Annotated in this window: 41 protein-coding genes (1 of these 41 running past the window's edge); 15 read left to right on the plus strand and 26 right to left on the minus strand. The window is 57.6% G+C overall.

What is annotated here, in order from left to right; translation table 11 throughout:
- Positions 1–175 precede the first annotated feature (175 nt).
- Positions 176–1,420: a nitronate monooxygenase gene (locus PHQ58_RS17990; RefSeq protein ID WP_300113665.1), complete on the minus strand. Its 1,245-nt coding sequence runs from the start codon at positions 1,418–1,420 to the stop codon at positions 176–178.
- A gap of 224 nt (positions 1,421–1,644) precedes the next feature.
- On the opposite strand from PHQ58_RS17990, the gene PHQ58_RS17995 reads away from it, so the two are divergent.
- Positions 1,645–2,553, plus strand: a complete 909-nt coding sequence (locus PHQ58_RS17995) for a CoA transferase (RefSeq protein ID WP_300113667.1) — start codon at positions 1,645–1,647, stop codon at positions 2,551–2,553.
- Positions 2,554–2,654: 101 nt separating this feature from the next.
- On the opposite strand, the gene ispF is transcribed toward PHQ58_RS17995, so the two are convergent.
- Together ispF and ispD are read right to left on the minus strand one after the other, a co-directional pair.
- Entirely contained in the window at positions 2,655–3,134 is a 480-nt protein-coding gene (gene ispF / locus PHQ58_RS18000; protein WP_300113668.1) for a 2-C-methyl-D-erythritol 2,4-cyclodiphosphate synthase, read from the minus strand.
- Positions 3,135–3,155: 21 nt separating this feature from the next.
- Positions 3,156–3,881, minus strand: a complete 726-nt coding sequence (ispD, locus tag PHQ58_RS18005; protein ID WP_300113671.1) for a 2-C-methyl-D-erythritol 4-phosphate cytidylyltransferase — start codon at positions 3,879–3,881, stop codon at positions 3,156–3,158.
- Between the two features lie 90 nt (positions 3,882–3,971).
- On the opposite strand from ispD, the gene mfd reads away from it, so the two are divergent.
- A complete protein-coding gene (gene mfd / locus PHQ58_RS18010) occupies positions 3,972–7,520 on the plus strand; it encodes a transcription-repair coupling factor (RefSeq protein ID WP_300113674.1) in 3,549 nt (1,182 codons plus the stop codon).
- 60 nt (positions 7,521–7,580) lie between these two features.
- The gene (locus tag PHQ58_RS18015) at positions 7,581–8,348 is read left to right on the plus strand and encodes an NRDE family protein (RefSeq protein WP_300113677.1); all 768 of its coding nucleotides are present in this window, start codon (positions 7,581–7,583) and stop codon (positions 8,346–8,348) included.
- On the opposite strand, the gene cphA (PHQ58_RS18020) is transcribed toward PHQ58_RS18015, so the two are convergent.
- A complete protein-coding gene (cphA, locus tag PHQ58_RS18020) occupies positions 8,317–10,905 on the minus strand; it encodes a cyanophycin synthetase (RefSeq protein ID WP_300113680.1) in 2,589 nt (862 codons plus the stop codon). The genes PHQ58_RS18015 and cphA (PHQ58_RS18020) overlap by 32 nt on opposite strands.
- 3 nt (positions 10,906–10,908) lie before the next feature.
- A complete protein-coding gene (gene cphA, locus PHQ58_RS18025) occupies positions 10,909–13,077 on the minus strand; it encodes a cyanophycin synthetase (RefSeq protein ID WP_300113683.1) in 2,169 nt (722 codons plus the stop codon).
- A 181-nt stretch (positions 13,078–13,258) separates the two neighbouring features.
- On the opposite strand from cphA (PHQ58_RS18025), the gene PHQ58_RS18030 reads away from it, so the two are divergent.
- The 7 genes from PHQ58_RS18030 to PHQ58_RS18060 all read left to right on the plus strand — a co-directional run bounded on the left by PHQ58_RS18030 (position 13,259) and on the right by PHQ58_RS18060 (position 23,472).
- Positions 13,259–15,571 carry an ABC transporter ATP-binding protein gene (locus PHQ58_RS18030; RefSeq protein ID WP_300113686.1) on the plus strand — a complete coding sequence of 771 codons (2,313 nt, stop codon included), beginning with the start codon at positions 13,259–13,261 and terminating at the stop codon, positions 15,569–15,571.
- Positions 15,568–16,080, plus strand: a complete 513-nt coding sequence (locus PHQ58_RS18035; protein ID WP_300113689.1) for a DUF1854 domain-containing protein — start codon at positions 15,568–15,570, stop codon at positions 16,078–16,080. The genes PHQ58_RS18030 and PHQ58_RS18035 overlap by 4 nt, the downstream gene beginning before the upstream one ends.
- A gap of 80 nt (positions 16,081–16,160) precedes the next feature.
- On the plus strand, positions 16,161–16,775 hold the full coding sequence (locus tag PHQ58_RS18040) for an energy-coupling factor ABC transporter permease (RefSeq protein WP_300113692.1): 615 nt from the start codon (positions 16,161–16,163) through the stop codon (positions 16,773–16,775).
- Between the two features lie 72 nt (positions 16,776–16,847).
- Positions 16,848–17,558: a phosphoserine phosphatase SerB gene (gene serB, locus PHQ58_RS18045; RefSeq protein ID WP_300113694.1), complete on the plus strand. Its 711-nt coding sequence runs from the start codon at positions 16,848–16,850 to the stop codon at positions 17,556–17,558.
- Positions 17,559–18,376: 818 nt separating this feature from the next.
- Positions 18,377–21,385, plus strand: a complete 3,009-nt coding sequence (locus PHQ58_RS18050; RefSeq protein WP_300113696.1) for a response regulator — start codon at positions 18,377–18,379, stop codon at positions 21,383–21,385.
- Positions 21,382–22,014, plus strand: coding sequence for a response regulator (locus PHQ58_RS18055; RefSeq protein WP_300113699.1), 633 nt, complete (start codon positions 21,382–21,384; stop codon positions 22,012–22,014). The genes PHQ58_RS18050 and PHQ58_RS18055 overlap by 4 nt, the downstream gene beginning before the upstream one ends.
- Before the next feature lie 9 nt (positions 22,015–22,023).
- A complete protein-coding gene (locus PHQ58_RS18060) occupies positions 22,024–23,472 on the plus strand; it encodes an EAL domain-containing protein (protein ID WP_300113701.1) in 1,449 nt (482 codons plus the stop codon).
- Positions 23,473–23,541: 69 nt separating this feature from the next.
- On the opposite strand, the gene PHQ58_RS18065 is transcribed toward PHQ58_RS18060, so the two are convergent.
- From PHQ58_RS18065 to PHQ58_RS18075, 3 genes are all read right to left on the minus strand, one after another.
- Positions 23,542–25,692, minus strand: a complete 2,151-nt coding sequence (locus PHQ58_RS18065) for a PAS domain S-box protein (protein ID WP_300113704.1) — start codon at positions 25,690–25,692, stop codon at positions 23,542–23,544.
- Positions 25,646–26,305: a DUF4118 domain-containing protein gene (locus PHQ58_RS18070; protein ID WP_300113706.1), complete on the minus strand. Its 660-nt coding sequence runs from the start codon at positions 26,303–26,305 to the stop codon at positions 25,646–25,648. The genes PHQ58_RS18065 and PHQ58_RS18070 overlap by 47 nt, the downstream gene beginning before the upstream one ends.
- Before the next feature lie 297 nt (positions 26,306–26,602).
- Positions 26,603–27,373 (minus strand): DUF1624 domain-containing protein, encoded by a 771-nt coding sequence (locus PHQ58_RS18075; RefSeq protein WP_300113708.1) that lies wholly within the window; start codon positions 27,371–27,373, stop codon positions 26,603–26,605.
- A gap of 53 nt (positions 27,374–27,426) precedes the next feature.
- Between PHQ58_RS18075 and PHQ58_RS18080 the strand changes: the two genes are divergently transcribed.
- A complete protein-coding gene (locus PHQ58_RS18080; protein ID WP_300113711.1) occupies positions 27,427–29,466 on the plus strand; it encodes a U32 family peptidase in 2,040 nt (679 codons plus the stop codon).
- A gap of 37 nt (positions 29,467–29,503) precedes the next feature.
- Here the strand turns inward: PHQ58_RS18080 and PHQ58_RS18085 are convergent, their stop codons facing one another.
- The 3 genes from PHQ58_RS18085 to pssA form a co-directional block, all read right to left on the minus strand.
- Positions 29,504–29,788, minus strand: coding sequence for a hypothetical protein (locus tag PHQ58_RS18085; RefSeq protein ID WP_300113714.1), 285 nt, complete (start codon positions 29,786–29,788; stop codon positions 29,504–29,506).
- 232 nt (positions 29,789–30,020) lie between these two features.
- Positions 30,021–30,962 (minus strand): diguanylate cyclase, encoded by a 942-nt coding sequence (locus tag PHQ58_RS18090; RefSeq protein WP_300113717.1) that lies wholly within the window; start codon positions 30,960–30,962, stop codon positions 30,021–30,023.
- A 126-nt stretch (positions 30,963–31,088) separates the two neighbouring features.
- Entirely contained in the window at positions 31,089–31,715 is a 627-nt protein-coding gene (gene pssA / locus PHQ58_RS18095; RefSeq protein WP_300113719.1) for a CDP-diacylglycerol--serine O-phosphatidyltransferase, read from the minus strand.
- A 91-nt stretch (positions 31,716–31,806) separates the two neighbouring features.
- Between pssA and PHQ58_RS18100 the strand changes: the two genes are divergently transcribed.
- On the plus strand, positions 31,807–33,816 hold the full coding sequence (locus PHQ58_RS18100; protein WP_300113721.1) for an ATP-dependent helicase: 2,010 nt from the start codon (positions 31,807–31,809) through the stop codon (positions 33,814–33,816).
- A 43-nt stretch (positions 33,817–33,859) separates the two neighbouring features.
- Here PHQ58_RS18100 and purL read toward each other — a convergent pair whose 3' ends face one another.
- Positions 33,860–38,038, minus strand: a complete 4,179-nt coding sequence (gene purL, locus PHQ58_RS18105; RefSeq protein ID WP_300113723.1) for a phosphoribosylformylglycinamidine synthase — start codon at positions 38,036–38,038, stop codon at positions 33,860–33,862.
- Positions 38,039–38,233: 195 nt separating this feature from the next.
- On the opposite strand from purL, the gene map reads away from it, so the two are divergent.
- On the plus strand, positions 38,234–39,043 hold the full coding sequence (map, locus tag PHQ58_RS18110; RefSeq protein WP_300113726.1) for a type I methionyl aminopeptidase: 810 nt from the start codon (positions 38,234–38,236) through the stop codon (positions 39,041–39,043).
- Positions 39,044–39,112: 69 nt separating this feature from the next.
- Positions 39,113–41,704 (plus strand): [protein-PII] uridylyltransferase, encoded by a 2,592-nt coding sequence (locus PHQ58_RS18115; protein WP_300113728.1) that lies wholly within the window; start codon positions 39,113–39,115, stop codon positions 41,702–41,704.
- 66 nt (positions 41,705–41,770) lie between these two features.
- Here the strand turns inward: PHQ58_RS18115 and PHQ58_RS18120 are convergent, their stop codons facing one another.
- From PHQ58_RS18120 to hemN, 7 genes are all read right to left on the minus strand, one after another.
- Positions 41,771–42,379, minus strand: a complete 609-nt coding sequence (locus PHQ58_RS18120) for a peptide deformylase (protein ID WP_300113730.1) — start codon at positions 42,377–42,379, stop codon at positions 41,771–41,773.
- Positions 42,366–44,534: an NAD-dependent DNA ligase LigA gene (ligA, locus tag PHQ58_RS18125; protein ID WP_300113732.1), complete on the minus strand. Its 2,169-nt coding sequence runs from the start codon at positions 44,532–44,534 to the stop codon at positions 42,366–42,368. Before ligA ends, PHQ58_RS18120 begins: the two co-directional genes overlap by 14 nt.
- Positions 44,535–44,544: 10 nt before the next feature.
- A complete protein-coding gene (locus tag PHQ58_RS18130; RefSeq protein WP_300113735.1) occupies positions 44,545–45,576 on the minus strand; it encodes a cell division protein ZipA C-terminal FtsZ-binding domain-containing protein in 1,032 nt (343 codons plus the stop codon).
- A gap of 3 nt (positions 45,577–45,579) precedes the next feature.
- The gene (gene smc, locus PHQ58_RS18135) at positions 45,580–49,095 is read right to left on the minus strand and encodes a chromosome segregation protein SMC (RefSeq protein ID WP_300113737.1); all 3,516 of its coding nucleotides are present in this window, start codon (positions 49,093–49,095) and stop codon (positions 45,580–45,582) included.
- Positions 49,096–49,344: 249 nt separating this feature from the next.
- Entirely contained in the window at positions 49,345–50,361 is a 1,017-nt protein-coding gene (gene dusA, locus PHQ58_RS18140; protein WP_300113740.1) for a tRNA dihydrouridine(20/20a) synthase DusA, read from the minus strand.
- A 45-nt stretch (positions 50,362–50,406) separates the two neighbouring features.
- The gene (locus PHQ58_RS18145) at positions 50,407–51,081 is read right to left on the minus strand and encodes a sulfite exporter TauE/SafE family protein (protein WP_300113743.1); all 675 of its coding nucleotides are present in this window, start codon (positions 51,079–51,081) and stop codon (positions 50,407–50,409) included.
- Positions 51,082–51,090: 9 nt separating this feature from the next.
- Positions 51,091–52,488, minus strand: a complete 1,398-nt coding sequence (hemN, locus tag PHQ58_RS18150) for an oxygen-independent coproporphyrinogen III oxidase (RefSeq protein ID WP_300113746.1) — start codon at positions 52,486–52,488, stop codon at positions 51,091–51,093.
- A gap of 145 nt (positions 52,489–52,633) precedes the next feature.
- Between hemN and fnr the strand changes: the two genes are divergently transcribed.
- The gene (gene fnr / locus PHQ58_RS18155) at positions 52,634–53,344 is read left to right on the plus strand and encodes a fumarate/nitrate reduction transcriptional regulator Fnr (RefSeq protein ID WP_300113748.1); all 711 of its coding nucleotides are present in this window, start codon (positions 52,634–52,636) and stop codon (positions 53,342–53,344) included.
- Between the two features lie 27 nt (positions 53,345–53,371).
- Here fnr and PHQ58_RS18160 read toward each other — a convergent pair whose 3' ends face one another.
- The 7 genes from PHQ58_RS18160 to PHQ58_RS18190 all read right to left on the minus strand — a co-directional run.
- On the minus strand, positions 53,372–53,641 hold the full coding sequence (locus tag PHQ58_RS18160; RefSeq protein ID WP_300113751.1) for a FixH family protein: 270 nt from the start codon (positions 53,639–53,641) through the stop codon (positions 53,372–53,374).
- A gap of 142 nt (positions 53,642–53,783) precedes the next feature.
- Complete coding sequence (gene ccoP, locus PHQ58_RS18165; RefSeq protein ID WP_300113754.1) at positions 53,784–54,683, minus strand: cytochrome-c oxidase, cbb3-type subunit III; 900 nt, start codon at positions 54,681–54,683, stop codon at positions 53,784–53,786.
- 25 nt (positions 54,684–54,708) lie between these two features.
- Complete coding sequence (locus PHQ58_RS18170) at positions 54,709–54,852, minus strand: cbb3-type cytochrome c oxidase subunit 3 (protein ID WP_300113756.1); 144 nt, start codon at positions 54,850–54,852, stop codon at positions 54,709–54,711.
- A gap of 12 nt (positions 54,853–54,864) precedes the next feature.
- Positions 54,865–55,491 carry a cytochrome-c oxidase, cbb3-type subunit II gene (ccoO, locus tag PHQ58_RS18175; RefSeq protein ID WP_300113759.1) on the minus strand — a complete coding sequence of 209 codons (627 nt, stop codon included), beginning with the start codon at positions 55,489–55,491 and terminating at the stop codon, positions 54,865–54,867.
- A 12-nt stretch (positions 55,492–55,503) separates the two neighbouring features.
- Positions 55,504–56,946, minus strand: coding sequence for a cytochrome-c oxidase, cbb3-type subunit I (gene ccoN / locus PHQ58_RS18180; protein ID WP_300113762.1), 1,443 nt, complete (start codon positions 56,944–56,946; stop codon positions 55,504–55,506).
- A gap of 87 nt (positions 56,947–57,033) precedes the next feature.
- Positions 57,034–57,171 carry a cbb3-type cytochrome oxidase assembly protein CcoS gene (gene ccoS, locus PHQ58_RS18185; RefSeq protein ID WP_300113765.1) on the minus strand — a complete coding sequence of 46 codons (138 nt, stop codon included), beginning with the start codon at positions 57,169–57,171 and terminating at the stop codon, positions 57,034–57,036.
- Positions 57,171–57,671, minus strand: the 3' portion of a protein-coding gene (locus PHQ58_RS18190; RefSeq protein ID WP_300113768.1) for a cation-translocating P-type ATPase. It continues 1,800 nt past the right edge of the window; only the last 501 of its 2,301 coding nucleotides appear in the window; its start codon lies off the right edge, out of view; it ends in the stop codon at positions 57,171–57,173. Before PHQ58_RS18190 ends, ccoS begins: the two co-directional genes overlap by 1 nt.

The following is a 57,671-nucleotide window of genomic DNA, read 5'->3' on the forward strand; positions in this document are numbered from 1 at the left end:
TGAGGGAGCAAGGGGTTCCATCAACGCCGTTGACCCAAAGAAAAAGCCGCGTTTCTAGGAAAAACGCGGCTTCTGAATTTCCGCCAGTGCGGGCCTAGACCATCAACACTTTAAGCTACCGGCTAGCGCTGTCGCGACCGGGGCATTTTTGAGGGGTTAACGACGCAGTGTCAGATCAGGCGGGTAACGCAATCTGGTGGTCGACGCTGAACTGGTAATCCTTGAAGATGTGTTCAGCACTGAGCGTCTGGTAGCTGCCATCGGCGTTGCGTCGGGTGGTGTCTTTCAGACGGTAGGTGTAATGGCCACAAGTCCACAGCTTGAAGTTACGCATTTGCGTGCACAGGCAGGTTTTGTCCTGCACCGAGATATTTTTGCCGTCCGGGTGCAGTGCCAGTTCACGGTTGTACGCCGTGATGTAAGCGCAATTGCCATTGCCATCCAGCAAATAACCATAGGACTCGCAATTGGGACGAATACCATCACCAATGGCCGGCGAGCCTTTGAGCATGCGCATCGGGTAGCCGGTCGGCGAGATGGTGTTGACGACAATGTCGGCTTCGCTGGCGGTGAAATAGTCTTGCTTGACGTTGGTGGGCAAACCACACTCGTTGGCCACGGTAAAGCGTGTGGCCACCTGCACAGCGGCTGAGCCGGATTCGAGAAACGACACCGCGTCACTACCAGTAAAAATGCCGCCTGCAGCAATCACCGGAATATCCAGCTGCTCATCCTTCACATATTTAATGACTTCAGCAATGATGGTTGCCAGGTCGTACTGCTCCCAATCCAGGCCAAAACCCAGGTGACCGCCGGCCAGCGGGCCTTCTACGATCACGTAATCGGGCTTGCGGTCAAGGCGCGCGTTTTTGCGCAAAAACAGTTGCAACGCACGCACGCTGGAGACGATGATGCCCAGCTTGGCATCGCGAAAACGCGGGTGGTCGGAAATCAGGCCAAAGGAGCCCAAATGCAAGCCAGCGCTTAAAGTGATGCCATCAATACCAGCATCAAGCGCTGAGGCCATGCGCACCTGCAAGGTTTCGCGCGGTCCGTTCATGGTCAACTTTTCCATGCAGTTGACAAAAATCAGGCCATCGCCCTTTTTGGCCTCCATGGTGGAGCCCACATGGCGGCGCGTGGCTTCTGCCAGCACATCCAGGTCAAACTTGACCCCCGATTTGTCTGAATTGTTGATGTTGGCTTTGTACAGCTTGGTCTTGTCTTTGACAAAACTGGTGTCAAAACGACGGTCAGACACATCGTTGACCATGGCATCCGAGATGTGCCCAATGCCACCCAAACGGGCAGTTTCAAGGGCGAGCTCGGCGGATGAAATATCTACGCCCATGCCACCCACAATGATCGGCACAATCTCTTTTTTACCGAACTTCAGGCGAAAATCGTCCACACGTTTCATGAAAATCCTTGAGGCATTTGACTTCTATGCCGGATGCCGGGGCCCCGACCACCGCTGCGCGGAGAAGCCAGAAAATCACAAGACAAAATAATCTTGTTAGGGCGTGATTCTACCCGTGCACCCCTGTGGATTCAGGTGTTGCCAAATACCCATAATGGCCATTCAGCTTCATCAAAGTGTCACCTTTGGGCCAATATTCACACAACATTCAGCCGGTACGCACCATGCCACCTTTCACCCGCAAACCTTCGCAAGCGCTCAAGGGCGTTCGCATTTTGAGCCTGAGCTTGAACCTGCCCGGCCCGGCGGCCCTGCAGCGCCTGCGCCACATGGGGGCGACTTGCCTCAAGTTCGAACCACCAGCACCGCCCGGCGCGCCAGACAACATCACCGGCGACCCCATGAGCGCCTACAGCCGCACTGCCTTTGACGCCTTGCACCAGGGCATTCGCACCAGAGCGGTCGATTTGAAAACCGCTGCGGGTCAGAAAATACTTCAGCGTGAATTGGCAAAAACGGATGTCTTGCTGACCTCGTTTCGCCCCAGTGCGCTGGTCAAACTGGGGCTGGATTGGCAAGCGCTGCAAACCCGGCACCCGCGTTTGAGCCTTGTCGCTATTGTTGGCGCACCGGGCGCGCGTGCCAATGAACCCGGCCATGACCTGACTTATCTGGCTGAAAACGACCTGGTGACCGGCCTGGATTTGCCAGCCACCCTGTACGCCGACATGGGCGGCGCCTTGATGGCTTCCGAGGCGGTGCTGCAAGCCGTGCTGCTGCAGCGGCAAACCGAGCAGGGCGCGTATTTTGAAGTGGCGCTCTCAAAGGCAGCGGCCCACCTGGCACTGCCACGCAGTTGGGGGCTGACGCTGCCCGGCACCATGATTGGCGGCGGCCATGCCGGCTACTGCGTCTACAAGTGCCAGGATGGTCGCGTGGCGCTGGCGGCACTGGAGCCGCACTTTGCCAAGGCCTTGTGCGCTGTTGCGGGCATTGACTGGACCACGCCGGCCACCATGATGGCGGCAACAACCCATGTGGCGATCGCCGCGTTTGTTGCCACGCAGACCCGAAAAGCGCTGGACAAGCTTTCAGATCAACACGACATTCCATTGCACACGCTACCAACCTAATAGCTGCTTACGCTTATCCCAAAAGGTCTAGAGCCTGATTTTCTATATATTTACGCAGCATGCAGCCTGTGCATTCAAGGCTATATCAGGGCAACCACCACTTAATTGGCAAACAGTAGCACCACAGCACGGGCCTCCATTGCCTGCCCTAGTCCGACCGGGCCCATTTTTTCTGCGGTTTTGGCTTTCACGTTGACCTGGTCGGGCTCAAGGCCCAGCGTCTGCGCCACTTTGGCGCGAATGGCGGGCATGTGCGGCATCAGCTTGGGGGCTTGGGCGATGATGGTGCTGTCCACATTTCCAATCTCATAGCCTTTGTCGCGCACCCGACGAGCCGCCTCGGCCAGCAAGATGCTTGAATCTGCACCCTTGAATTGCGCATCGGTGTCCGGAAAATGCGTGCCAATGTCGCCCAACGCCGCAGCGCCCAGCAGCGCATCGGTGATGGCGTGCAACAACACATCCGCATCTGAATGGCCCAGAAGCCCAAGGTGGTAAGGAACCTCCACCCCACCCAGGATGAGCTTGCGCCCTGCCACCAGCGCGTGAATGTCCCAACCTTCACCAATTCTGAAATTCATGTGTTGACCTTTGTGACGGGTTCAGGTTTGACGACTTTGCAGAACCGCTTGCGCTAGGCAGAAGTCCTCCGGGTAAGTTACCTTGAAGTTTTGCGCACTGCCTGTGACCAGTTTTGGCGCCAAGCCCATCGCCTCAATCGCGCTGGATTCATCGGTGACGGCATCGCCCGCCAGTTCCAGTGCTTCGAGCAGGCTGCCAATGCGAAACATCTGCGGGGTTTGCGCCAGCCACTTGTCAAAGCGCGGCAAAGTGGCAGCCACCCGGCCAGCGTGTGCGGTTTTCAGCGTGTCGGGCAAGGGCAAGGCCAGCAGGCCACCGACTTCATCACCCAGACAGGCGTTGAGCAATTGGTTGATCAGCTCGGGGGTGACCAGGCAGCGCGCCGCGTCATGCACCAACACCCAGTCATGCGCCACAGCGCCTTCATTCAGCAGCGCATTTAAACCATTAAATACGCTTGTAGCCCTTGTAGAACCTCCGCAAGTAGCTATTAAAAACGATGCATTTTCAGCTTCTGGTGTTTGAAAGAAGTCATCGTCTGGGGACACCACAACCAGGGTTTCAGCAATGCGTGCCACATCGGCAAAGGCCGCTAGCGTGTGCATCACCATGGGCTTGCCCGCTAGCACCTGGTATTGCTTGGGGCCCGCAGCCCCAGCGCGAGACCCTGTGCCTGCGCAAGGAATGAGGGCCCAGCAACGGGGCGCGGCGCTGGGCGTGAGGGTAATGTCGTTGAGTTCGGTCATGGTGTGGCGTGCATTCTAGAATCCAGTCCATGACACCCTGGCATCCCCTGCGCAGGGTTTTGGCGTTTTAGCCTTTTCAAAACCAGTTCCATGGAATTACCCAAACTCACCCCAGGCAAACGCTACACCCTGCCCCGCCCCGCAGGTTCTGCCGACGCTTTGCTGCTGGCGCAACTGGCGCTGCGCGACAAGGCGGCAGGCAAGGTCACCGCCATCGTTGCTGCCAGTGCACCTGATGCCCAGCGGCTCATTGACGAGATGGCGTTTTTTGCCCCTAACCTGCGCTGCGTGTTATTCCCCGACTGGGAAACACTGCCATACGACACGTTTTCGCCACACCAGGACTTGATCAGTGAGCGTCTGGCCACGCTGTGGCGCATCAGTCAGCATGACAAGGACACGGGGGCTGACGTGGTCATCGTGCCAGCCACCACCGCGCTGTACCGGCTGGCGCCGCCGAGTTTTCTGGCTGGCACCACCTTTCACTTCAAGGTCAAGCAGCAACTCAATGAGGCCAAACTCAAGGCGCAATTGACGCTGGCCGGCTACAGCCATGTGACGCAAGTGGTAAGCCCCGGCGAATACGCGGTACGCGGTGGCTTGATTGACCTGTTTCCCATGGGCTCGCTGGTGCCGTTTCGGGTGGATCTGTTTGATGACGAGATTGACAGCATCCGCACCTTTGACCCCGACAGCCAGCGCAGCCTGTACCCGGTGCCTGAAGTACGGCTGCTGCCCGGGCGCGAATTTCCGATGGACGATGATGCCCGCGCACGTTTTAGGCATCGGTGGCGTGAGTTGCTGGAAGGCGACCCCACCCGTAGCCGTATCTACAAAGACATCGGGGCCGGTGTGGCCACCGCGGGCATTGAGTACTACTTGCCGCTATTTTTTGACGACACCGCCACCGTGTTTGATTATTTGGGCGATGCCGCCACCGTGGTGCTGCACGGCGATCTGGAACCCGCCTTTGCCCACTTTTGGCAAGACACCCGCGAGCGTTATCGGCTGGTGCAAGGCGATCCGGAACGCCCGGTACTGCCGCCCGACGCACTATTTTTAAGCGCCGAGCAGTTTTATGCGCGGGTCAACCAGCATGCACAATTGGCCATGCGCGTGCCAGTTGCCAAGGCAGCATCACCCTCACCGGACAACTCTTCGCAGTTGCCCGCCAGCGACTCGGCCGAGCAGCCCAGCGCCTATGCCGAATTCGACACCCTGCCCCCGCTCACAGTGGTGCGCGGTGCAGACGATCCACTGGCCAACCTGAAGCATCACATCCGCAATACCCAACAGCGGGTATTGGTGCTGGCCGAGAGTGATGGCCGGCGTGCCAGTTTGCTGGACTTTTTACACAGCAGCCAGTTTGACCCGCCAAGCTTTGATTCCCTGGCCGAGTTCGAGGCCAGCAAGGAACCTATCGGCATTGCCACGTCCAGCTTGGCCATAGGCTTCAGCTGGCTGGAAGCAGGCATCGACTTTGTGACAGAGACCGAGCTGTTTGCCGCCAGCCACACCACCCGCAGGCGCAAAAAACAGGAGCAGGTGAGCGATGTAGAAGCGCTAATCAAGGATTTAAGCGAACTCAAGGTCGGTGACCCAGTGGTACACAACGCCCACGGCATTGGCCGCTACCGGGGCTTGATCAACCTGGACCTGGGCAACAAGCTGCCCAATGGCGAGCCCGAGATTCAGGAGTTTTTGCACCTGGAATATGCAGACAAGGCCACGCTTTATGTGCCGGTAAGCCAGTTGCAGCTGATCAGCCGCTACACCGGCGTGAGCCCGGACGAAGCGCCCTTGCACAAACTCGGCAGTGGCCAGTGGGAGAAGGCCAAACGCAAAGCCGCCGAACAGGTGCGTGACAGTGCGGCCGAGTTGCTGAACATTTATGCCCGTCGCGCTGCCCGCGAGGGCCACGCCTTCAGATACAGCCCCACTGACTACGAGGCCTTTGCCAACGAATTTGGCTTTGAAGAGACCGCTGACCAGAAGGCTGCCATTCATGCCGTCATTCAGGACATGATCAGCCCGCGCCCAATGGACAGGCTGGTTTGCGGCGACGTGGGTTTTGGCAAGACCGAAGTCGCCTTGCGCGCGGCCTTTGTGGCCATCACCGGCGGCAAACAAGTGGCGTTTCTGGCCCCGACCACGCTGCTGGCCGAACAGCATTACCAGACGCTGGTCGACCGTTTTGCCAAATGGCCGGTGAAAGTGGCCGAAATGAGCCGCTTCAGATCCGGCAAAGAGATCACCGCAGCTTTGAAAGGTGTGGCCGACGGCACCATTGACATCGTGGTCGGCACGCACAAGCTGCTCAGCCAAAACACCCACTTCAAAAACCTGGGCCTGTTGATCATTGACGAAGAGCACCGCTTTGGCGTGCGCCACAAAGAGCAAATGAAAGCCTTGCGCGCCGAGGTGGACGTGTTGACCCTCACCGCGACACCGATCCCGCGCACCCTGGGCATGGCGCTGGAAGGCCTGCGCGATTTGAGCGTGATCGCCACCGCACCGCAACGCCGCCTGGCCATCAAAACCTTTGTGCGCACCGAGGGCAACGGCGTGATCCGCGAAGCTGTGCTGCGCGAACTCAAACGCGGCGGGCAGGTGTACTTTTTGCACAACGAGGTGGAAACCATTGAAAACCGCCGTGCCAAGCTGGAAGAACTGCTGCCCGAAGCGCGCATTGCCGTAGCCCACGGCCAGATGCCGGAGCGCCAGTTGGAAAGCGTGATGCGCGACTTTGTGGCGCAGCGCACCAACCTGCTGCTGTGCTCCACCATCATTGAAACCGGCATTGACGTGCCCAGCGCCAACACCATCGTGATGAGCCGCGCCGACAAATTTGGCTTGGCGCAGCTGCACCAGTTGCGCGGCCGGGTTGGCCGCAGCCACCATCAGGCCTACGCTTATCTGATGGTGCCCGACCTGGAAGGCCTGACCAAACATGCGCAGCAACGCCTGGATGCGATTCAGGCCATGGAAGAACTCGGCAGCGGTTTTTACTTGGCCATGCACGACCTGGAGATTCGCGGCGCCGGTGAGGTGCTGGGCGAAAACCAAAGCGGCAACATGCTTGAAGTCGGCTTTCAGCTTTATAACGAGATGCTGAGCGAAGCGGTGCGCTGCCTGAAAGCCGGCATTGAGCCCGACTTGCTGAACCCGATGAACGTGGCAACCGACATCAACCTGCACGCCCCGGCGCTCTTGCCCGACGATTTTTGTGGAGACGTGCACTTGCGCCTGTCGTTCTACAAAAAGCTGGCCACAGCAAAAACAGGTGAGCAGATTGACCGCTTGATGGAAGAAATCATTGACCGTTTTGGCAAACTGCCCGCGCAGGCGCAAACGCTGATCGACGTGCACCGGCTGCGGGTGCTGAGCCAACCCTACGGTGTGCTCAAGGTCGATGCCGCGCCCGGTGCCATCACCATCACGTTCAGGAAAGACCCGCCGATCGACGCTATGAAGGTCATCGCGCTGATCCAGAAAAACAAACACATCAAACTGGTGGGCAACGAAAAGCTGCGCATTGAACGCGCGCTGCCAGATGCAGCCGACCGGGCCAAGATGGTGCGTGACGTGCTGAAGAATCTGGGGCAGCCTGTGGTCGCCACGGCCGTGGCAGTTGCCTAGCCAAATGCGTCTCATGAACCCACTGGGCATAACGCCATCGCGGGCATCAGGGCCTTATTCATGTGCCTGATCGCCTGGAACTGGCAACCGAGCAGCCAGACACCGCTGCTGTTGGTTGCCAACCGCGACGAGTTTTATGCGCGCCCGACGTCGCCGTTGGCCTGGTGGCAGGATGCCAACATCCTGGCTGGGCGTGACTTACAGGCCGGTGGCACCTGGCTGGGCGTGAGCCGCAGTGGGCGCCTGGCCGCGCTGACCAACCACCGCGATCCCGCCAATGTGCGCGCCAACGCCCCCTCGCGCGGCGAACTCGTCAGTGCTTTTTTGCAGGCGAATAGCTCTGCAGGGGACTATCTGAGCGCGCTGGCCCGGCGCGCCGCCGACTACAACCCGTTCAACTTGCTGGTGTTTGATGGCAAAAGCCTGATGGGGCTGGAGAGCCGACACGCCAAGGTAGTGACCCTGCAGCCCGGCATTGGCGCAGTATCCAACGCAGACTTTCTGACTCCATGGCCCAAACTGGTCACGCTGAAAGACAGTCTGCAGTTGCTGCTGGCGCAAACGCACCCCAGCGATGCCGAGTTGCTTGAGTTGTTGCACAACCGCGGCATGGTTGCCGATGCCGACTTGCCAGCCACCGGCATCCCGTTGGTGCTTGAGCGCGTGCTCTCAAGCGCCTTCATTGCCACGCCGGATTACGGCACTCGGGCTTGCAGCGTGGTGCGGTTTGAAGCCCATAGCGTCCAGTTTCTGGAGCAAAGCTTTGGGACACAAGGCCCCATTGGCACGCGCGAATTCACGTTGGCAAGGAGTGACTGGCCAACTTGATTTTTGAACGGATGTGCGCCAGTGCCTCTTCTACCTGATCCACCAGAATCAGGCACAAATCCCCGGCTTGCAACTGGTCCATGGCGGTATCTATGGCCAAAAACTCGCCGGTGATTTCCGAAACTTTTTGGGTCCGCGTAGCGCCAATCAAACCCTCCCGTAGCAGTGCGATCACCTCACCATCGGCACGACCACGCTGACACTGGTCCTGGTACAGCACCACGTCATCAAAGGCCTGGCCCAGAATTTGGGTTTGTTGGCGAATGTCTTCATCACGCCGGTCGCCGGCACCGCTGATGACCACCGTGCGCCGATTTGCCGGCATGTTGTTGACAGCCTGCACCAAGGCGGACATGGCGTCGGGGTTATGGCCGTAGTCGGCAATCACCGTGGCACCACGGTAGGTCAACAGGTTAAAGCGACCCAGGGCGTTGTCGCTGTCACCTGCAAAACTAGCCAGACCCTGGCGCACCACGTCCCAGTCCAGGCCCAAGCCCCACACGGCTGCCATGGCGGCCATGACGTTTTCCACCTGAAACCCAATAGCGCCGTCCAAAGTGACGGGCACCTGAGATAGTGCGATGCGGGTGACCTGCGCACCCTGTGCCGCTATCAAGCAGCCGTCTTGCACATACACCGCGCGCAAGCCCAGCGCAAGATGGGCGGCCATCACCGGATGGTGACGGTCCAGCGCGAAAAAAGTCACGGTGCCAGTGCAGTGCCTAGCCATCTTCGCCACCGCCGGGTCTGCCGCGTTAAGCACAGCGACACCGTTGACGGCGATGTTCTGCACGATCACTCGCTTCAGCACCACCAGGTCTTCCAAGGTGGTGATGAAGTTCAAGCCCAGATGGTCACCAGTGCCCACATTGGTCACCACTGCCACATCACAGCGGTCAAAGGCCAGGCCCTCACGCAACATGCCGCCACGGGCCGTTTCCAGCACAGCAGCGTCCACATCGGGGTGTTGCAATACGTTGCGGGCACTTTTGGGGCCACTGCAGTCGCCCGTGTCAATGCGCTGACCGGCAATGTACACACCGTCTGTGTTGGTCATGCCCACGCGCAGACCGCTTTGCGTCAACAAATGGGAAATCAGGCGCACGGTGGTGGTTTTGCCATTGGTGCCGGTGACAGCCACCAGGGGAATTCGGCCGTTGCCGTGCTCGCCAAACATGTGCGCGATGATGGCCTCACCGACCGGGCGCCCCTTGCCAAACGATGGCGAAATATGCATGCGCAAGCCAGGCGCGGCGTTGACCTCGACCACACCGCCCCCTTTTTCTTCCAGCGAGTGGTGAATGCTGTCAGTGACCACATCCACGCCACAAATGTCCAGCCCCACCATTTTGGCGGCCTCGACCGCGCGGGCGGCAACTTCCGGGTGCACATCGTCGGTGACATCGGTTGCCGTGCCGCCAGTTGACAAATTGGCGTTGCGACGCAGCGTGATGCGCTGGCCCAATGCCGGGATTGAATCGGCCTGCAGGCTCTGGTCTGCCAAGCAAGCCAGGGCAATGTCATCAAAACGGATTTTTGTCAGCGAGGTGGCATGGCCCGATCCGCGCCGCGGATCACTGTTAACGGTATTCACCAGCGCCTGGATGCTGTGCACACCATCACCCACCACATGGGGCGCTTCGCGTTGGGCGGCAGCCACCAACTTGTTGCCGACCACCAACAGCCGGAAATCATGGCCGGGCAAAAACCGCTCCACCAACACATGTGTTCTGAACTCGGTGGCGGCCTGGTAGGCGGCCAGCAGTTGTTCACGATTGGTGATGTTGACCGTGACGCCCTTGCCCTGGTTGCCGTCCCGAGGTTTCACCACCACCGGCATGCCGATTTCCTGCGCGGCGGCCCAGGCGTCTTCTGCACTGCTGACCTCGCGGCCTTGCGGCACCGGCACACCAGCAGCCGTCAGCAACTTTTTGGTGAGTTGTTTGTCCTGCGCAATGCCCTCCGCAATGGCGCTGGTGGCGTCGATCTCGGCGGCCTGAATGCGGCGCTGCCGACTGCCCCAACCGAAGGCCACCATGCTGCCCTCGGTCATGCGGCGATACGGAATGTGGCGCGCCACGGCCGCATCCACAATGGCACCCGTGCTTGGGCCCAGGCGCACGTCTTCATCCAGATCCTGCAACTGGGTCAGCGCCAGTGGCAAATCAAACGGGCTGTCGTCCAGCGCGGCTTGGCACAGCGCTTGTGCCAACTCAAGCGCCAAGCGGCCTACCGACTCCTGGGTATATTCCACAATGACCTGAAAAACGCCTTTTTCAAGCGTGGGTGTGGTGCGCCTGAAGGTCACCGGGCAACCTGCCTGAGCCTGCAGCCCCAGTGCGGCCAGTCCAAGCACATGCGCCAGGCTCACGGGAGCGTCCTGCCCATTTGATCGCAGCGAGCCAATGGCTGGAAAGCGCTCGCGCAGGCGGGCCTCAAAGCCTGGCAAATCGGCAATGCTGCATCTGTTAGGCGAGCAGGCCACCACTACCTCAATTGCCGTGTGCTGTGTCCAGAGGTTGGGGCCACGCAGGGCCCGGATGCGGGAAAGCTTCATAACTCAACGATTCTCTTGTGAGGTCTGGTCAAAGGTGCGCAGGCCCGCACCGATAACTTCGGGGGACATGCCAAGCGCCCAGGCCGCGCCGACAGCGGCAAGCACCCAATCTGCGGGGTGGGTTGCGTCTTGCCTGATGGAATCAAACGAGATGCGGCCCACGGTCTCCTGACCTTTTGCCAGCACGATGTGCGCGTCCTGAACGTACACAACGCATTCGCCACTAGAACGGTGCACAGCCATTGCATTTAGTTCAGGGCTTAGGCCGTAAAAAATAACCTGACCATCACACAAAGCTGCCAATTCAACCACTTGGGCGTCTGCCGCATTGAGCACCGCCGTACCAACGGGCAGCACCACGTCCACCTGTGTGCGCACCACGTTGTAGAGCTTGTCCAGGCTGTCAATGTAGTGGTCTGCCAGTGGCTCAAAGCCACTGACATCGGTCACCACACCAACGGTGCACTTGTCGTAGGGCAAACCGTCAGTCAGGATGGCACGGGGGCTATGCTCGAACACCGCCACCTCCAATGAGCGATTCATGAGCAAGTTTTGGCTGGCATCCCAACCCGAGCTGTCTCTGCCGTCCACGCAACGCGCGCCCAGGTAAAAGCCGTCCCGACAGGCCAGCCCCACGTATTGACCTTGAATGTGCAGCATCCAGGTGATCAAACGGGCAATCGACGTGGTCCGGTCCTGCCCGGTGACACCAACGAGCTTGATGCGGCCATTCTGATCAGGGTCAAACAGGTGCGCCAAAATGGCGGTGCCCACCGGGCGTGGCTGGCCGCTGGCGGGTTTCAGGTGGGCCAGCAAACCGGGGCTTGCGTTAACCTCGATCACCGCCCCACGTTGGCCATCCATCGCTTTAGAGGCATCTTCGAGCACCATGTCCACGCCAGCAATGTCCAGCCCAACCACCCGTGCAGCCAGCGTGGCGGCGGCGGCAACGCTTGGGTGGATGTCATCGGTGACATCAAAGGCGACATTGCCATTGCGCTGGATCAATACTTTTTCACCGGCGCCAGGCACCGAATAAGCAGTGAAACCCTGGCGCTCCAGCTCCAGAATGATCTCGGCGCCCTCATGCGGCGCCAGGGCGTTCAGCGGTGCATCTTCAGATCTGCCGCGCCGTGGGTCGGTGTTTATCTGGCGGTCGACCAATTCGATGATATTGGCTGCGCCATCACCTGTGACCCAAGCCGTTTCACCGCGTGCTGCTGCCACCACCCGCTGGCCCACCACCAGTAAGCGGTGCTCGTTGCCAGCAATGTATTTCTCAACAATGACCGCCCCACCACCCTTGCGCTTGGCCAGCACAAAAGCGGCTGCCACATCTTTCTGGCAGCTCAGGTCCAGCGACACGCCGCGCCCGTGGTTGCCATCATGCGGCTTGATCACCACTGGCAAACCAATGTGTTGTGCGGCTTCCCAAGCTTCTTCCAGACTGTTGACCATTTGCCCCTCGGGCACTGGCACACCGCTGGACTGCAACAGCGATTTGGTCAAATCCTTGTCGCTGGCGATTTCTTCGGCGATGGCCGAGGTGTGGTCAGTCTCGGCGGTCCAGATGCGGCGCTGCCGGGCGCCATGGCCCAGTTGCACCAGATTGCCATCAGTGAGGCGCAGATGCGGGATGCCGCGTTCGGTGGCGGCCTCCACAATGTGCGCTGTGCTCGGGCCCAGGCAGTGCGCATCCACTAGCTCACGCAAATGGGCGACGGCGCCAGCCAGATCAAAAGCGGTGTTGTGAATGGCAGAATGGACCAGCTCAAGTCCGTGCACCAGTGCCGCACGGCCCACCTGCTCTTGCCGGGTTCGAAACGCCATTTTGTAGACACCGCGCACCGAGGTTTGCCGCGTCTTGCCAAAACCGGTGCGCATGCCGCCCAGGTTTTGCAGCTCAAGCACCACATGCTCCAGAATGTGACCGGCCCAAGTGCCCTCTCGCAGGCGCTCCAAAAACCCCCCAGGTTGCCCGACACCACATCGGTGCACCGCCAGACCGGGCAGCATGGCGGTCAGGCGCTCATAAAATCCGGGAAGCAGGTTGGACGGATAGTCTTCCAGGTCGCCAATGTCAACCCAGGCCTCAATGACTGGACGATACGTCCAGATGTTGGGCCCGCGCAGGTGGGCAACACGCAGCAATTGGATAGTCTTCGTTGTCATGAATTTGTATTGGTAATCAAGTCAGCACTGGGTGTGAATTCTCAGTTCATTTAGACACAAACCACCCCTTCAATGTCTGGAACATGACAAATATTTGTCAGCAGCCTCCTGTGCCGTAATATCCTCAAACTTTTGGCTGCCTTCATGCCAAACCGCAAAACCGCCAAAACGCCTGGCCCGTATGACTCAAGACACCCGCATTCAAGACCCGCTAGCTCCAGTCGCGTCATTTCAAGACACACCCTTGCAGGACATACCGGCGGCCTTGCGCGCGCAGGCTTTGCAGCAGCTCAAGGCAGATGAAACCGTGCTGGCAGCGCTGGTGTTTGATCTGGACACCCAATTGCACTTCATTCAGGGTTTGCTGCTGGTCACCAACCAGCGCCTGTCCAGTCGCGCGCCTGATGGCAGCTGGCAGCACTGGCCTTACCAGGCCGGCTTGGCACTCAAGCTGCATGACCACGCCGGCGTCGGGCAGCTGGAACTGATTAACAGCCAGGCAAGGCTCGCCAACTGGCGCTTCACCCTGGCGCACAACCTGCACGCCATTCGGTTGGTCGACCAGTTTCAGATTTACCAGACCAGCCACGCCACGGGCGAGCCCGCGCTACTCCCCGAGGGCAACCGTTGCCCCACTTGCAAAGCCCCGCTGGAACCCGACCAGGACGAGTGCCCGATTTGCACCAAGGTCATCCACACCCCGCCTTCAACCTGGACACTGTTCAGGCTCTGGCGCTTTGCCAAACCCTACCGCATGCAACTGTTGGCCGGTTTTGTGCTGACCCTGCTGGGCACCGCCGCCAGCCTGGTGCCGCCCTACCTGGCCATGCCGCTGATGGACGAGGTGCTGATTCCGTTCCAGAACGGCCAGCATATCGACCCCATGCTGGTCGCCACCTATCTGGCCGGGCTATTTGGTGCGGCGCTGCTGGCCTGGGGCCTGTCCTGGGCCAAGACCTACATCCTGGCGCTGGTGTCCGAGCGCATTGGTGCCGACCTGCGCACCACCACTTACGACCACTTGCTGCGCATGTCGCTGGAATACTTTGGCGGTAAGCGCACCGGTGACCTGATGTCGCGCATTGGCAGCGAGAGCGATCGCATCTGCGTCTTTTTGTCGCTGCACCTGCTGGACTTTGCCTCTGACGTGCTGATGCTGGTCATGACCGCTGTGATTCTGGTGTCGATCAACCCGATGCTCGCGCTGGTCACCTTGGTGCCGCTGCCCTTCATCGTGTGGATGATTCGCTCGGTGCGGTTCAAGCTGCAAACCGGGTTTGAAAAAATTGACCGCGTCTGGTCGGCGGTGACCAGCGTGCTGGCCGACACCATTCCGGGCGTGCGTGTGGTGAAAGCCTTTGCCCAGGAAGACCGCGAATCCGCTCGCTTTCGTGAGGCCAACAAACACAACCTGGCCGTCAACGACAAAATCAACAAAATCTGGTCGGTGTTTGCGCCCAGCATCTCGCTGATGACCGAGCTGGGGCTGCTGGTGGTGTGGGGCTTTGGCATCTGGCTGGTGTCCAAATCCGAGATCACCGTGGGGGTGCTGATGGCCTTCATCGCCTACATCAGCCGGTTTTACGGGCGGCTCGACTCGATGAGCCGCATTGTGTCGGTGACGGAAAAATCAGCCTCAGCCGCCAAACGCATTTTTGACATTCTGGACCACGTCTCCAGCGTGCCGGAGCCTACCCAACCGGTCAAACTCGACAGCGTCAAGGGCCGCATTGAGCTGCGGGATGTGGGCTTTCGCTACGGCAACCGCGAGGTCAACAAGGGCATCAACCTGACCATTGAACCCGGCGAAATGATCGGCTTGGTGGGCCACAGTGGCTCCGGCAAGAGCACCTTGGTGAATCTGATTTGCCGCTTTTACGATGTGTCCGAAGGATCCATCCGTATTGACGGGGTTGACGTGCGCTCGCTGCCCGTGGCGGATTACCGACGCCACATCGGCCTGGTGCTGCAAGAGCCGTTTTTGTTTTTTGGCACGATTGCCGAGAACATTGCCTACGGCAAACCACACGCCACGCACGCCGAGATCATTGCCGCAGCGCGCGCCGCCCACGCCCACGAATTCATCTTGCGCCTGCCGCAAGGCTACGACTCGATGGTGGGCGAGCGCGGCCAAGGCCTGTCTGGCGGGGAGCGGCAACGCATCTCGATTGCGCGCGCCCTGCTGATTGACCCGCGCATCCTGATCCTGGACGAAGCCACCTCCTCGGTCGACTCCGAAACCGAGAAAGAAATCCAGAACGCGCTGGAGAACCTGGTGCAAGGCCGCACCACCATCGCCATCGCGCACCGGCTGTCTACCCTGCACCGCGCCAACCGCCTGGTGGTGATGGACCGTGGCCGCATCGTGGAAGTGGGCACACATGACACGCTGATGGCGGCCGAAGGCGCCTACTACAACCTCTACCAGGCCCAGGCACGCAATGTGGACACCGATATGGACGATGAAAAAGACCGCCGCCGGGACGACCAATGAACGCAAACTCCGCCATCAACACCCTTGTTAGCACCGCCATGACAGCGACCCCTTTTCAGCTGCAACGCAACCCGTTTGGCCGCCTTGTGCTCACCACGCCGCAAGGTGACGTGATCGAAGATGTGGTGCCCATCCGCGCGTTTCCGATCCAGTCGCCCGACAGCGGCATCTCCCTGATCGACACCCATGGCCATGAAGTGACGTGGGTGGACCAACTGGCCGAGCTGCCCGAGCCCACGCAAAGCCTGATCCGCGAAGAACTGCAAGCGCGTGAGTTCATGCCCAGCATTTTGAGCATCGAGAGCGTCACCAGTTTTTCCACGCCCTGCACCTGGCGCGTCAAGACCGACCGGGGCGACACCTCTTTTGTGCTGCGCGGAGGTGAAGACATTCGCCACGTGGGCCCTACCATTTTGCTGGTGACAGACTCGCATGGCATCCAATTTCTGATTCGTGATGCCAGCACGCTGAGCCGGGAAAGTCGCAAGATTCTGGACCGGTTTTTGTGACACTTGATGCGCCTTGGATCGCAGGCCCGTTGCCCCCCTCAGGCTGCAGCTCGTAGCGCATCAAATTTCACCCGTAGCCCATGCTCACTAACCTGACCCTGCTGACTCTGGCCTTGACCGCGGCGCTGCTGCTGCGCCCTTGGCGCTTGATGGCAGGCGCCACCCGGCTGACACCCATCCTGGGCGCGCTAACGCTCCTGCCCTGGCTATGGGCCCTGCCAAGCCTACATAAAATGCCGCTGCAGTTGCAAGGCTCGGGCGCTTGTCTGGTACTGCTCATGCTGGGCTGGCCACTGGCGGTGCCGGTGCTGTGTGTGGTGGGGCTAATTGCGCTGCTGATCTCACCCATGGGTTGGGAAACTGCTCTTGACCTGACCGTGTGGCTGGGCCTGGTGCCCGCCACCTTGGCGCTGGCCTTGGGTGCGGCGGTGCGCCGCTGGGTTGGCCCGCATTTGTTTGTGTACGTGCTGGGTCGCGCCTTCATTGGCACGGCGGTTTGCGTCTTTGCGGCTGGCCTGCTGGCGCAGTTTTCCGGGCACAGCATGCCCGGCATTGATGACGACTTGAGCCTGGTAGCCCACTGGCTGGTGGCCTGGGGCGATGCCTTCATGACCGGCCTGTTCGTCTCTATCATGGTGGCGTTCAAGCCCGAGTGGCTGGCCACCTGGTCTGATCGGTTGTATTTGAAACACTGACTGAAATTTATGAGAAATCGGCTTCTAGCCCATATGGAATAAGCGCAACCCACTATCAAAAATATCAACGCCATGAACATCATCGAACTCGCTCCCGGCCTGCAAATTGCCGGCATCACCCCACCGCTGCGCTTAGACGACTTCAAACTCATCGCCTTTGACATGGATTCCACCCTGATCAACATCGAGTGTGTGGACGAAATTGCCGACGCCGCTGGCCGCAAGGCTGAAGTGGCCGCCATCACCGAAGCCGCCATGCGCGGCGAAATTGCCGACTACAAAGAAAGCCTGCGCCAGCGCGTGACCTTGCTCAAAGGAGTCACCGTGGCCCACATGCAGCAAGTACTCACCGAGCGACTGCAACTCAACCCCGGCGCGGCCGCGCTGGTGGCTGCGTGCAAGCAAGCAGGGTTGAAAGTGCTGCTGGTGTCTGGCGGTTTCACTTACTTTAGCGACCATGTGCGCGACCTATTGGGCATTGACTACACCCGCTCCAACGTGCTGGAGGTGCAAGACGGTGTTCTCACCGGCCACATGGTGGACCAGCCCTGGGGCGACATTTGCGACGGTGCCGAAAAACGCAAGATGCTGCAGGAAACCTGCGCACTGTTGGGCATTCAGCCCAGCCAGACGATTGCCATGGGTGACGGCGCCAACGACCTGCCGATGATGGGCGTGGCCGGCCTTTCCGTGGCCTACCACGCCAAACCGGCGGTGCGTGAACAGGCCCATGTGCGCATCAACAGTGGCGGACTTGATCGGCTGCTGACGCTGTTTGCGTGACGAAGGCGTCGCTTTGCCCGGTTGACGTTTGTTGGATTGATTTTCAGCAATGCTGCGATTGCCGGCAATCAGATGCGCCAGCGTCCGGGTGAGACGATGTCATCAAGGCGAACAGCGATGACGACGCGCATAAGCCCACAAGCGTCAAGGACGCTCATGTCTGCGTGCACCCAGCATGCCGCCCGGAGAGGCAGGGAAAGTCCCCATGGTTCACAGTTGAGAGGCAAGAAGTGCCCTACCCTTTGTCAGTCAATACTGACAAAAAAATCAGCATTACCCTACGAGCGTGAAAGCCCCCCCGGCTCGACATAATCAAAGTATGCCTATTCACTTGATGATCGTTGACAACTCAAAACTGATTCACGCCAGGGTGCTGGGCAGAGTGATTGGGATTGAAAGCCCTCGCAAGGCCACCACACTGGGACAATACATCGGGGCATGTGCTCAGGGTGGTCAACCTGCGCGGTGTATCTGTGCCCATCATTGACTTGTGCGTGGTTTTCCACAATCTGTTAGATGAGCTGCTCAATGTCCGCAATGCGGATTGCACGAATATGCAACTTTCCGTTTTTTGATAGCTTTAAAACAAAAATTAAAAAACTGACATGCTCTAATTTTGCTAATTCCCGACCAGTTGCGAACACTAACCGATGCAAACAACACACAGAACAAGCAAAACAGCACAGACTAGCGACAGCGGCACGGCTGGAGAATTTCCGACATTGAAGTCGGTCGACGCAATATTCTCAATCGACGCACGCTTGTTCATGCGACTGAATTCCTTACTCAAAAGCCTCGAGCGATCTGGCATGAGGGGTGTGGTTAGCTACCTTCTGGCGATCGTTTTTTCGGTGATCGCACTGGTATTTCGACTGTCCATTGCGCCAGCTGGCGACGGACTGCAATTCGTCACGTTTTTTCCCACAGTTGCCATTACGGCATTGCTGTTGGGAACGCGCCCTGCACTGCTGACGACAGTGGCCTGCTCCATCATGGCGCTCTATTTTTTGTTCCCACCCTATGGGGCCTTTTCATTTGTCGTGCAGCACTATGCTCTGCTTGCTGTGCTGTTGTTTTGCGCCAACAGCGTGATCGTGAGCCTGTCGATTGGTGCCATGCAGCGCTATTTATCAGATTTCGTTGACGCCAACCAGGCGTTACAGAAGACCTTGCTTGAGAACAAAGTCGTGCAGGCGGAAATTGAGGAACAAAACTTGGTACTGGCGCAGCGCGAAGCCCAGTTGACCAAGTACAAGGCCATCATTGATTCGACCGATGAAGCTGTCATTGGCAAGACACTGCAGGGTATTGTTACCAGCTGGAACGAAGGTGCGAGTGGCCTGTATGGGTTCACGGCCGCCGAGACCATAGGCCAGTCGATGACGATGATGATTCCGTCGGATCGCCTAGAAGAAGAGTCCGACATATTGGCGCGAATAGCGCGCGGCGAGAAGGTCGAGCATTTTGAAACCGTACGTCGATGCAAGGATGGCCAGTTTATCGATATTTCGGCCACGATTTCGCCGATCCGTGATGGCTCTGGTGCAGTCATTGGCGCATCCAAAATTGCGCGGGACATCACCCGCCGCAAGTTACTTGAGGCTGAACTTCGCGTCGCAAAAACCGCGGCTGAAGCTGCCACGCGGGCGAAATCCAGCTTTTTGGCCAATATGAGCCATGAAATCCGCACGCCCATGAATGCTTTGCTCGGATTGACGCGGGTGGTGCTGGACTCCGAGCTCAAGCCGGAGCAGCGCGATTTGCTTGTCAAGGTGAACAAATCCGGCCGTGCTCTGGTTCGCATCATCAATGACATTCTTGATTTCTCCCGCATGGAAGCTGGTCGCATGGTAATCGAGAACGTGCCCATGGCCGTGGAGTCTTTGCTGCAGGATGTCGCCGACCTGTTTGGTGCCCAGATGCAGGAGCAGGGGATTGAGCTGTTTCTAGATATTTCACCTGATACCCCGTTACATGTGGTGGGCGATCCGCTTCGCCTAACGCAGGTACTCAACAACCTGATTGGTAACGCCGTTAAATTCACGGAACGCGGCGAGATTCACGTGGCAGTGACGGTCGAGCGACATGGGGACGCTTCCATGCTGTTGCGCTTTGAGGTACGCGATACCGGCATTGGCATTGATCAGTGCGACGTGGCCAATCTTTTTGAGTCTTTCGCCCAGGCCGATGGGGCCATCACGCGCAAGTACGGCGGCAGCGGGCTGGGCTTGAGCATTGCCAAAACCCTGATTGAACTCATGGGCGGCTCAATCACGATGAAAAGCACCCTGGGCAAGGGAACCTCTGTGGCCTTTACGGTTAAGGTTGGCGGCGCGCCAGATTCTCAGCGCAGTGTCGGCCATCTAGGCCATGATTTGCAGCAGTTACATGGCAAGCGGGTGCTCGTGGTGGATGACCAGGAAACCTCGCGCATAATTCTGTCGCGCCTGCTCACGGCCTGGGGCCTCGTGCCGGTAGAAGCAGCCAACGGAGAGCAAGCGCTGGCCCATATCTTAGAGGCTAACAACTCTGGTCAGACCTTCCACGCAATGTTGCTGGACTGGCGCATGCCGGGTATGGATGGACTTGAGGTTGCAGCCCGAATCAAGAAGATGGAAGCCGCCGGTGAACTCGTCACGCCGCCAAAAATTGTGATGGTCACGGCCTACGACAAACACGCGTTGCTGCAGAACGCCGATTCCCGTTACGTAGACGCCCTGCTCACCAAGCCGGTCGTCCCCTCAAGCCTTTTTGATGCGCTGCTCAACAATGAACCCAGCCACAGCAGTTCCGGTATGGAGGTGGCTCAACGTTTTGACGGCATGCGTGTGCTATTGGCCGAAGACCACGAACTCAACCAGGAGGTGGCGGCAAACTTCATGGCCAAACGCGGTATTACTGTGACCATTGCCTGGAACGGCCAGGAGGCGTTGCAATATGTGCAGCGACAGACCTTTGATCTGGTACTGATGGATCTGCACATGCCGGTCATGGGCGGCATTGAAGCGGCGAACCGTATCCACGACTTGCCGGGTTGCAAGAACCTGCCGATTGCCGCCATGACTGCGGCGGTGATGGCAGAGGACCGCTTGCGCTGCATCGCGGCCGGCATGATCGATTTCGTGCCAAAACCGGTCGAGCCGGAAGACCTTCTGCGCGTGATCGGGAAGTATTACAAGGCAGACACTCAGGCAGTGGCGGTAGCGCTACAGCCACCAACAAAAGTTACGGTGCACACGATGCCTGCCCTGCTTGACCTGGTCAGTGGGTTGCGCCGCCTGGACGGCGATCATGCATTGCAGCAGCGCCTGCTGTCGGGTTTTGTCGAGCGCCATGGCACCACGGTGGCTCAATTTGAGATGCTGATGGCACAGCAGGACATTTCCGGCGCCATTGATCTGGTCCATACGCTCAAGGGCATCGCGGCAAATTTGGGTGCCTCCGCGCTGGCCCAAGCCTGTAGCGGCCTGATAGAAAATTTACGCAATGACCAGCAGCAAAATTCTCTGCCGGCGTTTCAGGTCATCTTGTGCGAAACCTTGTTGCAGATGCAGCAGCATCTCTCGCAGCACAATACTCCTGGCACTGCTGCACAGGGACACGAAGCCATGAATCTGAGAGAGACCCTTTTGTCACTGCAGCCCTTTGTGGCAGATCAGGAAGTCATACCCGATGAGTTGAGCGCCGAGCTGAATCAGTTGTTGCAGACCAATCTGCCATGCCCACCCCTGCTCAGACAGCTTCACCAACATTTGATTAACTTTGAGCATGAACAGGCTTTGCAATGCCTGTTGCAATTGGTTTCGGAGCTGGAGGTCACACCATGAACGACTCGCTTCCAGTGCCCATGGCGCAGTCCCTGTTGCTGCTGGTGGACGATCTCGCTGCGAATCTGCATGTTTTAGTGGCTGGTCTAAAAAATAATTTCCGGCTCAAGACGGCAACCGGTGGCGCACAAGCGCTTGAACTGCTGGCCCGTTTGCAAGAGCTACCGCAGTTGGTTGTGCTGGATGTGAAAATGCCCGGCATGAGCGGCATAGAAATGCTCGGTCATTTGCGTGCCGACCCACGCACCGCCGACATACCGGTCATCCTGCTGTCTGCCGACACATCGGAGCAAAATGAACTGGCGGGTCTGAATCTGGGAGCAGATGACTATTTGGTCAAGCCTGTCTCGCCTCACGTGCTCGCCGCGCGTGCCCGTAACCTGATTCAGCGCCGCAAGGATCGGGTGCAACTGCGCCTTTCAGCTCATGTCTTTGAGCACAGCGGCGAGGCCATCATGATCACCGATGGTCACAACCGAGTGGTCGACGTGAACAACGCCTTTACCATGCTGACGGGTTACGAAAAGTCAGAAGTGCTGGGCCTGGACCCGAGGTTTCTCTCCTCTGGGCGCACAACGCTGGAGCAATACCAAAGCATGTGGGCCAGCATTCAAGCGAATGGTTTCTGACAGGGCGAGATGTGGGATCGTCGCCGCGACGACAGCATCTATCCCAAGTTAATGACGGTCTCCGTGGTGCGTGGCCGCACAGGTGAGATTGAGTACTTTCTGGCCAACTTTGTGGATATCAGCAGCTACAAGGATGCTGAGCAGCGCATCGACCACATTGCACGCCATGATGCCTTGACCGGACTCCCGAACCGGCTGCACCTGCAGACCTATCTGGAGCAGTCCTTGCTGATCGCCAGACGCATGTCTGAACAGGTCTGCGTGATGTTTCTGGATCTGGATAGATTCAAGAATGTCAACGATACATTGGGGCACGGCGCGGGCGATATATTACTGATCCAGACCGCGAAACGTCTAAAATCCAGCGTGCGCGAATACGATATGGTGGCCCGGCTCGGGGGTGACGAGTTTGTCGTCGTGCTGCGTGGGCATGAAATGGTGGCGGTGGCGTCCAAAGTGGCCGAAACCATTCGCCAGCAGCTCAACAGCCCGTTCCATATTGACAAGCACGTGCTGCGCACCGCCACCAGCATCGGGATTTCATTGTTTCCGGACGACTCCCTGACAATGGCTGACATGATGAAGCAGGCTGATACCGCCATGTACTTCGCCAAGTCGGTGGGGGGCAATGGTTTCCGGTTCTTTGCGCCCGATATGGATGCCCATGCCCACGACAAACTGGAGCTTGAAAACCTCTTGTACGACGCCATTGAATTGCAGCAATTCGAACTTTATTACCAGCCACAGCTTTCCATTCCAGACCAAACACTCGTCGGTGCCGAGGTCTTGCTGCGCTGGATACATCCGGATAAGGGATTTATTTCCCCAGCGGTGTTTATTCCGCTGGCAGAAACCACCAATCAGATCGGCCGGATTGGCGAGTGGGTGCTTGAAAACGCCTGTCTGCAGGCCAGCGAATGGCTGCGTCAGGGTCTGCCCGTGGGCAGAATCGGCGTGAATATTTCCGCGCGGCAGTTTCTCCATAGCAACCTGTATGAACTGGTGCAGCGCGTGCTGCTGTCGACAGGATTGCCCGCAGAAAACCTGGAGCTGGAACTCACGGAAACGGCTGTCACGACATCTCCGCAGGAAGCGGCAAGCCTTCTGCAGGCACTGCGCAAAGAAGGCATAAAGATCGCTCTGGACGATTTTGGTCAAGGCTATTCATCGCTGGCGCAACTTAAAGACATGCCGCTTGACCGCTTGAAGATTGATGCCGCATTTGTATGGGACATCAATGACCGACAAGGCGAGAAAGGGGGCGTCATTGCGGCTGCCACCATCGGGCTGGGTCATGCGCTGGGGTTTCAGGTCATCGCCGAAGGGGTAGAGACAGAAGCACAGTTGGCGTTTTTGGTAGCACACGCATGTGACGAAGTGCAGGGGTATTACTTCGCCAAGCCAATGCCACGTCAAGCCTTTGAGGAGTACCTGCGCAAACATATGAAGGCAGTTTGAAGGCCGGGACATGCCGGACCCAAAAGTAGGTTGCCAGACACATTTAAAGCGCGCAGGTATTTAGCAATCTCATTTATTCGTGATTGACAACGCGAGGTCCAGTACCGCCATGAACTCGTTGATCTTGATGGGTTTAGTTAGGTACTTGAAGCATCCGGCCGCGAGGGCGTGCTCAATGTCAGTGGGCATCGCATTGGCGCTGATTGCGATGATCGGGATATTTACTGTCATCGGGTCAGCGCGCAGAATTTTCATGGCATCTAGCCCGCTGATGCCGGGTAGGTTGATGTCCATCAGAATCACGTTTGGCAGAAAGGCGCGAGCATACTCAATGCCAAGATTACCATCCGCCGCGCTAATCATGCGCACACCAGGGCGACGAGCAACCAGTTGCTCGATCAGTTCCACATTGGAGGGATTGTCTTCCACGTAGAGCAGGGTACGCTGAAGCATGTCCACCAAGCCATGTGGTCGAATCTGTGCTGGATGCTCCGCCTCCACAGGTACATGCTGCAATTTGGTCGCAAGAGGCAACTCGATCCAGAACACGCTTCCCGCTCCGACGGTACTTTCGGCGCCAACAATGCCATTCATCAGTTCGACCAGGCGCTTGGTCACGACCAGGCCGATGCCAGTTCCCGTCTCCGCGCTAGCTTCCTTGCCTAGGCGATTGAACGGCTGGAACAGTTGTGAAAGCTGTTCCGGAATCATCCCCATACCGGTGTCCCGGACGCTGATGCGAACAAAGTTCGACGGGTTCAGGGCGCACTCCACGGTAACCACGCCCCCCAAGGTGTTGTACTTGATCGCGTTGGAAAGCAGATTCAATAGAACCTGTTTGAACCGGGTTCGATCAACGTTGACGAAATAGGGAAGTTCGAGGTGCTGAAACCTCGTTGAAATATCACGTTTCTGTGCCAACGGCTCGATTAGGGTCTGGCAATCCTTCATGACTTCAACCAGCGAGACCGGTTCCAGCGACAGCGAGACCTTGCCCGACTCGATCAGCGCAAGGTCGAGGATTTCGTTGATCAGTTCCAGCAAATACCATCCTCCTTTGAGAATCTGGTCGAGACTGCGTTTTTGGTTGGGGGTCGGCGGCGGTGTACCAGTTTCGATGAGCTGGGCAAATCCAAGGATCCCATTAAGTGGCGTCCGCAATTCATGGCTCATGCTGGATAGGAAATCCGATTTCGCGCGATTAGCATCGTCTGCAACAAACCGGGCCTTCTCCAGCTCCATATTGTTATCCCGTAGCAACTGATCTCGGCTTCTGGCTTCAGTCAGATCTCTGGTGAGCTTTGCAAAGCCGCGCAGATTACCCGTTTGGTCACGCACCGCAGTAAAGACGACATTGGCCCAAAAGGTCTTGCCGTCCTTGCGTACCCGCCAGCCATTGGTTTCGAACCGTCCTTTGGTCTTCGCGACCTCCAGCTCCGACTGTGGATTTCCGCAATCGATTTCTTCACGCAAATGAAATTGAGAAAAATGCTGACCGATGATTTCCCGTGCACTGTAGCCTTTGATTCGCTGCGCTCCGTTGTTCCAGCTTACGATACGCCCGTCAGGATCAAGCATGATGATGGCGCAATCGGACACGCTTTCAACCATTAACCGGAAACTCTCCTCGGTCCACCGCAGCTGCTCCGTGCTCTCGCTCAGCGCCTTCTGGGCGAGCGTCAGTTCCTCCACATCCGTATTGGTACCGAACCACTGCACCACGCAGCCGGACGCGTCTTTCAGTGGGACGACCCGCGTCAGGAACTGTCGAAAGTGGCCATCAGCGCCGCGCAGAGGGAACATCATCTCGAACGGATGTCCCGTTGCAATGGAAGCTTGCCAGCGTTCAAGAACCTTCGGCAATTCAACCTTGTCCTGGACGTCCTGCCAACCCCATCCCTCCATCTGCTCTGGCGTCGTGCCAGTGTATTCATACCAGCGTTGGTTGTACCAAAAAATGTGCCCATCGGGCCTGGCAATCCAGCCTAGTTGTGACATAGCGTTGGCCATCGCTCGAAACCTTTCCTCGCTCCCCTGCAACGCCTCTTCGGCACGTTTGCGATCGGTGATGTCAGCGCGGATGGCCACATACTGGCGTGGCGTTCCGTCCTGATTGACGAACGGCACGATGGTGGTGTCAACCCAATAGAAAGAGCCGTCCTTCGCGCGGTTTTTAATCTCTCCATGCCATGCACGGCCCTGCGAGATCGTCGTCCACAAGTCGCGTATGAATTTTTTTTGGATGAAAACCTGAGTTGATAAGGCGGTGATCCTGTCCCAGCAACTCCTCGCGCGAGTATTTCGAGATCGTGCAGAACTTGTCGTTAACGAAGATGATGCGACCTTGTGCATTGGTCATCGCCACGATTGCGTGTTCGTCCAAAGCAGTCCGCATGTCGCCCAAATTCTTGAGAGAATCGCGTAGCGATTTCTGGCTCGTGCGCAACGATGCGTCCCGATCGTAGGCAGCCGCCCTGCCCCTCATGCGCCGGTATAGTTCGGCAATTACGCACACGAGCAGGCCCATTGCAACGAAAACCACCAGCCCAACCACATCAATGGGCGATCCGATGGAGAGCTGTCCAATTGGGGGAAGTAACCAGTACGCTGCTACCACGCCGGCCACTGCAGTAGCCACCACTCCTGGCCCGAACCCGGCCAATATCGCGACCACCATCACCATCGGGGAGAGCGTGATGTATGGGGGCAAACCAGGGCCGGACCACGACTCCAACGCCAGGCGCGAGCCCATTGCCACGGCAACTGCCACGAACGCGATGCCATAACGCACGACTTGATTGGTGAGCGCTGAGTGGAAGCACCTGAGGATCATAGAAAGTCTTCTGTAGCGTTTAAGGTGCAGCGATTGCCATGTCGTCGAGCCATCGCAAAGTTACTTGATCTTCATCCAATTTAAATGGCAGGTCAACGAAGTGGGGCGGCCACGAACGTGCGCCGTTTTGCCGACTTTTGTACGTCTGTTGATGACCGGGTGTTGAAGTGTAGCCCGCCAGAACGGATGCCCATTAACGGCGGTGCCGACGAGCCTTCATTAGGGAAAAGCGATTTTTCGATTGGAAGGGATTCTTTTGATTCCTGATACCGCCTTTGCTTGAAATCCTGGCCAGACTTACCTTTTCAGCCAGCCCAGCCCCATCACCATGGCAATCAGCACGGGCTGATGCACCATGTAGTAGCTAAGACTCCAGCGGCCCAACACAGCTAGGGCGCGCCCGACTTTGGGCAGCGCACGCGGCAAAGCCATGCCAGCATAGCCACTGCGATTTGCCTTCGTGCGGCTCAGAAGCCAGCCCTCGGTGGCCACACCCCACCACATCACGCCCAGCCAGGGAAACAGCGGCGCATAGTCTTCGGTGATGGGCTTTTGAGTGATCCAGCCCAACCAATTCAACACGGGCGAGTTAAATAGTTCAATAAATTGGCCTCTAGCCCATACGGATAGGGCGTAAGCAGCTATAAATTTGGATGCAACGGCCAACGCTCCCAGCAACCACAGCCAGCGCCCCCAATACGCCGTGAGGCGCACCACAACCAGCATCAGCGCCATGCCGTGCAGCACGCCAAAGTAAATGAAGGTTTGCGGGTACATCAGCCACGACCCTGCCGAGACCAGCAGCGCGCAGGCCGCCACTTGGCGCCAGCGTTTCCAGAAGCGCTCCCAGCTTTGCCCCTGTGCCGTGGCCACGGCCTGGCCAAAACCGGCACAGAATAAAAACAAACTGACGATGACCACGCGTTGCCAGGTCCAGAACGGGTCACGGTAAAAGTCTTGCTTGACCAGGCCCGCGTGGTTCAGGTCAAACACAAAATGAAAGACCGTCATCCACACCATGGCCAAGCCACGCAGGGCGTCGAGCAGGGCAAAGCGTTGGGAATTCATGGTTTGGAGTGTAGATGGGCCAAATTTTGGCCAATCCCGGATAATCGCCCGCTATGTCTTTACTCCCCCACCAACTCGAACTCTTAGCCCCGGCCCGTAGTGCCGACATCGGCATCGAAGCCGTCAACCACGGGGCTGACGCCGTCTACATCGGCGGGCCCGGCTTTGGCGCACGCTCCAGCGCCGACAACACCGTGCCCGACATTGCCCGCCTGGTGAAGCATGCGCACCGCTTCAACAGTCGCATTTTTGTCACGATGAACACCATCCTGCGCGACGACGAGCTGGAAGGCGCCCGCACGCTGGCCTGGCAGCTTTATGACTCCGGCGTGGACGCGCTCATCGTGCAAGACATGGGCTTGCTGGCCATTGACATGCCACCGCTCCAACTGCATGCGAGCACGCAGTGCGACATTCGCACGCCCGAGAAAGCGCGCTTTTTGCAAGACGCCGGCCTGACGCAACTGGTGCTGGCGCGTGAACTCACCCTGTGGCAAATTGCCGCCATTCGCGCTGCCACCGACCCGGCCAAGAGCACCTTGGAATTTTTTGTGCACGGCGCGCTGTGCGTGGCCTACAGCGGCCAGTGTTACATCAGCGCCGCCCACACCGGGCGCAGCGCCAACCGGGGCGAATGCAGCCAGGCCTGCCGCCTGCCCTACCAGGTGGTGGACGACAAGGGCCGCTTTGTGGCCCATGACAAACACGTGTTGAGCATGAAAGACAACAACCAAAGCGACAACATTGCCGATCTGGTGGATGCCGGTGTGCGCAGCTTCAAGATTGAGGGCCGTTACAAAGACATGGCTTATGTGAAAAACATCACCGCCCATTACCGCAAACTGCTTGATGAGGTGATTGAAGCGCGCCAGCACTCTGGCGACCCGTTGACACGGTCCAGCAGCGGCCAGACCACGTTCACCTTCACGCCTGACCCGAACCAGAACTTCAACCGCGAATTCACCGACTACTTTGTGCAAGGCCGCCAGGACAACATTGGCGCCTTTGACACGCCCAAGAACCCGGGCCTGCCGATTGGCTACGTGACCGTGGTCGGCCCCAACTGGGTGGAGCTTGAGCTCAGCCACAAGACCACCGAGCTGCACAACGGCGACGGCCTGTGTTACTACGACCAGCAAAAAGAGCTGGTGGGCTTGGCCATCAACCGCGCCGAACTCATCAGCGCCAAAAAAGGCAGCTGGCGCGTGTTTCCCAAAGACCCCCTTGAGGACTTGAAAGACCTGCGCAAAGGTGTGGAAGTCAACCGCAACCGCGACCTGAATTGGCTGCGAGAGCTGGACAAAAAAAGCAGCGACCGGCGCATCGGCGTCTGGGCCAAGCTGGAAGTGCTGCCAGAGGCCGTGCAACTCACCTTGACCGACGAAGACGGTGTGCACGCCACGGTGCAACAGCCCTTCCCTGCCGCTCGCCGCCAAGAGGCGCAGGACAAAGCCGGCACAGTAGAACAAATCCGTACCCAGTTGAGCCGCCTGGGTACTACCATTTTTGTAGCTATTGACGCAGATATCACTTGGTCTAGAGGCCGATTTGATGCTGTCGTTGTGCCAAGCTCCCTGCTCAATGGCCTGCGGCGCGACGCGGTAGAAGCACTAGAGGCTGCGCGTGCCGCAGGCTTTGCGCGCTGGTTGCCGGGTAAGGCCATGGAGCCGCCTGCGCCCTATCCCGAAGACAGCTTGAGCTACCTGGCCAATGTGTTCAACCGGGCCGCACGCACGTTTTACGCCCGCCACGGCGTGAAGGTAATCGATGCCGCCTACGAAGCCATCGAGCAGCCCGGCGAGGTCAGCCTGATGATCACCAAACACTGCGTGCGTTTCTCTTTAAGCCTGTGCCCAAAACAAGCCAAAGGCGTGACCGGCGTGCAAGGTTTTGTCAAAGCCGAGCCACTGCAACTCATTAACGGCAAAGAAAAACTCACCCTACGTTTTGACTGCAAGCCCTGCGAAATGCACGTCATGGGCAAGATGAAACCGGCCATTGCCAAGCAGTCGCGGGTAGAACTGGCGGCAGTGCGGCAAGGTGCACCTGTCACGTTCCATAAAACCCGGCCCCAACAGGAATTCGGACATTGACAGCCTCAAACGGGGCAGATTGAGTCAAATGCTGCGGTTAGCAGTGTTGCCAAAATTGTTCATTCCAGGGGCGAATGTCGGCTTCGCTCATCCAGGCGCTCCGGGGTTGGCGATGCACATCAACGATCAACTGGGCAATGTCATTTGGGTCTGAATGGGGCTGTCCGTCATGGTCACCATCGCCCTCGTCGATGTCTGCATCAATAACCACATGGGCCACATGAATGCCTTTGGGCCAAAGCTCCCGTGCCAGCACGTTTAACCGGTTAACGCTGACGAGACTCCCATTGCTGTTGCTGCGCTCGCTCGTAACTCTTGCCATGACACACTCCCCGTAGTCGGTATTGAATGAACCCACACCTGAACCGACAAGGGTTCTGGTACGGGTTGCATGATGCAATCCACCAATGGTGTCACGTTGATATTTCGCATGGCCAGCGCGAGTGGGCTAGCTCAGTGAGCCCTGTCATCAAGCCAGCGTTAAGCCGAAAGTGCTGCCATCAGCCAACAATGGGCTGCAATAGGCAGGCAATGAATTTGGAAACCAACACCGCTCAGCCTGCAAGCACCGCACGATTGCGGCCCAGAGTTTTTGCCTGGTAGAGCCTGCCGTCCGCCTCGCGGAACACATTCACCACCTCGCCTTGGGCTTGCGCTATGAGTGCGCCGCCCGCAGAAATGCTGACTTGACCCCAGGCGTCATTTTTTTCATGGGCTATCGCCTGGGAAAATACTGCCTTGACGATGGCCTGCGCCACATCTGCCAGCCCCTGCGGGGTCGCGTGTGGCACGATCACGGCAAACTCTTCACCGCCATAACGCGCCACAAACGCCGCTTGGGTGTCACTCAACGAATTGGACTCGGCGGTGGCCGCATCAATGGCGCGTGCCACGCTGCGCAGGCAATCGTCACCTGTCTGGTGGCCGTAGTGGTCGTTGTATTTTTTAAAGTTGTCAATGTCCAGCATCAACAAGCCAAACCCGTGGCCTTTGGCGCTAGCCTCCATCCAGAGCTGATCCACGCGGGTGTCCATGCTGCGCCGGTTGCACAGGCCGGTTAGGCCGTCTTGGCTGGCCAAGTCTTGTAACTTCTGATTGGCTTGCGACAAACTGCGGCGAAGACCGGCAATGCGACTCATGGCTTTCATTTTGGCTTGCAGCACGGGCTCTGGCACAAACTTGCTCATGAAATCATCGCCGCCCGCCTCGATGGCGGTCACCAAGTTTTCAACCGTGTCAGATGAGGTCAGAAAAATTATCGGGGTCCAGGCCCATGCTTGCGTGGCCTCAAAGGCGCGGATTCGGTTCGTGGCTTCAAAGCCGTTCATGACCGGCATCTCGATGTCCATCAGCACCAGGTCAGGCGCGGCGCTGGCAAACGTAGCCACCGCCTCCAGGCCATTCGCCGCATGAACCACGTCATAACCATAACTTGCCAGCCGGGAGGTCATGACCATGACCACCGAGCGCGCGTCGTCCACAAGCAAAATTTTCATCCAACAACCTTGATGTACTGGCCGCTCCCTTTTTTGGCCCGAATCATAGGCTCAAAAACCCAGAAATCAGCGCTCAAGAATACGTGCGCTGCACTTTAAATAGCTTGGTAGGCGCATGGCATGGCGCTAAAGTTTTGGAATGCGGATGCGGCTCACCATCAATGCACCAGAAAGTGCAAACAACAAAACCAGCGGATGCAGGATGAAGCCGGCAAACTCCACCTGCCCCAACCACAGTGTCTCGTGCAAAGCGCCCTGCATGGCCGCGGCAAACAGCACCGCGACAAGCAGCAATGACGTGGGTATGGGCGTGCCTTCAAAATACTTCACCTTGTTTTGTCCTTGGGACAGTTCCTCTGCGGTGACATTAAAACGAGCCAGGCGCGACACGCCACAGGCCACAAAGGCCGTCAAAATGATGCGGTCATAAAGCCCTTGCATGCCGCACCCATAAGCAATCAAGGCTGGGGCGACGCCAAATGAGATCACATCAGCGAGTGAATCCAGTTCACGCCCCATCACCGATGTTTTTTGTCTCCAGCGGGCAATGCGCCCATCGAGCACGTCAAAAATAAACGCGGCCAGCACCAAAGCGCAGGCAAAGTAGACGTGAATGACATTCCGGGTTTGCAGGTAGGTCATGATCGAAAACATGGCCCCCATGCCGCACACCGCGTTGCCCAGCGTGAACCAGTCGGCCAGATAAAACTCTCGAATCATCGAGAAAGGCTTGTTTGTGTTGGGTATCTTCATGTCGGGCAGGTTACTCTACTTTTATCAAGGATGATGGCGCCCTGCCGTCCGCACTGCTCAGAAACCGCACACCAATTCACCACAAATTTTGATGAATAAACCACCCACCGAAGGTTATTCCAAGGCAACAGCGCACTTTGTGCCCAAGGGCATCGTGCCCACAACTGAGCAACAGGCGATTCAAATCAGCCCGGCGCGCGTGGCCATCGTCGAGGCCAATGCCGGCGCGTCAAAAACCACCGTGCTGGCGCTACGCATGGCCGAAGCCTGGGCCAGGCACACCCGGCCAGAACAAATTCTGGCGCTGACCTATACCGATGCCGCCTGCCTGGCGCTCAAAGTCGCTTTGAAAAATATGGGCGTACCGGTAGCAGTCATTCATCAATTCAAAATACTGACCTTCGAGGTATTTAGCGCTGCTGTGCTGCTTGAGCTGGAAGGCCGCCCTGTTGCCGTCTACACCGAGGCCGAGCAATTGAGCCCGGTTTTATGGCAAGCCATCGAGCGCGTGGCCGACAACCCGAGCGAAAAATGGCGCGCCCAATTCATCATGCCCACCCCCGGCGACCATGCCATGGTGGACCTGTTTGTGCAGCAAAGCGAGTACCTCAAAGGCACGATGCTTGACGTGTTTGAGCGCCAGGAGCAGCCGGTGACGCCCGACTACGCCGAGTCCATTGGCATTGAATACACCCAGATGAAGATTATTATGGCGTTTGAAAAAATCCGTCTGGCCGACTACGAGCGACCGCTGTTTCGGGGCCCCAGCGATGCCACTTACGACTTGGCGCACCTGCTGCATGACGGCGCCGAGCTCAGGTCGTGCCGGGCGTGGCCCGTGAATCTGAAAGTGGTGGTGGTTGATGAGATGCACGACATGAACCGTGCCATGTTTTGTATTCTGAAAGAAATTTTGGCCAGCAACCGCTGCTTTTTTTGTGGCGTGGGCGATGTGGATCAGGTCATCCACAAAGCCAACGGTGCCGACGCCCGGTTCATGCGTGAAGACCTTGCACTGCTGAGCACACACACAGTGGTAAAGCACCCGCTGACGCACAGCTTCAGGTTCAACACCACGGTGGCGAGTCTGGCAGGCAAATTGGCCAACAAGCGTTATGCCTCGAAAGCGCCACACCCCAGCAAACTCACCTTCACGCCGTACGACAGCCGTGAGGACTGCGCGCGCCAAGTGGTGGTGGATGCCAAAAGCTGGCGCGCGCACAACAAAACTAAAACGGCGGGTTGTGCGATCTTGCTGCGCCACCCGCATCAGTCGGTGCAGATCGAGAACGCACTGATCGAGCAAAATATACCGTATGAGACGCGCGGCTTCAAGAGCTATGTGTTGCGCCCTGAAGTGCTTTTTGTGCGTGGCCTGCTGGCCGTGGCCACCGACGACCTGAGCAGCGTGACCGAGTCCAAAACCCGCGAAGAGGTCATGCGCGCGCTGCTGTTTTTCTCTGGCTCAAGTATTGAGGTCCAGGGCCGCGAGCATGAGTCGCAGCAGGATTTGCTCGCCTCAGCCATCCGCAGCGTCACCGACAACCCGATGTTTTTGACCTCGTTTTTTGACAACCAGGTGTTGCGCAACGCACCGCCTGACATCAGATGCCGCCTGCAGGCGGCGCTTGGTGTCATACGGCAACCCAGCGGATCAGTGTCAATGGAGGCCGTGCTGGACGCGCTTCACGTCAAATCTTTGCTGGGCAATGCGCTGGTGTCGCAGCGCCGTCGCCTGGAAGCCGAGTCCAATTTGAGCTGGCTTTGCGACATGGCCAAGCGTTTTGACAGTTCGGCAGAATTGTTCCAAAGCTTGAACGCCACCGAGCAAAAACAACAAAATTCAAAGACCAGCAAGACTGACAGCCTGCTGCTGGCCAGCATCGCCAGCGTGAAGGGGCTGGAATTTGACTGCGTCTTGCTGCCGTACCTGGCGCACGGAGAGTTTCCAGACCCCTCAAGCGACATGGACGAGGAGCTCAACACCCTTTACGTCGGCATCACCCGTGTGCGAAAAGAGCTGACGATTTACCCCAGCAGATCAGCCCCCAGTATTTTCATGCGGCGCATGGGGCTAGACACTGCTAGCTCGCCAGGGTAGCCCTGGGCTTACTTCTTTGGCGATCTTGCTGGCCAGCCGGTGTTTAACCCACCCACTTGCGCGCGTTGTGCCACAACTGCAGCCACGGGCTGGCGGCTGACAGGTCTTGATTCGTCCAGCTCATCTGGATGTTGCGGAACACCCGCTCGGGGTGCGGCATCATGGCGGTGAAGCGCCCATCTGCCGTGGTGACTGCAGTCAAGCCGCCAGGGCTGCCGTTCGGGTTGAACGGGTAGGCCTCGGTGGCTACGCCATGGTTGTCGGTGAAACGCATGGCAGCAATGGCTTGGTTGGCGTTGCCTCGATGTTTGAAGTTGGCAAAGCCCTCGCCGTGTGCCACGGCAATCGGCAGCCTTGAACCGGCCATGCCAGCAAAAAACAGCGACGGTGATTCCAGCACCTCGACCATGCTGAAGCGGGCTTCAAAACGCTCGCTCTGGTTGGTGGTGAAGCGTGGCCAATCTTCTGCGCCCGGAATGATGTCGGCCAACTCGGCAAACATCTGGCAACCGTTGCACACGCCCAGCCCAAACGTGTCAGTGCGGCCAAAGAAGGCTTTGAACTGGTCCGCCAAAACGGGGTTGAAAGTGATGGAGCGCGCCCAGCCAATGCCAGCACCCAAGGTGTCGCCATAGCTAAAGCCACCGCAGGCCACCACGCCCTTGAAGTCGGCCAGGTTGGCGCGGCCACTTTGCAGGTCGGTCATGTGGACATCAAAGGCTTCAAAGCCGGCTTCGGTGAAGGCGTAGGCCATTTCAATGTGTGAATTGACACCTTGCTCACGCAGCACGGCCACTTTGGGGCGCGACAGCAGAATGGCTGGCGCAGCCACATTTGCTACTAAATCAGAAGCTGTTTGCGCCTTATCCAAAAGGGCTACAGCCTGATATGGCATATAAAAATGCATGCCCGGGTCAATTGACTCACCGGCGCTAGCGTGTTCTGCATCGGCACAGGCCGGGTTGTCGCGCAGTTGGCAAATCTTCCAGCTGGTGGCATCCCACACCTGGTGCAGGTCGGGCAGATTGGCGCTGAAAATGGTTTTGGCATCGCGCCACACCTGCACCGCACCAATGCCGGCCGTGATGGTGTCACCCGCCGGGCGGGTCTTGCCGACCACGTGGCTGTGCTGGCTAAGGCCGTGCTGGCGCAAGGTTTGCATGACAGCGTTACGGTCAGATGTGCGCACCTGAATCACCACGCCGAGTTCTTCATTGAACAAGGCCTTTAGCGTCAACTCATCTCGTCGACCGCTGACTTGGCCAGCCCAGTTTTTGGCGTCACCACAGTCCATGCGGCTGTCCGAAATGCCATCGCCCTCGGTAACCAACATGTCCACATTGAGCGCCACACCGACATGGCCAGCAAACGCCATCTCGCACACGCTGGCAAACAAGCCGCCGTCGCTGCGGTCGTGGTAAGCCAGAATTTGACCCTGGGCACGCAGGGTGTTGACCGCCTTGACCAGGTTCACCAGGTCTTGCGGGTGGTCCAGATCAGGCACTTCATCACCCATTTGCCCCAAGGTCTGCGCCAGAATGCTGCCGCCCATGCGGTTTTGGCCACGGCCCAGGTCGATCAGAATCAGCGAGGTGTCATCCACGGCGTTGAGCTGTGGCGTGAGCGTGCCGCGCACATCGGGCAACGTGGCAAAGGCGGTGACGATCAGCGACACTGGCGAGGTGACTTTTTTGTCCGCACCCGTCTCGTCTTTCCACTGCGTGCGCATGGACAACGAATCTTTGCCCACCGGAATGCTGATGCCCAGTGCCGGGCACAGTTCCAACCCAACAGCTTTCACGGTTTCATACAGCGCGGCGTCTTCGCCCGGCTCGCCACAAGCGGCCATCCAGTTGGCGGAGAGCTTCACGCGGTCCAGCTCAAATGGCGCCGCCAGCAAATTGGTGATGGCCTCGGCCACGGCCATGCGGCCAGAGGCTGGCGCGTTCACTGTGGCCAGCGGCGTGCGCTCGCCAATCGCCATGGCTTCCCCGGCAAAACCTTTGAAGTCGGCCAGGGTCACGGCACAGTCGGCCACGGGCACTTGCCAGGGGCCAACCATTTGGTCGCGGTGGCTCAAACCACCCACCGTGCGGTCGCCAATGGTCACCAGAAAACGCTTGGAGGCCACGGTGGGATGGGCCAGCACATCAATGGTGGCCTGCTGCAGCGCCACACCGGTCAGGTTGACCGGCGCGAATTGGCGCGCCACCGTTTTCACGTCGCGGTGCATTTTGGGCGGTTTGCCCAACAGCACGTTCATGGGCATGTGGACTGGCAGATCAGCTTCGCGCTGGACCACTTGTGACTGAGGCAAGTCAACGTCACCCACCACCAATTGGCGTTCTTCAGTCGCCACACCGACCACGGCAAACGGGCAGCGCTCGCGCTCACACAAGGCCTTGAACGCCTCAAGCGACTCGGGCGCAATGGCCAGTACATAACGTTCCTGGCTTTCGTTCGACCAGATTTCCTTGGGCGCCATGCCGGACTCTTCCAGCGGCACCGAGCGCAAATCAAACAGGGCGCCGCGCTGCGCATCGTTGGTCAGCTCGGGGAAGGCATTGCTCAAGCCACCAGCGCCGACGTCGTGAATCGCCAGAATAGGGTTGCCGCTACCGGAGGGGCCGCCATCGGTGCCTTGCAACCAGCATTGGTTGATCACTTCTTGTGCACGGCGCTGGATCTCGGGGTTGCCCCGCTGCACCGAGTCAAAGTCCAGGTGCGCAGCGTTAGCGCCCGTGGTCATGGAACTGGCCGCACTGCCACCCATACCAATGCGCATGCCGGGGCCACCGAGCTGAATCAGCAGGCTACCGGCAGGAAACTCGATCTTGTGCGTCTGGCTGGCATCAATCACGCCCAGGCCACCGGCCAGCATGATGGGCTTGTGATAGCCGCGCTGCTCTTGTTGTGCAACATCGGCACCGCTGGCATCTTGAACGGTGTAGCTCAAGCCTTGCTCATATTCACGAAAATAGCCCAGCAAGTTAGGTCGCCCAAACTCGTTGTTAAACGCCGCGCCGCCCAGCGGCCCCTCGACCATGATTTGCAGCGGGCTGGCAATGTGCGACGGCTTGCCGTAAACAATGGGGGTCAGAGTCGAATTATTTTTGGTTTTTGAATCTGATGAATTAATTGGCGTCTGACCCCAATTAATTTTCGACACCGTGAAGCCCGTCAGGCCGGCCTTGGGTTTGGAGCCGCGACCTGTAGCGCCTTCATCACGAATCTCTCCGCCTGCGCCAGTGGCCGCACCAGGGAATGGCGAGATGGCGGTGGGGTGGTTGTGGGTTTCCACCTTCATCAGGATGTGTTGAGTAGCGCTGCTTTTTTCATAGCTACTTGCGCTTGTTCCATTAGGGCTAGAGGCTGATTTTGCTGAAAAACGTTCAATCTGCGAACCGGCCATCACTGAAGCGTTGTCAGAGTACGCCACCAGCATGTGCTGCGGGTTGGTCTGATGCGTGTGGCGAATCATGCCAAACAGGCTGTTCGACTGCGCCACACCGTCAATGGTGAACTCGGCGTTGAAGATCTTGTGGCGGCAATGTTCACTGTTGGCCTGGGCGAACATCATCAGCTCCACATCGGTCGGGTTGCGCTTGAGTTGCGTGAACGCGTTGACCAAGTAGTCAATTTCATCGGCTGCCAAGGCCAGACCAAACTCGGTGTTGGCAGCCAGCAGCGCGGCCTTGCCACCTTTCAGCACGTCCACGTGGGCCATCGGCGCAGCTGCCAAACTGGCGAACAGGCCCAAAGCCGCGACACGCTCAAACATGGCGCTTTCGGTCATGCGGTCATGCAACAGGTCGGCCACCTGGGCGATTTGCTCGGCGCTCAAAGTCGGTTTTCCCAGCAACCCGGACTTGAGGCTGATACGGTATTCCACCGCCCGCTCGACCCGGTGTACAGGTAACCCGCAGTTGTGCGCGATGTCAGTGGCTTTGGAAGCCCAGGGCGACACCGTGCCAAAGCGTGGCGTCACCACAATCAGCGCGCCGTCAAGTGGACCGGCGTACGGCTCGCCGTAGGTCAGCAAGGCGGCCAACTGGTCTTTCAGCGCGTCTGAGGGCGCGTCATCGGTGGCCACCAAATGCACATAACGCGCTGCGATGCCGTTGATTTTCTCGTGCACAGCCTGCAGGCTGGGCAAAAGTTGTTGAACACGAAAAGCGCTGAGGGCGCTGCCGCCCTCGAATTGGGTGAGATGCAGGGTCACGGTGGAGGTCTGATGAGGTACTGACAGGGTTGAAATGAAGTGCAAAACGCGGCGTACGCGGGCAAGGCGCATTGCGGCGCAATTTTACCCGCCGTCACAAGCGCTCCCCTGCCAGGCCGAGGCTTGTCAAGCATGGCTCTGTCGTTAAGGGCCTGCCCAACACAGGCTACAAGCCCAATGGGATAATTAGCGCCTATGACTATCACCATCAAAGACGCCGAAGGCATTGCAGGTATGCGCGTGGCGGGCCGACTGGCTGCTGAATTACTTGACTACCTGGCCCCGTTTGTTAAACCAGGCATGACCACCAATGAGCTTGACCGCTTAGCTGAAGAACACACCACGCAAGTTCTCGGCGCCATTTCAGCCCCGTTGAACTATGCGCCCGGCGGCCATAACCCCTACCCAAAATCAATTTGCACATCGATCAACCAGCAGGTCTGCCACGGCATCCCCAATGACAAGCCGCTTAAAAAAGGCGACATCGTCAATGTGGATGTGACCGTCATCAAAGACGGCTGGCATGGTGATTCAAGCCGGATGTACATGGTGGGCGAGGCGTCGGTGGCGGCCAAACGACTGTGTCACCTGACTTATGAAGCCATGTGGAAAGGCATCATGAAGGTACGCGAAGGCGCGTATCTGGGTGACATTGGTCACGCCATTCAGACCTTTTCCGAAGGGCAAGGCCTGAGCGTGGTGCGCGAGTTCTGTGGCCACGGCATTGGTCAAAAATTTCACGAAGACCCGCAAGTGCTGCATTACGGCAAACCCGGCACACTGGACCAACTCAAGGCCGGCATGACCATTACCATTGAGCCGATGCTCAACATCGGACGCAAGGAGATCAAGGAGATGGGCGACGGCTGGACCATCGTCACCAAAGACCGTTCGCTGTCAGCCCAGTGGGAACACACGGTGCTGGTCACACCCACAGGCTATGAAGTGTTGACTTTGTCAGCCAACAGCCCGGCGATTCCGGCCTTTGTGACGCCGTCGGCCTGATTTGCCTTGGCGCCATGTCCGCCTGCCCCTCTAGGCTTGACGGTTGCTTCAACTGAACAGATCGTTCCCATGACAGAACTCAGCGCGCTGCGCACCCAATACCGTGCGGACAAAGCCGCTTTGATTAGTGCGCTGTCAAACAGTGGCGCGTCAACCCGTGGTGTCCACACAGCGCTGCACAAACTGGCGGCGCTGGCCGATGGTCTGCTCAAAAATTTGTGGCAGAGAGCAGGTATGACCGAGCCTTTTGCCCTGCTGGCAGTGGGCGGCTTTGGCCGGCGGGAGTTGTTTCCGCACTCCGACGTGGACGTGTTGTTGCTGTTGCCTGATGACCAGTCCCCTGTGCTTGATGCCGAACTAAAGGCGCGCATTGAGGGATTCATTGGCAGTTGCTGGGACGCCGGACTGGAAATTGGCTCCAGCGTGCGCACCCTGGCCGAGTGCCTGAGCGAGGCCGCCAAAGACGTGACCGTGCAAACGTCGTTGCTGGAAGCGCGGCTGATCACCGGCAGTGCGGCACTGTTTGGCAATTTCCAGACGCAGTTCATGACCGCCATGGACCCACAAGCATTTTTCATTGCCAAGACGCTGGAACTGCACCAGCGTCATAACAAATTTGACAACACACCCTATTCGCTGGAGCCCAATTGCAAGGAATCACCCGGCGGTCTGCGTGATCTGCAAGTGATTCTGTGGGTGGCCAAGGCAGCCGGGTTCGGCAGCAACTGGTCAGACCTAGCCAAAAGTGGCTTGGCCACCGCCTTTGAAGTCAAACAACTCAAACACAACGAAGGCTTGCTGTGGCTGATTCGGGCGCGCCTGCATCTGATTGCCGGACGGCGCGAAGACAGGCTGGTGTTTGACATGCAAAACGCGGTGGCGCAATCCTTTGGCTTTGAGGCGCCCTCACCCACCACCGACAAACGTGCGTTTGTGCGCCCCAGCGAATCGCTCATGAAGCGTTATTACTGGGCGGCCAAGGCGGTGACCCAGCTGAACCAGATTTTGTTGCTCAACATTGAAGAGCGGCTGAGCCCCTCCATGCATGAGCCTTTCCCCATCAATGCGCGCTTTTCTGACAAGGCGGGCATGGTCGAAGTGGCCAGTGATGATCTGTACCAGCGTGAGCCGCACGCCATTCTTGAGACTTTCCTGATCTATCAAACCACCGCAGGCATGAAAGGGCTGTCGGCCCGCACCCTGCGCGCGCTCTACAACGCGCGCGGCCTGATGGATGGCAAGTTCCGCAACGACCCTGTCAACCGCGACACCTTCATGCAAATTCTGATGCAACGCGGCGGCATCACCCACGCCATGCGATTGATGAACCAGACGTCGGTGCTGGGCCGCTACCTGTGGGCGTTTCGCAAAATTGTTGGGCAGATGCAGCATGACCTGTTTCATGTGTACACGGTCGACCAGCATGTGCTGATGGTGTTGCGCAACGTCAGGCGCTTCTTTATTGCCGAACATGCTCACGAATACCCCTTTTGCTCTCAACTGGCGAGCGGCTGGGACAAACCCTGGATCTTGTATGTGGCTGCCCTGTTCCATGACATTGCCAAGGGTCGCGGTGGCGATCATTCGGTATTGGGGGCCAAAGATGCCCGACAGTTCTGCAAACAGCACAATATTGGCCGCGAAGACACACACCTGATCGAATTTGTGGTGCGCGAGCACCTGACAATGAGCCATGTGGCGCAAAAAACTGACCTGAGCGACCCTGATGTGATTGCAGCCTTTGCGAAGCGAATGGGTAACGAGCGGTACCTGACAGCCTTGTACCTGTTCACCGTAGCGGACATTCGTGGCACCTCGCCCAAAGTGTGGAATGCCTGGAAGGGAAAACTGCTGGAAGACCTGTACCGCCTGAGCTTGCGCGTACTTGGCGGCCATGCTGCCGACCCCCATGTGGAAGTGGAAACCCGCAAGCGCGAGGCCCTGATTCAGCTGGCCCTGCACGCGCTGCCCTTTGAAGCCCATAAACCCTTGTGGGACACGGTAGATGTCAGCTACTTCATGCGCCACGACGCCAACGACATCGCCTGGCACACGCGACAGTTGTCGCGCCATGTGAATTCTGGCAAATCCATTGTGCGGGCCCGTTTGTCGCCTTTGGGTGAAGGCCTGCAGGTGCTGGTTTACACACCTGACCTGCCTGATTTGTTTGCCCGAATTTGCGGCTACTTTGACCAGCGTGGCTTCAGTATTCTGGATGCCCGTGTTCACACGGCCTACAACCACTACGCGCTCGACACCTTCCAGGTCATTGCCCAGGCTATGCCAGACATGTACCAGGAACTCACCAGTATGGTGGAAACCGAGTTGCTCAATGCCATCATGCAGACCGGTCCGTTGCCCTCGCCCAGCCGTGGCCGGGTGTCACGTCGGGTCAAGAGCTTCCCGATTACACCCAGAATCAACCTCCAGCCCGACGAAAAAGGGCAGCGCTGGCTGCTCAATATTTCGGCCAGCGACCGGGTTGGCTTGCTCTATTGCGTGGCGCGTGTGCTGGCCAGGCACAAGGTCAACGTGCAACTGGCCAAGGTCAACACCCTGGGTGAGCGGGTGGATGACACCTTTTTGATCGATGGGCCGGAGTTGCAGCAAAACAAGGCGCAAATCGAGATCGAAACCGAGCTGCTGGATGCGCTGGCCTGAATTTTTAAGTCTTTTAGGCCTCTAGCCCTTTAATTACTTGCGCAAGAAGCTATTATTTAAATAGCATCAGTCATCATGTGGGTCAAGCCCGGGGAACAACTCTGACGTGAAGCCAAACTGTGTGAAGTCGCGCACACGCATGGGGTAAAGCGTGCCAATCAGGTGGTCGCACTCGTGTTGCACGACCCGGGCGTGAAACCCTTCGACCGTGCGGTCAATCAAATCGCCATATTGGTTGAAGCCGGCATACCGAATATGGGTGAACCGCGGCACCTTGCCACGCAGGCCAGGAACCGACAGGCAACCCTCCCAATCTTCAAATTGATAAGGCGCCAAGTCTGCAGGACTCTGCAGGTTGGCAAGCTGCAATGGCATCCAGTGCTGCGGTGCTTGCCTGGAGGGCATCAGCGGCGTGATCACCGGGTTGATCAGCACCGTGCGCGGCACCAAGGGTGCGTCAGGGTAGCGCGGGTTGCTGCTGTCGGTGCCAAAAATCACCACCTGCAAGTCAACCCCAATTTGTGGCGCCGCCAGCCCGGCGCCGTCGGCGGCACGCATGGTGTCAAGCAGGTCGGTGATCAGCAGGTGCAACTCGTCAGTGTCAAACTGCGTCACCGGCGGCGCTGTGCGCAGCAACCGCGGGTCACCCATTTTGAGAATGTTACGAACGGCCATCAAGCATCTCCTTTAATTGGGCTTCATCCAGCACGGCCACGCCCAGTGCCTGGGCCTTATCGAGCTTGCTGCCCGCCTCAAGCCCCGCCACCACATAGCTGGTTTTCTTGCTGACGGAACCAGCCACCTTGCCGCCCGCAGCCTCAATCAAGGCTTTGGCCTCTTCACGGTCCAGTGTGGGCAAGGTGCCGGTCAGCACAAAAGTTTTGCCGCTTAAAGGTTGCGCGGCCACCGGGGCTGGCTCGCCTTCTGGCCAGGTCAGGCCGCAGGCACGCAACTGCTCAACCACTTCGCGGTTGTGTGGCTGGTCAAAAAAGGTTCGGATACTTTTGGCCACGATCGGACCAACGTCCGCCACGGCAAGCAACTGTTCTTCTGTGGCATCCATGATGGCGTCAAGCTTGCCAAAGTGACGCGCCAGTTCTTTGGCAGTGGCCTCGCCCACGTGGCGAATGCCTAAGCCAAACAAAAACCGGGGCAGCGTGGTGTGCTTTGACTTCTCCAAGGCATCCACGATGTTTTGCGCTGACAGCTGCGCCATGCGCTCAAGTTTTTTGAGCTGCTCCAGGGCGATGTCTTGCCGCTCGGTGGTGGGCAACCTGGCATACAAATCGTCGGCACTGAGTTGTTCAATTTCAGCCCGCGCCCTGAAACCCAGGCGGTACAAATCAGGCAGCGTATGGATTACGCCAGCATCGACCAACTGGTCGACCAGTTTTTCACCCAGGCCTTCCACCTCAACCGCGCGACGTTGCGCAAAATGCAAAATGGCCTGCTTGCGCTGGGCACGGCAAAACAGGCCGCCGGTGCATCGGTAATCGGCCTCACCTTCTTCGCGCACGGCGGCGCTGCCACACACCGGGCAAATGCGGGGCATGGTGAAGACTTCGGGGTTGCCCTGGCGTTTGTCCAGCAGAACGCTCACCACTTCAGGAATCACATCGCCAGCGCGGCGCACGATCACGGTGTCGCCCAGGCGCACGTCTTTGCGACGGGCTTCATCTTCGTTGTGCAGGGTGGCGTTGGTCACGGTCACGCCACCGACAAACACCGGCGCCAGTTTGGCCACTGGGGTGAGTTTCCCGGTGCGCCCCACCTGCACGTCAATGCCAAGCACGGTGGTCAGCATTTCTTGCGCCGGAAACTTGTGCGCCACCGCCCAGCGCGGCTCGCGCGTGACAAAGCCCAACTTGCGTTGCAACGCCAGGCTGTTGACCTTGTAGACCACGCCATCTATGTCATAACCCAAGCCATCGCGCTGCCCACCAATGGCGGTATAAAACGCTACTAATTCAGTAGCACCTTGCGCAATAGATACAAGGGTACAGACCGGAAATCCCCATATTTTCAAGGTTTGCAGCAGCTCGTAATGGGTTTGCCATTGCGGGCCGCCAGCCTCGGGGGGCGTCACCTCGCCCAGGCCATACGCAAAAAAGCTCAAGGGGCGCTGCGCGGCAATCGCAGGGTCCAACTGGCGCACGGCACCGGCGGCGGCATTGCGCGGATTCACAAAGATCTTTTCTCCGCGCTCACCGGCGGCAATACGCTGACGCTGGCGGTCGTTGAGGGCCTCAAAATCATCGCGGCGCATGTAGACCTCGCCGCGAACTTCCAGCACCGGTGGCACACCTACGGGCAAACGCAAGGGAATTTGGCCAATGGTGCGGATGTTCTGCGTGACGTTTTCACCCACCTCACCGTCACCCCGCGTGGCGGCCTGCACCAGCACGCCATGTTCATAACGCAAGCTCATGGCCAGACCGTCAAACTTGGGCTCGGCCACGTACTCAATGGCCGGTTCAGCGTCAGTCAGGCTCAGCTCACGGCGAATGCGTGCGTCAAAATTTTCAGCACCGCTGGCCTCGGTGTCGGTTTCGGTGCGTATGCTCAGCATGGGCACGGCATGGCGCACTTGGCCAAACTGGTCCAGCACCTTGCCGCCAACGCGCTGAGTGGGCGAGTCGGGCGAGTTCAGTTCGGGGTGTTTGGCTTCCAGGGCTTGCAATTGCCTAAACAGCCGGTCGTACTCGGCATCAGGAACAGTGGGCGCATCCAGCACGTAATATCGGTGCGCATGGGCGTGCAAGGTCTGGCGCAGTTGCGCCAACAGCGCAGCGTCCTCGGGCGCGGGGTCAAACAGGTCAGGTGTGGACATTGGGGCGTTATCAGGAAAAAAGCCGGCGCGCCAAAGCTGACCCGGCCGCAAGCTCACGCTGTGCCAGGGTGTCATACAAATGCTCCAACTCAGATGCAATCACATCCAGGGCCTCGGTTGGCAGCGCCAGGCCATTGTCATCCGTGATGACGCCATCCATGTCCCGGGCCAGCGACATCGCCGCTTCGCGCATGCGCTCAAAGGCGCGCTCGCTGCGGTCTACCTGCGCCACATCAAGGCTCAGGGTCACCTCACGCAGGGCTGATTGGGTCGGGTCTTCGGCGAGTGCGGCTTGGGCATCAAAACTCAGGCTCAACACAGATGGCAAGCCGGCCGCGCTGGCAGGCACCACCATGCGCCCGGCAATTGAGCCTGGCACAAAGCCCAGCTTGGCCGCCATTTGCTGGATGTAGCTGGGACTCCAGGCGGCACGCCGCGCCCGCACTACAAAGCCAAGCTGCGCATCATGGTCACCGGCAAACTGGTCGAGCTCGCGGCCACGGTTAACCTCTTGGCGCATCTCGGGGAAATCAGGCGTTCCACCCAAGGCATCACAGAATGTTTGGGTCTTCATGACAAATTCAGAAAATTCGATGTCATTCAAGGCGCCAGATCGGTTGGCCAACTGAATACCTGCCTGCAGTTGTAAATAACGCTGCCCCGCCACCGGAAACTCCCAACGCAAGTGGCCTTCGGCTTGCCCCTCGATGGTGAACGGCTTGCTGCCAACACGACGGGTTGGCGGCATGGCGGCCAGCACCGCATCGCCAGACACCGGGCCATCCAGCGCGATCGGCGCAATCACATCGATCAAGGCATCCAGCGTGGGCTTTTTCTCGGGCACGGGCAAGGCAAACCCGCTGTCTTCAAAAGCCTGGGTGTCCAGCGTGGGTTCACGCTCACCCACCCCGCCTTCGTGCCCAGGCTGGACGGGCTCGGGCTGGCGTGGCCGGTTGCGGCGCGCCACCCAGAGGTTTTGCGCCAGCACGCCCAGCAGCACCAAAGCGCCTGTGATGATCAGTCCCCATTGCAATTGGCTCATGTGTTACCCCGCGTCAGTCATTGAAAGGGCTGCGTCCATGTCCACCGCCACAATGCGTGACACGCCCTGCTCTTGCATCGTCACGCCGATGAGTTGTTTGGCCATTTCCATGGCGATCTTGTTGTGGCTGATGAACAAAAATTGTGTTGATTTGCTCATGCTCGACACCAGCTTGGCATACCGCTCTGTGTTGGCATCATCCAGCGGCGCATCGACCTCGTCAAGTAAGCAAAACGGTGCCGGATTGAGCTGAAAGATGGCAAACACCAGCGCAATCGCCGTCAAGGCCTTTTCGCCACCTGACAACAAGGCAATGCTCTGGTTCTTCTTGCCGGGCGGCTGGGCAATCACTTGCACGCCAGAGTCCAGAATTTCATCACCCGTGATGACCAGGCGCGCATTGCCACCGCCAAACAGCTCGGGAAACATCTTGCCAAAGTGCTCGTTCACGGTATTGAAGGTGCCAGAGAGCAGCTCACGGGTTTCGCCGTCTATTTTTCGAATGGCATCTTCCAGCGTGGTCATGGCTTCTACCAAGTCGGCGGTTTGCGCATCCAGGAACGTTTTGCGCTCCCGGGCGGCGGCCAGTTCGTCCAGTGCGGCCAAATTGACCGCGCCCAGTGCGGCAATTTCGCGGTTCAGGCGGTCAATGTCGCCCTGCATGCCCACCAAACGCACCGCACCGTCTGCCACCGAGGCAGCCAAAACGGCCAGATCGGCTTGGGCATCGGCCAACATTTGGTTGTATTGCTCAAAGCCAAGACGTGCAGCTTGCTCTTTCAGCTGAAATTCGGTGATGCGCGCGCGCAAGGGGTCAAGCTCGCGCTCAAGCTGCAGCCGGCGCTCGTCGCTGGCGCGCAGCTTGGCGGTCAGGTCGTCGTATTGGCTGCGCTGGGCACCCAGGTGCTGCTCGCGCTCCAGTTTTTTGGCCAGCGCTTGCTGTAAGCCGCCTTGGGCCGCCGCATCGTTCAGGCGCGTCAACTCATCTTGAGCCCTTTGGGCTTCAGCCCTTACAGATTGAGCTTGTTGCGCTGCTGTTTCAATAGCGCGAGCGAGTTCGGCGCGACGTGCACCTAAGCTGCGTAGGGAGAAGGTAGCTTCTTGTGCCTGACGCTCCAGGCTGCGCTGTTGCTCTCGGCATTCGTTGAGTTTGCGCTCGGCAAGAATCACCTTGTCATCCAGTTGGGCGTGGCGCTCCTGGGTGTCGGCCAGCTGCATGTCGAGCTCTTCAAAGCGGGCTTCGGCCTCCATGCGGCGTTCTTGCAATTCGCCTAACTGGTCGTCGACTTCAGCCATGTCGCTGGCTATTTGGGCGCTGCGGCTGCGCGCCTGGTCGGCCAATTGGGTCAGGCGCAGGGTTTCCACTTGCAGTTCATGGCTGCGGTTTTGCAGGTCGGCGGCTTCACGTCGGGCCGTTACCAGGCGTTGCGACACCTCGGCATACGCGGCTTCAGCCCGTACCAGCCTGGCGCGCGATTCGTCAGTGATGAGCACTTGGGCGCGCTGTTGCTTCTGCAGGTTTTCAATTTCTTGCGCGCGCGCCAATAAACCAGCTTGTTCAGAGTCTTGCGCGTAAAAGCTGACGCTGTAGCGGCCTACCGCGTGGCCTGTTTTGACATAAATGAGGTCGCCCATTTGCAGCTGGTCACGACAGGCCAGCGCATCTTCCAGACTTGCCGCCGTGAAGACGCCTTGCAGCCAGTCATCCAATACGGCTTTTTGGCTGGCGTCGTGTACTTTCAACAAATCTGCCAGCCGTGGCAAGCTGCTGCTTTGTGGCGCAGTGGCGGCCGGTGGCGGGCTGTAAAAGGCCAACTTGGCAGGCGGCGCATCTTGCGCAAAGGCGCGTACCAATTCAAGGCGGCTGACTTCAAGCGCGCCCAGGCGCTCCCGCAACGCGCCTTCCAAGGCATTTTCCCAGCCTTGCTCAATGTGCAGACGGCTCCATAAACCTTGCAAATGGTCCAGCCCGTGGCGCTGCAACCAGGGTTGCAACTTGCCATCGGTCTTGACTTTTTCTTGCAGCGCTTTGAGCGCCTCCAGCCGGGCGGACAAATCGGCCAATTGAGCTGATTCTGTGTTCACAGCAGTTTGTTGACGGCGACGGGTGTCGTCGAGCTCGGGCGCGCTGTCTTGCAACTCGACCAACCGCGCTTGCGCCTCATCGGTGGCTTCGAGGGCTTGGTCCAGCAGGCTTTGCTGGTTTAGCAGGCGTTGCTCATCGGGCGCGGCCAAGGCATTGCGGTCAGCCAGCAGGCGCTCGCGGCGCGTGCCAAGCTGACGCGTCTGGTCGTCCATGCTGCGTTGCTCGGCTGCCAAAACGCCTAAATGTTGTTGCACCTGTGCCACGCTGGCGCGCTGTTCACTTGCGGCACGCTGCGCTTGGCGCAGGGCTTCTTCGAGATCTGGCAGGGCTTGGGCTTGCTCCTCTACTTGGGCGGACAGCAGTTCGGTCTGTTCCTCACCCAGAAATTCGAGCTCAACCAGGTTGTCCAGCTCAGCTTGCGCATCATCGCCACGCGTGGCCCATTGGGCGTCTTGTTCCTTCAGGGTCTGCAGGCGCAGCTCAACGCGTTGGCGGCCTTCCACCACAAAGCGGATTTCAGCCTCCAGACGGCCGACTTCGGTGCTGGCCTCATACAGTAAGCCTTGCGCCTGGTTGACCTGGTCGCCTGCCGCATAGTGGGCCTGGCGCACAGTCTCCAGCTCAGACTCGATGTGACGCAAATCCGCCATACGGCTTTCCAGCGAGTTGACGGCACCCAATGATTCGAGATGCACCCGGCCTTGGTCAGCTTCGGCCTCAGAACGTTTCAAGAACCAGAGCTGTTGTTGCTTGAGCGTGACGGTGCTGGTCAGTGCGTTGTATTTTTGTGCAACTTCAGCCTGTTTTTCAAGCTTGTCCAGGTTGGCGTTCAATTCGCGCAGGATGTCTTCAACCCGGGTCAGGTTCTCGCGCGTGTCACTCAGCCTGTTTTCAGTTTCGCGGCGGCGCTCTTTGTATTTGGACACTCCGGCCGCTTCTTCCAGAAACAAACGTAATTCTTCAGGCTTGCTCTCGATGATGCGGCTGATGGTGCCCTGGCCAATGATGGCGTAGGCGCGTGGGCCCAGACCGGTGCCCAGAAACACATCTTGCACATCACGCCGACGCACGGCCTGGTTGTTAATAAAGTAGCTGCTGTTGCCGTCGCGTGTTAGCACGCGCTTGACCGCAATCTCGCCAAACTGGCTCCATTGGCCGCCGGCGCGGTGGTCTTCGTTGTCAAACACCAGTTCCACACTGGCGCGACTGGCCGGCTTGCGGGTGGTGGTGCCATTAAAAATCACGTCCTGCATGGACTCGCCACGCAGCTCCGATGCCTTGGACTCGCCCAGCACCCAGCGCACCGCATCCATGATGTTGGACTTGCCACAGCCGTTCGGCCCCACCACGCCAACCAGTTGGCCAGGCAGCAGAAAATTGGTGGGTTCAGCGAAAGACTTGAACCCTGAAAGCTTGATGGAGTTGAGACGCACGAATTGCTAAAAACAAAAGTCGGAGAAAGACAAAAACAAAGGCCAAAGACACGCGCGTGCCTGACCGCTTGATGATAACTTGGCCCTCTGACACCAATCAGGTGTCCCCTAAGCCTGAGCAATCAGGTACAGGCCGGAAAATATCAAATCCGCGTTCACCAAGTGAAGCCAACCTGCTAGCTCACTGGGCAGCAGTTACACCATCAACGCCAATCAGCGTCACCGCCACTTGTTGGCCTGAATCGCCAGTCAAGCACGTGACCCGGCATGAGCTAGTACCATCACTTGCTCTGGCGGAGCAGTCTTTAATTTGTGGTCGCTCCAAACCTGCCGCCAGCGGCGTGCACCTGGCAAACCATGCCGCAAGCCCAGCATGTGCCGCGCAATCGACGGCCAAGGCGTTCCGTGTTGCACCAGCTCTTGTTGCATGTAGGCCACCATTTGCTGTTCAACCGACTCACGCGTGAGAACCTCCGGCGGGGTGTCTGCCAAGGCAGGGGCATGACCTTCAAAAAACTGGGCATCCCACTGGCTCAGCCACCAGGGGTTGTGATAAGCCTCGCGGCCCAGCATGACTCCATCGACATGCTGCAAGTGTTGCTGCACCTGCTCGGTGGTGGTCACGCCACCGTTGAGCACAAACACCAGTCCCGGAAAATCTTGTTTGAGTTGGTACACCCACTCGTAGCGCAGCGGTGGCACTTCCCGGTTGTCTTTGGGGCTAAGCCCTTTCAGCCAGGCATTGCGGGCGTGCACAATAAAGGTGCCACAACCAGCACCACTGACCTCACCAACAAAGTCACGCACAAAATCGTAGCTCTCTACTTTGTCAATGCCAATCCGGTGTTTGACAGTGACCGGTATACCCACCGCGTCCACCATGGCCTTGACCCCGTCAGCCACCAGAAGCGGCTCGTTCATCAGGCACGCACCAAAGGCACCACGCTGCACGCGCTCACTTGGGCATCCGCAGTTCAGGTTGATTTCGTCATAGCCCCATTGCTCACCCAGGAGTGCGCAGTGTGCAAGGTCTTTGGGCTCGCTGCCGCCAAGTTGCAGTGCAACCGGGTGTTCTTGCGGATTGAAGGCGAGATGGCGGGCCACATCGCCATGAATCAACGCGCCCGTGGTCACCATCTCGGTGTAAAGCAAGGCGTGTTTTGACAATAGACGATGGAAATAACGGCAATGGCGGTCAGACCAGTCAAGCATGGGCGCCACGGAAAGTCGCCATCGGTTCGAATCAGGGGGGGTAAAACTCAGCATGCCCGGGATTATCCCAGCCTCAAAAAACTCCCTGGCCCCTGCCCGTCAGATTGCACAAAACAGGCCTGATTCGTGGGTGTAAGCAATCCACAATGCCCAGGCAGAACTGGCCGCAAGTGCAAGGCCAGCCAGGCGCACTCCCCAATCACCTGAGTGGTTGCCCTTGAGACGCAGCCACAGCCAAGGCCCGAGCATCATGGACACACTGGTGCCCAGCGCAAACAGCGCCATCACCAACGCACCATCAAGTGCATTGCCAGTGAGACCTGCCACAAGCAGGGCCGAGTACAACAGGCCACACGGCAAAAAAGTCCAAAGAACGCCCACAACAAGTGGTGCACCCCTGCCCCGCCCCATCGCTAAACTGCGGGCACCTGCCCAAATTTTGCGACCCGCTTGTTCCATCCACACTGGCTGCTGGGCCTTCCAAAGCAAGGCCAGACCCAAGACCATCATGGCCACATGGAACATGCTCCAGACAGGGCGCAGTACTGATGATTGAACCGCTAACCAGCCAAAACCTTGCATGGATACCGCCACGATGGCCCCCAACCCTGAATAGCCGACAACCCGTCCTAATTGAAAAGTCCACATGGCCGAGGTTTTGTTTGACCCGGCCGCTTGTCCAATTCCGGCGCAAGCGGCACCACACATGGCAATGCAGTGCGGTCCCCCGGCAAGGCCCATGAGAAGCGCGGTCGTTGCGAGGGTTGTTTGCATTATCCGAATTTAGAGGATTTTGGAAAACTTGGCGCGAGTACGGTCAGTTTGCAGATACCGGTCAAACACCATGGCCACCGCACGCACAAAGAACCAGCCCTTAGGCGTAACTTTGATCCCGGCATCCTCGAGTTCGATCAGGCCCTGTTCGACCTGTGCCTGCAAAACTTCCAATTCTTTGGCGAAATACTGCTTGAAATCTACCAGATAAGCCAATTCAATCGACTCAAATGAGAGTCGGCCTTGGCACATCAAGGCCATGATGACCGCACGGCGCACCAAGTCATCGCGAGACAACGCCAGCCCACGCACCACAGGGAACTGCCCTTGGTCCAAAAAGTCGTAATACTCTTCGAGCGTCTTGGCGTTTTGGCTGTAAGTAGCACCAACCCGACCAATTGATGACACCCCCAAGCCCACCATATCGCAATCAGGCTGCGTGCTGTACCCCTGAAAATTGCGATGCAGACGTCCTTGGCGTTTGGCCACTGCCAGTGAATCATTTGGCAGCGCAAAGTGATCCATGCCAATGTAAACATAACCCGCAGCCATCAGCGCAGCCATTGAGCGAGCCAACATCGACACCTTGGCCGAAGCGGTTGGAATTTCCACCGAAGAGATACGCCGCTGCGGCTTGAAACGCTCTGGCAAATGCGCATAGGCATACAAGGCAATGCGATCTGGCCTGAGCTCACAAATTTGAGCCATGGTGCGGTCAAACGACTCAGGCGTTTGCTCAGGCAACCCATAAATCAGGTCAACGTTGACCGATTCAAAACCGCGGTCACGCGCAGCAGCGACCAGCGCGAACACTTGGTCAGCAGGCTGCACCCGATGCACGGCTTTTTGCACAGCGGGATCAAAATCCTGTACACCAAAACTCAAACGGTTAAACCCCAGCTCCGCCAGCGTATCAAGCCGCGACGCATCAATGGTGCGCGGATCAATCTCAATGGAGTATTCACCACCCGGCGTGAACGTGAAACTGCGCCTGAGCATGGCCATGAGCTCGCGTAGCTCATCATCCGACATAAAGGTTGGCGAACCACCACCTAAATGCAACTGAGACACCACCTGCCCCAGGCCCATGTGCTGGGTGTGTAGGTCAACCTCACGGCCCAGATATTTCAGATAGGCAGCAGCGCGATCATGGTGCTTGGTGATGATCTTGTTGCATGCACAGTAGTAGCAAAGCGACTCACAAAACGGAATATGCACATACAGCGACAGTGGCAGCACCAAGGCAGCTGCGCCAGAACGACGCTGTTCCAGCGCCTGTATATAGTCTTGCGGCGTAAACGCCTCTACAAAACGATCTGCAGTCGGGTAAGACGTATACCGTGGTCCGGAAACATCGTACTGACGAATCAGACTCTCGGAAATTGGCTCAGCAGTACTTTCAATCATGGATATTCCTTCACAATGGTACCGAATATGCCAAATTTTTCTCTACTAATTCTTGATCTCAATCAATGAACAAAGAAAAAACGAAAGCGATCGAAAATTGACCCAGATCAGAACATGGACACGAACAGTGTCAAAATCACCCCCCATGAACCACGAACCCATCAAAATTGCTTGCTCAGACTGCAACATGCGCGAACTGTGTATGCCCGTTGGCCTTAGCAATACTGAGCTTGATCGGATTGACGAAATCATCGGTGCGCGCAGAAAAATAAAGCGCGGTGAGACAGTGTTTCACAACGGTGAGAAGTTCACCAATCTCTATGCCATTCGGACTGGCTTTTTCAAGACATGCATCACCTCTGAAGATGGGCGTGATCAAGTGACGGGTTTCCAGATGGCTGGCGAAATCATTGGACTTGACGGCATCGTTCATGACCATCACACGTGTGACGCTGTCGCGCTTGAGGATGGCGAAATTTGCGCCATGCCCTTCGCACAGATTGAAGACTTATCCCGCGAGGTGAACGCCTTGCAACACCATGTGCACAAGATCATGAGCCGTGAAATTGTGCGTGAGCATGGTGTGATGTTGCTGCTGGGAAGCATGCGGGCCGAAGAACGGCTGGCTGCTTTCTTGCTTAATCTGGCCCAACGCCTACACGCACGGGGCTTCTCTCAGTCTGAGTTGGTCTTGCGCATGACAAGAGAAGAAATCGGCAGTTTCCTTGGTCTCAAACTGGAAACCATCAGCCGCACATTTTCTAAATTTGTTGACGATGGCATCGTTCAGGTTAAGCAACGCCACGTTCACATTGTGAACACCGCAGCCCTGCAAGACATCGTCAACCCAAGATAAGCATTTGAAAAAGCGGTTCGATCCGTTTTATTTCGGAGGCGGAACAATCCCCGTTTGGGCATGATTTCTGCCCAACATCGCCGGTGCCATACTGCTTTCTTTTCTGCGCGCTTCGATGGACTGATCTGACTGCCTGCTTGGTTGATAGGAATCGTCACTGATGATTTCATTTGGCCGCGACATGGCCAGATAAAGCGTGATGAAACTTGCCACAACGACAACAGCGGGCAACCCAATCACAAGCCAAACGTGACCAAATTGCCACCATTTTTGGTTTAACTCATCATTTTTTTGCATTTGCAGGTGCCTTTAACTCTTGAAGGAAGGCGGCGCCAAGAGCCGCCGCGTGTAGTCGTCACGGTATCTGATACTGTCAAAAAAGAAAGAACTTGGCCTCTAGCTAAAAGACCAAGTCCATTCACAAATAACCTCAAAGGTTTTATTTGTTTGACAGACCCCAAATGTAAGAAGTCAACACATGAATTTGAGCTTCAGTGAGTCGTTCAGCCTGCGCAGGCATGACGTTGACCTTGCCATTGTTGATCATGTCAACAATGGCTTTTTCGCCAAAGCCGTGTAACCAGATGTTGTCAGTCAAATTGGCAGAGCCTACAGCTTGCATGCCTTTGCCATCAGCGCCGTGGCATGCAGCGCACACAGCAAACTTCTCTTTACCCAATGCTGCGCGTGCGGAGTCATGCGGACTGTTAGAAAGGCTCAGAACATACTGGGCCACGTTTTTCACATCGTCAGCAGTGCCTAAAGCAGCAGCCATGGGAGGCATGTTGCCGTTGCGACCACCGACCAGCGTTTCCTTGATTTTGTCAGTGGTCCCGCCATGGAGCCAATCGCCATCTGTCAGATTCGGGAAACCCTTGTTACCGCGAGCATCGGATGCATGACACTGTGCACAGTTATTTCCGTACAAGCGCTCACCAATGGCCATAGCCTGTGCGTCTTTGGCAACATCTTCTGGCTTCATCGACATGAACTTGGCGTAGATCGGTGCAATTTCAGCATTGCCCTTGGCAACTTCATCTGCATGCAGCTTGGCTGAAGACCAACCCAGCGTACCCTTGTAGCTGCCCAGACCAGGATAAAGCACCAGATAGGCCAAAGCAAATATGATGGTGAATACAAACATGTAACTCCACCACCGTGGTAGCGGGTTATTCATCTCGCGAAGGTCACCATCCCAAACGTGGCCCGTGGTGTTATCACCAGCCGTCGTAGCTTTCATCTTGCCGGTGATGATCAACAAAACCAAGCAAGCGATGATGCTGACCAACGTGAGCCCGGAGACATATATCTCCCAAAAATTACTTGTGAAATCGCTCATTTTTATTTCCTATTAGGTGAAATTGTCAATCCTGCTCAAATGGCAGGTTGGCAGCTTTTTCAAAGTCCGCCGAATTCTTGCGTGAGTAAGCCCACGCGATGATCCCGACAAAAGCAAGAAAGCTGACCACCGTCACCAGTGAGCGCAGTGTGTTGACATCAAACTCCATTAGTGTCCCCTGTTACTTTGCAGTTGTTCCGAGTACCTGGAGGTATGCCACCATGGCATCCATTTCGGTCTTGCCCTTGAGCTCTTCTACTGAAGCCGCAATTTCGGCATCGGTGTAAGGCACACCAACTTTACGCAGAGCCTTCATGTGAGACGGCATGCTTTCTGCATCAACCGGGGTACCCATCAACCACGGGTAAGCAGGCATGATGGACTCAGGCACCAAGTCACGAGGGTTATTCAAATGCGTGATCTGCCACTGATCGCTGTACTTGCCACCTACGCGATGCAAATCAGGACCAGTGCGCTTGCTACCCCATTGAAATGGGTGGTCATAAACAAACTCGTTCGCTTTTGAATACGGACCATAACGCAGTGTCTCGGCGCGGAATGGCCGGATCATCTGTGAGTGGCAGTTGTAGCAACCTTCACGCGTATAGATATCACGCCCTGCCAACTGAAGCGATGTGTATGGCTTCAGGCCAGGTGCAGCAATGGTGGTTGATTTCTGGAAGAACAAGGGAACAATTTCAACCAGACCACCGAACAACAACACAATCAGGATCAATACGATCATCAAGCCATTGTTGGTTTCGATCGTTGAGTGCGACATGCCGCCGCTTTGATTCGGGTTAGACATAATTTTTATACCTCAAGCGTGTGCAAGAACTGACGGAATGGCTACATTCACCGAGCGACCTGAAGTAGCTGTCTTGATCGTGTTCCATAACATGATGATCATGCCCGACAAGTAAAGCAGACCTCCAGCCAAACGCAATACATAGAACGGATAGCTGGCTTTGACAGACTCCACAAAGGTGTAGGTCAGGGTGCCATCAGGGTTGATCGACCTCCACATCAGGCCTTGCATCACACCAGCAATCCACAAAGCTGCAATGTAAAGCACGATACCAATGGTGGCCATGTAAAAGTGCACTTCAATGGCTTTGACGCTGAACATTTGCTTTTGACCGAAAAGACGCGGAATCAGGTAATACATGGAACCCATGGTGACCAGACCCACCCAGCCCAAGGCACCAGAGTGCACATGTCCGACAGTCCAGTCGGTGTAGTGAGACAAGGCGTTAACAGTTTTGATGGCCATCATTGGGCCTTCAAAAGTGGACATGCCATAGAAAGACAAAGACACAATCAGGAAACGCAAGATAGGGTCATCGCGCAGTTTGTGCCAGGCGCCAGACAGCGTCATGATGCCGTTGATCATGCCACCCCAACTGGGTGCCAACAAAATCAGGGAGAACACCATACCCACGGATTGAGTCCAGTCAGGCAAGGCGGTGTAATGCAAATGGTGAGGACCCGCCCACATGTACGTGAAGATCAGCGCCCAGAAGTGAACGATGGACAGACGGTAAGAGTAAACAGGACGACCCGCTTGCTTGGGGATGAAGTAATACATCATGCCCAAGAAGCCCGCCGTCAGGAAAAAGCCCACTGCATTGTGGCCATACCACCACTGCACCATGGCATCCTGCACGCCAGCATAAGCCGAATATGACTTCATGCTGGTGATGCTGACCGGCATAGCAGCGCTGTTAACCAGGTGCAACAAAGCCACAGCCAGGATGAACGCGCCAAAGAACCAGTTAGCCACATAAATGTGCTTCACTTTGCGAGTGCCAACGGTGCCAAAAAACACCACCGCGTAAGACACCCAGACCAGTGTGATCAGAATGTCAATGGGCCACTCAAGCTCAGCATATTCTTTGCCTTCGGTGAATCCCATGGGCAAAGAAATGGCAGCTGCCAAGATAACCACTTGCCACCCCCAAAAGGTGAAAGCTGCCAGCTTGTCACTGAAGATGCGCACTTGACAAGTACGCTGAACAACATAATACGAAGTCGCAAAAAGACCACACCCACCAAACGCAAAAATAACCGCATTGGTGTGCAAGGGACGCAATCGCCCAAAGGACAAATACGAAATACCCAAATTAAGCTCGGGCCAAGCCAACTGGGCGGCGATGATCACGCCGACCAGCATACCGACCACGCCCCAAACGACGGTCATGATGGCGAACTGCCTTACAACTTTGTCGTTGTAAGTCGTCGCCTGCGAATTTGCAAATGCCATGTTCACCTCTTTTCAGTTTATCTAGCCGATAGTTTGCACGACTCCGGTCGCGCGCCATTTGATACAAATCAAATTGTTACAAAATTCTTATCCATCCTTAAGAATTCTCTCCCCTTCTTGCTCAATGTCATCAAATTGCCCGCGATAAATGGCCCACCAGATCCCTCCGATGATCAAAAACACTAAAACCACCGAGAGCGGCACCAACATATACAAGATGTCCATCAAGTTTTCCGTTCAAACTGCGCATCGTTAGACAAACGCAAGGCATTGAGTACCACCAGCAATGAACTGCTCGCCATGCCCAATCCTGCCAGCCACGCTGGAAGCATACCGGCAATTGCCAAGGGGACGCAGGCGGCGTTGTAAATTGCTGCCCACCATAAATTTTGTCGCACCACAGCCAGCGTGCGTCGCGACAGTAGAAGCGAATCAACCACATTGGTTAATCGACTGCCAGACACCAGAAAATCGGCCTGCGCTTGTGCCAGCGGTACGGCTTGGCCAAATGCAAAGGATGCATGCGCACCCGCCAACACCGGCCCATCGTTCAAACCGTCACCGACCACTGCAACTCTATGCCCATCGACCTGCGATTGGCGCATGAAATCAAGCTTCTCTTGCGGCGAACAATGCCCCTTGACGTTTGAAATTCCAACTTTTTCAGCGACTCGCAGGGCAGCGTCACTGGCATCGCCCGACAGCAAATACACGCTGATGCCCGC

The sequence above is a fragment of the Rhodoferax sp. genome (assembly GCF_028688795.1).
Lineage (GTDB): Bacteria > Pseudomonadota > Gammaproteobacteria > Burkholderiales > Burkholderiaceae_C > Rhodoferax.

Coding starts and splice junctions, on each gene's coding strand:
- PHQ58_RS17990 (WP_300113665.1), bottom strand. CDS start 1,420: ATGAAACGTGTGGACGATTTTCGCCTGAAGTTCGGTAAAAAAGAGATT.
- PHQ58_RS17995 (WP_300113667.1), top strand. CDS start 1,645: ATGCCACCTTTCACCCGCAAACCTTCGCAAGCGCTCAAGGGCGTTCGC.
- ispF (WP_300113668.1), bottom strand. CDS start 3,134: ATGAATTTCAGAATTGGTGAAGGTTGGGACATTCACGCGCTGGTGGCA.
- ispD (WP_300113671.1), bottom strand. CDS start 3,881: ATGACCGAACTCAACGACATTACCCTCACGCCCAGCGCCGCGCCCCGT.
- mfd (WP_300113674.1), top strand. CDS start 3,972: ATGGAATTACCCAAACTCACCCCAGGCAAACGCTACACCCTGCCCCGC.
- PHQ58_RS18015 (WP_300113677.1), top strand. CDS start 7,581: ATGTGCCTGATCGCCTGGAACTGGCAACCGAGCAGCCAGACACCGCTG.
- cphA (WP_300113680.1), bottom strand. CDS start 10,905: ATGAAGCTTTCCCGCATCCGGGCCCTGCGTGGCCCCAACCTCTGGACA.
- cphA (WP_300113683.1), bottom strand. CDS start 13,077: ATGACAACGAAGACTATCCAATTGCTGCGTGTTGCCCACCTGCGCGGG.
- PHQ58_RS18030 (WP_300113686.1), top strand. CDS start 13,259: ATGACTCAAGACACCCGCATTCAAGACCCGCTAGCTCCAGTCGCGTCA.
- PHQ58_RS18035 (WP_300113689.1), top strand. CDS start 15,568: ATGAACGCAAACTCCGCCATCAACACCCTTGTTAGCACCGCCATGACA.
- PHQ58_RS18040 (WP_300113692.1), top strand. CDS start 16,161: ATGCTCACTAACCTGACCCTGCTGACTCTGGCCTTGACCGCGGCGCTG.
- serB (WP_300113694.1), top strand. CDS start 16,848: ATGAACATCATCGAACTCGCTCCCGGCCTGCAAATTGCCGGCATCACC.
- PHQ58_RS18055 (WP_300113699.1), top strand. CDS start 21,382: ATGAACGACTCGCTTCCAGTGCCCATGGCGCAGTCCCTGTTGCTGCTG.
- PHQ58_RS18060 (WP_300113701.1), top strand. CDS start 22,024: ATGTGGGATCGTCGCCGCGACGACAGCATCTATCCCAAGTTAATGACG.
- PHQ58_RS18070 (WP_300113706.1), bottom strand. CDS start 26,305: ATGATCCTCAGGTGCTTCCACTCAGCGCTCACCAATCAAGTCGTGCGT.
- PHQ58_RS18075 (WP_300113708.1), bottom strand. CDS start 27,373: ATGAATTCCCAACGCTTTGCCCTGCTCGACGCCCTGCGTGGCTTGGCC.
- PHQ58_RS18080 (WP_300113711.1), top strand. CDS start 27,427: ATGTCTTTACTCCCCCACCAACTCGAACTCTTAGCCCCGGCCCGTAGT.
- PHQ58_RS18085 (WP_300113714.1), bottom strand. CDS start 29,788: ATGGCAAGAGTTACGAGCGAGCGCAGCAACAGCAATGGGAGTCTCGTC.
- PHQ58_RS18090 (WP_300113717.1), bottom strand. CDS start 30,962: ATGAAAATTTTGCTTGTGGACGACGCGCGCTCGGTGGTCATGGTCATG.
- pssA (WP_300113719.1), bottom strand. CDS start 31,715: ATGAAGATACCCAACACAAACAAGCCTTTCTCGATGATTCGAGAGTTT.
- PHQ58_RS18100 (WP_300113721.1), top strand. CDS start 31,807: ATGAATAAACCACCCACCGAAGGTTATTCCAAGGCAACAGCGCACTTT.
- map (WP_300113726.1), top strand. CDS start 38,234: ATGACTATCACCATCAAAGACGCCGAAGGCATTGCAGGTATGCGCGTG.
- PHQ58_RS18115 (WP_300113728.1), top strand. CDS start 39,113: ATGACAGAACTCAGCGCGCTGCGCACCCAATACCGTGCGGACAAAGCC.
- PHQ58_RS18120 (WP_300113730.1), bottom strand. CDS start 42,379: ATGGCCGTTCGTAACATTCTCAAAATGGGTGACCCGCGGTTGCTGCGC.
- ligA (WP_300113732.1), bottom strand. CDS start 44,534: ATGTCCACACCTGACCTGTTTGACCCCGCGCCCGAGGACGCTGCGCTG.
- PHQ58_RS18130 (WP_300113735.1), bottom strand. CDS start 45,576: ATGAGCCAATTGCAATGGGGACTGATCATCACAGGCGCTTTGGTGCTG.
- dusA (WP_300113740.1), bottom strand. CDS start 50,361: ATGCTGAGTTTTACCCCCCCTGATTCGAACCGATGGCGACTTTCCGTG.
- PHQ58_RS18145 (WP_300113743.1), bottom strand. CDS start 51,081: ATGCAAACAACCCTCGCAACGACCGCGCTTCTCATGGGCCTTGCCGGG.
- hemN (WP_300113746.1), bottom strand. CDS start 52,488: ATGATTGAAAGTACTGCTGAGCCAATTTCCGAGAGTCTGATTCGTCAG.
- fnr (WP_300113748.1), top strand. CDS start 52,634: ATGAACCACGAACCCATCAAAATTGCTTGCTCAGACTGCAACATGCGC.
- PHQ58_RS18160 (WP_300113751.1), bottom strand. CDS start 53,641: ATGCAAAAAAATGATGAGTTAAACCAAAAATGGTGGCAATTTGGTCAC.
- ccoP (WP_300113754.1), bottom strand. CDS start 54,683: ATGAGCGATTTCACAAGTAATTTTTGGGAGATATATGTCTCCGGGCTC.
- PHQ58_RS18170 (WP_300113756.1), bottom strand. CDS start 54,852: ATGGAGTTTGATGTCAACACACTGCGCTCACTGGTGACGGTGGTCAGC.
- ccoO (WP_300113759.1), bottom strand. CDS start 55,491: ATGTCTAACCCGAATCAAAGCGGCGGCATGTCGCACTCAACGATCGAA.
- ccoN (WP_300113762.1), bottom strand. CDS start 56,946: ATGGCATTTGCAAATTCGCAGGCGACGACTTACAACGACAAAGTTGTA.
- ccoS (WP_300113765.1), bottom strand. CDS start 57,171: ATGGACATCTTGTATATGTTGGTGCCGCTCTCGGTGGTTTTAGTGTTT.